Annotated in this window: 49 protein-coding genes, 2 tRNA genes, 1 other RNA gene, 1 pseudogene and 1 other annotated feature; of the genes and pseudogenes, 22 read left to right on the forward strand and 31 right to left on the reverse strand. The window is 34.6% G+C overall.

The features are described from left to right. Nucleotides 1-362 precede the first annotated feature (362 nt). From ACH6CY_RS12155 to tadA, 7 genes are all read right to left on the reverse strand, one after another. The gene (locus ACH6CY_RS12155; RefSeq protein WP_374067611.1) at nucleotides 363-629 is read right to left on the reverse strand and encodes a pro-sigmaK processing inhibitor BofA family protein; all 267 of its coding nucleotides are present in this window, start codon (nucleotides 627-629) and stop codon (nucleotides 363-365) included. Between the two features lie 64 nt (nucleotides 630-693). Further along, nucleotides 694-906: a YaaL family protein gene (locus ACH6CY_RS12160; protein ID WP_374067612.1), complete on the reverse strand. Its 213-nt coding sequence runs from the start codon at nucleotides 904-906 to the stop codon at nucleotides 694-696. A gap of 15 nt (nucleotides 907-921) precedes the next feature. Beyond that, nucleotides 922-1518, reverse strand: a complete 597-nt coding sequence (gene recR, locus ACH6CY_RS12165; protein WP_374067613.1) for a recombination mediator RecR — start codon at nucleotides 1516-1518, stop codon at nucleotides 922-924. A gap of 12 nt (nucleotides 1519-1530) precedes the next feature. Further along, nucleotides 1531-1854 carry a YbaB/EbfC family nucleoid-associated protein gene (locus ACH6CY_RS12170; RefSeq protein WP_374067614.1) on the reverse strand — a complete coding sequence of 108 codons (324 nt, stop codon included), beginning with the start codon at nucleotides 1852-1854 and terminating at the stop codon, nucleotides 1531-1533. 21 nt (nucleotides 1855-1875) lie between these two features. Then, nucleotides 1876-3570, reverse strand: coding sequence for a DNA polymerase III subunit gamma/tau (dnaX, locus tag ACH6CY_RS12175; protein WP_374067615.1), 1695 nt, complete (start codon nucleotides 3568-3570; stop codon nucleotides 1876-1878). 300 nt (nucleotides 3571-3870) lie between these two features. After that, an RNA gene (gene ffs, locus ACH6CY_RS12180) (signal recognition particle sRNA large type) lies at nucleotides 3871-4135 on the reverse strand. Nucleotides 4136-4219: 84 nt separating this feature from the next. Continuing rightward, a complete protein-coding gene (gene tadA, locus ACH6CY_RS12185; protein WP_374067616.1) occupies nucleotides 4220-4708 on the reverse strand; it encodes a tRNA adenosine(34) deaminase TadA in 489 nt (162 codons plus the stop codon). A gap of 160 nt (nucleotides 4709-4868) precedes the next feature. On the opposite strand from tadA, the gene ACH6CY_RS12190 reads away from it, so the two are divergent. Both ACH6CY_RS12190 and ACH6CY_RS12195 read left to right on the forward strand, forming a co-directional pair. Next, on the forward strand, nucleotides 4869-6158 hold the full coding sequence (locus ACH6CY_RS12190; protein WP_374067617.1) for a LysM peptidoglycan-binding domain-containing protein: 1290 nt from the start codon (nucleotides 4869-4871) through the stop codon (nucleotides 6156-6158). After that, the gene (locus ACH6CY_RS12195) at nucleotides 6159-6383 is read left to right on the forward strand and encodes a hypothetical protein (RefSeq protein WP_374067618.1); all 225 of its coding nucleotides are present in this window, start codon (nucleotides 6159-6161) and stop codon (nucleotides 6381-6383) included. A 145-nt stretch (nucleotides 6384-6528) separates the two neighbouring features. Here ACH6CY_RS12195 and ACH6CY_RS12200 read toward each other — a convergent pair whose 3' ends face one another. The 3 genes from ACH6CY_RS12200 to ACH6CY_RS12210 are packed head-to-tail and all read right to left on the reverse strand — an operon-like array spanning nucleotide 6529 to nucleotide 8553. Continuing rightward, nucleotides 6529-6981 carry a hypothetical protein gene (locus ACH6CY_RS12200; RefSeq protein WP_374067619.1) on the reverse strand — a complete coding sequence of 151 codons (453 nt, stop codon included), beginning with the start codon at nucleotides 6979-6981 and terminating at the stop codon, nucleotides 6529-6531. Between the two features lies 1 nt (nucleotide 6982). Then, a complete protein-coding gene (locus ACH6CY_RS12205) occupies nucleotides 6983-7771 on the reverse strand; it encodes an SAR2788 family putative toxin (protein ID WP_374067620.1) in 789 nt (262 codons plus the stop codon). Nucleotides 7772-7782: 11 nt separating this feature from the next. Next, nucleotides 7783-8553, reverse strand: coding sequence for a S8 family serine peptidase (locus tag ACH6CY_RS12210; RefSeq protein ID WP_374067621.1), 771 nt, complete (start codon nucleotides 8551-8553; stop codon nucleotides 7783-7785). Nucleotides 8554-8955: 402 nt separating this feature from the next. Between ACH6CY_RS12210 and ACH6CY_RS12215 the strand changes: the two are divergent. Next, a pseudogene (locus ACH6CY_RS12215) lies at nucleotides 8956-9201 on the forward strand (spore gernimation protein); the annotation flags it as partial. A gap of 56 nt (nucleotides 9202-9257) precedes the next feature. On the opposite strand, the gene ACH6CY_RS12220 reads toward ACH6CY_RS12215, so the two are convergent. Both ACH6CY_RS12220 and ACH6CY_RS12225 read right to left on the reverse strand, forming a co-directional pair. Continuing rightward, entirely contained in the window at nucleotides 9258-9767 is a 510-nt protein-coding gene (locus ACH6CY_RS12220; RefSeq protein ID WP_374067622.1) for a type 1 glutamine amidotransferase domain-containing protein, read from the reverse strand. Between the two features lie 189 nt (nucleotides 9768-9956). Continuing rightward, nucleotides 9957-10029: transfer RNA gene (locus ACH6CY_RS12225), tRNA-Arg, on the reverse strand. Between the two features lie 225 nt (nucleotides 10030-10254). On the opposite strand from ACH6CY_RS12225, the gene ACH6CY_RS12230 reads away from it, so the two are divergent. Both ACH6CY_RS12230 and ACH6CY_RS12235 read left to right on the forward strand, forming a co-directional pair. Beyond that, nucleotides 10255-10896 (forward strand): deoxynucleoside kinase, encoded by a 642-nt coding sequence (locus ACH6CY_RS12230; RefSeq protein ID WP_374067623.1) that lies wholly within the window; start codon nucleotides 10255-10257, stop codon nucleotides 10894-10896. Next, nucleotides 10893-11567 (forward strand): deoxynucleoside kinase, encoded by a 675-nt coding sequence (locus ACH6CY_RS12235; RefSeq protein ID WP_374067624.1) that lies wholly within the window; start codon nucleotides 10893-10895, stop codon nucleotides 11565-11567. Before ACH6CY_RS12230 ends, ACH6CY_RS12235 begins: the two co-directional genes overlap by 4 nt. Before the next feature lie 37 nt (nucleotides 11568-11604). Here the strand turns inward: ACH6CY_RS12235 and proC are convergent, their stop codons facing one another. The 9 genes from proC to guaB form a co-directional block, all read right to left on the reverse strand. Continuing rightward, the gene (gene proC, locus ACH6CY_RS12240) at nucleotides 11605-12423 is read right to left on the reverse strand and encodes a pyrroline-5-carboxylate reductase (RefSeq protein ID WP_374067625.1); all 819 of its coding nucleotides are present in this window, start codon (nucleotides 12421-12423) and stop codon (nucleotides 11605-11607) included. 33 nt (nucleotides 12424-12456) lie between these two features. Then, nucleotides 12457-13119: a DUF1129 family protein gene (locus ACH6CY_RS12245; protein WP_374067657.1), complete on the reverse strand. Its 663-nt coding sequence runs from the start codon at nucleotides 13117-13119 to the stop codon at nucleotides 12457-12459. Nucleotides 13120-13128: 9 nt separating this feature from the next. Next, on the reverse strand, nucleotides 13129-13458 hold the full coding sequence (locus ACH6CY_RS12250) for a PadR family transcriptional regulator (RefSeq protein WP_374067626.1): 330 nt from the start codon (nucleotides 13456-13458) through the stop codon (nucleotides 13129-13131). A 267-nt stretch (nucleotides 13459-13725) separates the two neighbouring features. Next, nucleotides 13726-13818 (reverse strand) — tRNA-Ser (locus tag ACH6CY_RS12255). Nucleotides 13819-13877: 59 nt separating this feature from the next. Further along, nucleotides 13878-15152 (reverse strand): serine--tRNA ligase, encoded by a 1275-nt coding sequence (serS, locus tag ACH6CY_RS12260; RefSeq protein ID WP_374067627.1) that lies wholly within the window; start codon nucleotides 15150-15152, stop codon nucleotides 13878-13880. 59 nt (nucleotides 15153-15211) lie between these two features. Further along, nucleotides 15212-15431, reverse strand: a binding site (T-box leader). Nucleotides 15432-15476: 45 nt separating this feature from the next. Then, nucleotides 15477-16067, reverse strand: a complete 591-nt coding sequence (gene pdxT / locus ACH6CY_RS12265; RefSeq protein ID WP_374067628.1) for a pyridoxal 5'-phosphate synthase glutaminase subunit PdxT — start codon at nucleotides 16065-16067, stop codon at nucleotides 15477-15479. 23 nt (nucleotides 16068-16090) lie between these two features. Continuing rightward, entirely contained in the window at nucleotides 16091-16975 is an 885-nt protein-coding gene (gene pdxS, locus ACH6CY_RS12270; RefSeq protein ID WP_374067629.1) for a pyridoxal 5'-phosphate synthase lyase subunit PdxS, read from the reverse strand. Nucleotides 16976-17172: 197 nt separating this feature from the next. Next, nucleotides 17173-18510: a D-alanyl-D-alanine carboxypeptidase family protein gene (locus ACH6CY_RS12275; RefSeq protein WP_374067630.1), complete on the reverse strand. Its 1338-nt coding sequence runs from the start codon at nucleotides 18508-18510 to the stop codon at nucleotides 17173-17175. A 164-nt stretch (nucleotides 18511-18674) separates the two neighbouring features. Beyond that, nucleotides 18675-20144, reverse strand: coding sequence for an IMP dehydrogenase (gene guaB, locus ACH6CY_RS12280; RefSeq protein ID WP_374067631.1), 1470 nt, complete (start codon nucleotides 20142-20144; stop codon nucleotides 18675-18677). A 203-nt stretch (nucleotides 20145-20347) separates the two neighbouring features. On the opposite strand from guaB, the gene ACH6CY_RS12285 reads away from it, so the two are divergent. Then, nucleotides 20348-21301: a YaaC family protein gene (locus ACH6CY_RS12285; protein WP_374067632.1), complete on the forward strand. Its 954-nt coding sequence runs from the start codon at nucleotides 20348-20350 to the stop codon at nucleotides 21299-21301. Nucleotides 21302-21328: 27 nt separating this feature from the next. Here the strand turns inward: ACH6CY_RS12285 and ACH6CY_RS12290 are convergent, their stop codons facing one another. The 9 genes from ACH6CY_RS12290 to dnaA all read right to left on the reverse strand — a co-directional run bounded on the left by ACH6CY_RS12290 (nucleotide 21329) and on the right by dnaA (nucleotide 33269). Beyond that, nucleotides 21329-22399 (reverse strand): HD-GYP domain-containing protein, encoded by a 1071-nt coding sequence (locus ACH6CY_RS12290; RefSeq protein ID WP_374067633.1) that lies wholly within the window; start codon nucleotides 22397-22399, stop codon nucleotides 21329-21331. A gap of 308 nt (nucleotides 22400-22707) precedes the next feature. After that, nucleotides 22708-23853 carry an N-acetylglucosamine-6-phosphate deacetylase gene (gene nagA, locus ACH6CY_RS12295; RefSeq protein ID WP_374067634.1) on the reverse strand — a complete coding sequence of 382 codons (1146 nt, stop codon included), beginning with the start codon at nucleotides 23851-23853 and terminating at the stop codon, nucleotides 22708-22710. A 185-nt stretch (nucleotides 23854-24038) separates the two neighbouring features. Then, nucleotides 24039-26528: a DNA gyrase subunit A gene (gene gyrA, locus ACH6CY_RS12300; RefSeq protein ID WP_374067635.1), complete on the reverse strand. Its 2490-nt coding sequence runs from the start codon at nucleotides 26526-26528 to the stop codon at nucleotides 24039-24041. Nucleotides 26529-26593: 65 nt separating this feature from the next. Then, entirely contained in the window at nucleotides 26594-28513 is a 1920-nt protein-coding gene (gyrB, locus tag ACH6CY_RS12305; protein WP_374067658.1) for a DNA topoisomerase (ATP-hydrolyzing) subunit B, read from the reverse strand. A 108-nt stretch (nucleotides 28514-28621) separates the two neighbouring features. Further along, nucleotides 28622-28915 carry an extracellular matrix regulator RemB gene (gene remB / locus ACH6CY_RS12310; protein ID WP_374067636.1) on the reverse strand — a complete coding sequence of 98 codons (294 nt, stop codon included), beginning with the start codon at nucleotides 28913-28915 and terminating at the stop codon, nucleotides 28622-28624. 54 nt (nucleotides 28916-28969) lie between these two features. Continuing rightward, on the reverse strand, nucleotides 28970-30082 hold the full coding sequence (gene recF, locus ACH6CY_RS12315; protein ID WP_374067637.1) for a DNA replication/repair protein RecF: 1113 nt from the start codon (nucleotides 30080-30082) through the stop codon (nucleotides 28970-28972). Between the two features lie 30 nt (nucleotides 30083-30112). Continuing rightward, on the reverse strand, nucleotides 30113-30343 hold the full coding sequence (gene yaaA, locus ACH6CY_RS12320; RefSeq protein ID WP_374067638.1) for a S4 domain-containing protein YaaA: 231 nt from the start codon (nucleotides 30341-30343) through the stop codon (nucleotides 30113-30115). A gap of 222 nt (nucleotides 30344-30565) precedes the next feature. Next, a complete protein-coding gene (gene dnaN / locus ACH6CY_RS12325; protein ID WP_374067639.1) occupies nucleotides 30566-31708 on the reverse strand; it encodes a DNA polymerase III subunit beta in 1143 nt (380 codons plus the stop codon). A gap of 208 nt (nucleotides 31709-31916) precedes the next feature. Further along, a complete protein-coding gene (dnaA, locus tag ACH6CY_RS12330; RefSeq protein WP_374067640.1) occupies nucleotides 31917-33269 on the reverse strand; it encodes a chromosomal replication initiator protein DnaA in 1353 nt (450 codons plus the stop codon). Between the two features lie 651 nt (nucleotides 33270-33920). On the opposite strand from dnaA, the gene rpmH reads away from it, so the two are divergent. The 10 genes from rpmH (at nucleotide 33921) to ACH6CY_RS12380 (ending at nucleotide 43381) form a co-directional block, all read left to right on the forward strand. Beyond that, nucleotides 33921-34055 (forward strand): 50S ribosomal protein L34, encoded by a 135-nt coding sequence (gene rpmH / locus ACH6CY_RS12335; protein WP_374067641.1) that lies wholly within the window; start codon nucleotides 33921-33923, stop codon nucleotides 34053-34055. Nucleotides 34056-34222: 167 nt separating this feature from the next. Next, on the forward strand, nucleotides 34223-34567 hold the full coding sequence (rnpA, locus tag ACH6CY_RS12340; RefSeq protein ID WP_374067642.1) for a ribonuclease P protein component: 345 nt from the start codon (nucleotides 34223-34225) through the stop codon (nucleotides 34565-34567). A 158-nt stretch (nucleotides 34568-34725) separates the two neighbouring features. Continuing rightward, a complete protein-coding gene (spoIIIJ, locus tag ACH6CY_RS12345) occupies nucleotides 34726-35508 on the forward strand; it encodes a YidC family membrane integrase SpoIIIJ (protein ID WP_374067643.1) in 783 nt (260 codons plus the stop codon). Then, nucleotides 35505-36131 (forward strand): RNA-binding cell elongation regulator Jag/EloR, encoded by a 627-nt coding sequence (gene jag, locus ACH6CY_RS12350; RefSeq protein ID WP_374067644.1) that lies wholly within the window; start codon nucleotides 35505-35507, stop codon nucleotides 36129-36131. The genes spoIIIJ and jag overlap by 4 nt, the downstream gene beginning before the upstream one ends. 277 nt (nucleotides 36132-36408) lie before the next feature. Beyond that, a complete protein-coding gene (gene mnmE / locus ACH6CY_RS12355; protein WP_374067645.1) occupies nucleotides 36409-37785 on the forward strand; it encodes a tRNA uridine-5-carboxymethylaminomethyl(34) synthesis GTPase MnmE in 1377 nt (458 codons plus the stop codon). A 45-nt stretch (nucleotides 37786-37830) separates the two neighbouring features. Further along, nucleotides 37831-39726, forward strand: a complete 1896-nt coding sequence (gene mnmG, locus ACH6CY_RS12360; protein WP_374067646.1) for a tRNA uridine-5-carboxymethylaminomethyl(34) synthesis enzyme MnmG — start codon at nucleotides 37831-37833, stop codon at nucleotides 39724-39726. 26 nt (nucleotides 39727-39752) lie between these two features. Then, on the forward strand, nucleotides 39753-40469 hold the full coding sequence (rsmG, locus tag ACH6CY_RS12365; RefSeq protein ID WP_374067647.1) for a 16S rRNA (guanine(527)-N(7))-methyltransferase RsmG: 717 nt from the start codon (nucleotides 39753-39755) through the stop codon (nucleotides 40467-40469). Between the two features lie 296 nt (nucleotides 40470-40765). Continuing rightward, the gene (gene noc, locus ACH6CY_RS12370; RefSeq protein ID WP_374067648.1) at nucleotides 40766-41626 is read left to right on the forward strand and encodes a nucleoid occlusion protein; all 861 of its coding nucleotides are present in this window, start codon (nucleotides 40766-40768) and stop codon (nucleotides 41624-41626) included. Between the two features lie 161 nt (nucleotides 41627-41787). After that, nucleotides 41788-42570, forward strand: coding sequence for a ParA family protein (locus ACH6CY_RS12375; protein WP_374067649.1), 783 nt, complete (start codon nucleotides 41788-41790; stop codon nucleotides 42568-42570). After that, the gene (locus tag ACH6CY_RS12380) at nucleotides 42542-43381 is read left to right on the forward strand and encodes a ParB/RepB/Spo0J family partition protein (protein ID WP_374067650.1); all 840 of its coding nucleotides are present in this window, start codon (nucleotides 42542-42544) and stop codon (nucleotides 43379-43381) included. Before ACH6CY_RS12375 ends, ACH6CY_RS12380 begins: the two co-directional genes overlap by 29 nt. Before the next feature lie 181 nt (nucleotides 43382-43562). On the opposite strand, the gene yyaC is transcribed toward ACH6CY_RS12380, so the two are convergent. Beyond that, entirely contained in the window at nucleotides 43563-44162 is a 600-nt protein-coding gene (yyaC, locus tag ACH6CY_RS12385; protein WP_374067651.1) for a spore protease YyaC, read from the reverse strand. 85 nt (nucleotides 44163-44247) lie between these two features. Here yyaC and ACH6CY_RS12390 point away from each other — a divergent pair, with 85 nt between their 5' ends. The 6 genes from ACH6CY_RS12390 to rpsR all read left to right on the forward strand — a co-directional run bounded on the left by ACH6CY_RS12390 (nucleotide 44248) and on the right by rpsR (nucleotide 48066). Next, complete coding sequence (locus ACH6CY_RS12390) at nucleotides 44248-45261, forward strand: YkvI family membrane protein (protein ID WP_374067652.1); 1014 nt, start codon at nucleotides 44248-44250, stop codon at nucleotides 45259-45261. 66 nt (nucleotides 45262-45327) lie between these two features. Then, on the forward strand, nucleotides 45328-45534 hold the full coding sequence (locus ACH6CY_RS12395; RefSeq protein WP_374067653.1) for a DUF951 domain-containing protein: 207 nt from the start codon (nucleotides 45328-45330) through the stop codon (nucleotides 45532-45534). A 213-nt stretch (nucleotides 45535-45747) separates the two neighbouring features. Further along, complete coding sequence (ychF, locus tag ACH6CY_RS12400; protein ID WP_374067654.1) at nucleotides 45748-46848, forward strand: redox-regulated ATPase YchF; 1101 nt, start codon at nucleotides 45748-45750, stop codon at nucleotides 46846-46848. Nucleotides 46849-47018: 170 nt separating this feature from the next. Further along, nucleotides 47019-47309, forward strand: a complete 291-nt coding sequence (gene rpsF / locus ACH6CY_RS12405) for a 30S ribosomal protein S6 (RefSeq protein WP_374067655.1) — start codon at nucleotides 47019-47021, stop codon at nucleotides 47307-47309. A gap of 12 nt (nucleotides 47310-47321) precedes the next feature. Continuing rightward, nucleotides 47322-47810 (forward strand): single-stranded DNA-binding protein, encoded by a 489-nt coding sequence (ssb, locus tag ACH6CY_RS12410; RefSeq protein WP_374067656.1) that lies wholly within the window; start codon nucleotides 47322-47324, stop codon nucleotides 47808-47810. A gap of 25 nt (nucleotides 47811-47835) precedes the next feature. Then, nucleotides 47836-48066, forward strand: a complete 231-nt coding sequence (gene rpsR, locus ACH6CY_RS12415; RefSeq protein WP_090851159.1) for a 30S ribosomal protein S18 — start codon at nucleotides 47836-47838, stop codon at nucleotides 48064-48066. Nucleotides 48067-48285: the final 219 nt, after the last annotated feature.

A 48285-nucleotide genomic window follows, 5' to 3' on the forward strand; every position in this document is an offset into this window, starting at 1 on the left:
GTTCGCTCACTCATTACTTGACTAGCATGTTACTTCTTAACATATTGGTTGTTTTGTTCAGTTTTCAAAGATCAAAAGTTTAAGGGTTGTTTTTGACAACTTATTCATCATAACACTAGACCTAACTAAAAGTCAACTTTTTTTAAGAATAAATAAATTGCAAACAGCTTCTGTCCAATTCGACAGCTAATACATTGTATAATGTATTGAAACAAAAAGCAATAGTTTTTTTAAAAAAACTATTAAACTCTTTATCTGCATTGAGAGCAACGTTTTCAACTATAGCACATGTTAATAGACTTTGTAAACCATTTATTATAACCAAAAACATCCTTCCTAATTTAATGTAGGAAGGATGTTTTTTAGTTGAACACCAATAAATGGAGAGCTGTAAGCGAGATAAAGCCAGGAATACCTAAAAGGCCAATGATACCAGCATTATAAATATTTATTGGGACATGCAAGCCAAAAGAGGCACCAAAGATATTAAAGAAAAACAAACAAAGCACACCAATGATGATCTTTACCGAACCTCGCATTAGCCATCTTATTGGTTTTAAAGGAGCTCCAACGACTAATAACAGCACAATTAACACCATTATTCCTAAAATGACAAAAGAAGCATTCATTTTTTTATCTCCTTTCTAGCATTTTGTACATACTATGAAAGGTAATAAGAAAATAGAACAAGCCTTATCGCGCGCTAACTCCACGATGCCTCGCTTCACGCAATAAATAGAAATATTTCGCTTCCGCTATTTTTAATTCATATAATCCTATCTCACTAGGCTCTATACTTATTTCAATGATATCTTGTATTTTAGCCAACTCATTTTTAATACGAAAGATATCTTGAAGTAAACGTTTATTCACTTCTTGCCTCTTTACCTTTTTTCGCATAGACATGAAGTTCCAACTCCTTTATAGTTCTCGTCTTCCTTCTAAAGCCTTTGACAATGTTACCTCATCAGCGTATTCAAGGTCTCCACCCATTGGCAGACCATGAGCGATACGTGTAATCTTTATCCCGGATGGTTTTACTAAACGAGAAATATACATTGCTGTTGCTTCCCCTTCAATATTAGGATTCGTAGCAAGAATTAGCTCACCGACTTCTTCATCTTTCAATCTATTTAATAAAGTAGGAACATTAATATCCTCTGGCCCTATACCATCCATGGGCGAAATTGCTCCATGAAGAACATGATAACGTCCGTTGAATTCTTTCATTTTTTCCATTGCAATAACATCTTTAGGGTCTTGAACGACACAGATAACCGAACTATCTCTCATCTCATCTTGACAAATCGCACACGGATCTTGATCAGTAATATGACCACATACACTACAATGCGTTAGCTCACGTTTTGCACTAACTAGCGCCTTGCTAAAATCAAGTACGTCATCTTCTTTCATATTTAGTACAAAAAAAGCCAGTCGAACCGCTGTTTTCGGTCCAATGCCTGGCAATTTAGTAAAGCTATCAATTAGCTTTGAAATTGGTTCTGGATAATACACAACAACTACCTCCTAGAACATGCCTCCAGGTAAATTCATTCCTTTTGTGAATTTACCCATTGTTTCATTTGATTGATCGTCTACTTGCTTAAGTACATCATTTGTTGCAGCCAGTATTAAATCTTGTAACATTTCTACATCATCTGGATCTACTACTTCTTCTTGAATTTCAACATCAGTAATTTGTTTACTTCCGTTTGCTACAACTTTCACCATTCCTCCACCTGCTGTTGCTTCAAAACTCATCGCTTGCAAGTCTTCTTGTGCTTTCATCATATCTTTCTGCATTTTTTGCATTTGTTTCATCATTTTATTCATATTTCCTCCACCACGCATGGCAATTCCTCCTTGTATTGTCTACTCTTCATGTATTTCTAATAACTCATCGCCAACAAGCTTACGTGCTTCCTCTACAACAGGATCCGTTTCTTCCTCTTCATTAGAATCAGCATTTTGTTGTTGTCGTTGCCTTTGTACATACTCTTGTCTAATCTCCAACCAGTTCTTTTCTGGTATAGGAATAATCGTTACTTTCTTTCCAATAACCTCTGACAATAATAATTCTATCGTTTGTTGGTGTTCCAAAGCAAGTGAACAATGGATTTCATATTTAAATGCCAAGATTAAAGCTTCTTCTGATGCCGCACTCGGCTTACTATCTTGCACCGTTGCATGGGCTGGTGCATTTTGTTTTTTCAAAAGTTGCATGAAATTCGCCCATTGAGATTGAATGTTTTTTAAATCAGATTTTGATGCATGCTCTAGCACATACCTAATTCGTTCATATGGTACTTTAAATTGCTTTTTCGTTGCTGGTTGCCTCCGCTTTTGTGCTTGCTGTTGCGTTTGCTGTGATTCATACGCTACGTTGTTTTGTTTTAAAGCTTTTAGCTCTTGTTCTAGTTGCTCCACTTTTTGCAGTAATTGTTTCACTGACTCAGGTTCCACTGCATTACCTTCAGCATGTTGCAATGGTTCTTCTATTATTTTTAACACGGTAATTTCTAAAAATACTTTCGGGCTATTTGTCCACTTCATTTCCTGTTGACAATTATTTAAGATGCTTATTACTTTTTGAATCCACTCTACTTGTAATGTATTACATAGTTGTTGAAAACCTTCGTCCACCATTGCACGGTCTAATATATCTAATTGTGGTGCGCTTTGATACATTAATATATCTCTTAGAAAATAGATGGCATCATATACAAACCGACCAGGGTCTTTACCCGATTGAATAAATTCATCTACTATTTGTAATGCTTGTTGTGCATCGTTTTCAAATAACGCTAAAATCATCTCCATCAATTTCTTTTGTGACACAGAACCTGTTACAGCAAGTACATCTTCTGATTCTACTTGCTCATCACTATAAGAAATAGCTTGATCTAGTATACTTAATGCATCGCGCATACCACCTTCTGCCGCTAAAGCAACAGTGTGAAGCGCTTCTTTCGTTATTGAAATAGACTCTTCTTCTGTAATGGTTTCCATTCGTCCAACTATATCTCGTTGTGTAATACGTTTAAAATCAAAGCGTTGACACCGAGAAATAATTGTTAATGGTATTTTATGTGGTTCTGTCGTCGCTAAAATAAACACAACATGCTTTGGTGGTTCTTCTAAGGTTTTTAACAAAGCATTAAAAGCACCGATCGACAACATATGTACCTCATCAATAATGTAAACTTTATACGCTACACTACTTGGTGCATATTTTACCTTATCTCGAATATCACGTATTTGTTCTACTCCATTATTTGATGCAGCATCAATTTCCATTACATCAGAAATGGAACCATCTAGAATTCCTTGGCATGCATCACATGTATTACATGGTTCTGCTATTGGTGCCTGCCTGCAATTAATGGTTTGCGCAAAAATTTTTGCTGCACTTGTCTTCCCAGTCCCTCTAGGACCAGAAAACAAATAGGCATGTGAAAATTTTTCTTGTACTATTGCATTTTGAAGTGTTCGTGTGATGTGTGATTGACCAACAACATCCACAAAGTTTCGCGGACGCCAAACACGATACAATGCTTGATAGCTCATTTATACATGATCCTCTCTTAAGGAATTCCTTTTTATTATAACTGAAATAAAAGCATAATGTGAACATTCAGTTAAAAATATATTTATCGTACATTTTCAAAAGGTCAGCAAATGATAGGCAAATAAGGTAAAGGGCAGTTTCTGGGGCCAGGATATAAACTGCCTCTACATAAGAGCCGAAAAAATGAGCCAATAAAGAAGTCTGTTGCTTAGAGCATTTGGTAACCATTTGAACAAGCGCATATATAGAAAAGACCTCTCACATAATGGTAAGAGGTCTATGTATGTATAAAGATAACACCGTGCACCCGTCGTCGATGGCATAGCCCCAAGCGTTACATAAGTTCATGGCTCAGTTCAGGTTGCTCTGCGGCACACGAGAAAAACCGCTTACTGCTGCTTCCTTCCGGACCTGACAGAATTCACGGGCTCCCGTTGCGCAGGACCCGAACATCAACACCAATCCCTTATGGCAGACCTTAAAGCTATACACCTCAGACGGGGATTCCGTCTCGCTATAGCGGATTGCGAGTATAGGGCACCGCTACCTCCCCACCTAGCACGGCAAATGAGATAAAACTATCTGCGCATCTAAAGCGCATTTACAATTATAGCGATTGTCTTATCAAAATGCAAGCAATTGATCGTGTTAATTAGTACCTTTTTTAGTATCTTTTTCTACTTTGTTTTTATGTCGCAATTGTTTAAAAAAATTAGTTAACTGCGTACTACACGCTTCTTCTAATACGCCACCAGTTACACTCACCTGATGATTGAATCGCTTATCCTCTAATAAGTTCATAATTGAACCGGCACAACCAGCCTTTGGATCATACGCACCAAATACAACTCTCGGTATTCGTGATTGAACAATCGCTCCAGCACACATTTGACACGGCTCTAGTGTAACGTATAACGTACATTCCTCCAAACGCCAGCTTCCAATCTGTTCATTCGCTTTATCAATTGCCAGCATTTCAGCGTGAGAGGCGGTAGTTTGCAAGCTTTCTCTTAAGTTAAATGCTTGTGCAATTACTTCTTCTTTATGCACAATGACCGCACCTATAGGTACCTCGCCCAATTGGTTCGCTTTTATTGCTTCAGCTAAAGCTAATTCCATAAAATCTTCATCAGTCATTTTATTAATCTCCTACTATTTTTTTCTAATAATACTTGTAGACCATCTATTCATTTATTTTATTATTGTATCAAATCACAAGAACAAAAAGAACCGAACATTTTCATCTTTTCTAACGCATAGGCTAATAACGGTATGAAGAAAAGAGGAGGAATCAGTAATGCAAATTCATGTTGTAAAAAGTGGTGATTCACTTTATTCCATTGCCAATACTTACGGAACTACCTACCAAGCGATAAATGAAGCAAATGAACTTGACAATCCGAACCAATTGGTTGTTGGCCAATCACTTGTCATTCCGATTATTGGACAATTTTATTACGTTCAGCCAGGCGATAGTTTGTATAGCATTGCGCAACAGTTTAATTTAAATTATCAAGAATTAGCTACTATAAATAACATAGCTCCAAACAGTCCGCTTACTGTCGGTATGCGTTTATACATCTCCGAACAAGCAGAACCAACTATTGAATCAAATGCCTACATTGAACCAATTGGAGATACCGTGTCTAGCACTTTGGAAAATGCAGCAGAAAAAAACGCACCTTTTTTAACTTACTTAGCACCTTTTAGCTATCGTGTAGACAGAAAAGGAAACTTAATCCCACCACCATTAAATAATTTTGCTGCTATTGCTAATAAAAATAATACAGCTTTAATGCTCGTTGTTACAAATTTAGAAGAAGGTGCATTTAGCGCAGAATTAGGAAACCTTATTGTTACCGATCAAGCAGTGCAAGATACATTATTAACCAATATTATTGAAACAGCAAAAAAAGTAGGTTTTCGAGACATTCATTTTGATTTTGAATTTTTACCGGTTACCGCTAAAGAAGCCTATAATACTTTTTTACGAAAAGCGAAAGATCGTTTAGCAAAAGAGGGGTTATTAATGTCCACGGCACTAGCTCCAAAAACGAGTAGAGATCAAAAAGGGGAATGGTATGAAGCACACGATTATCAAGCACATGGTGAAATAGCTGACTTTGTTGTACTAATGACATACGAATGGGGATATAGCGGTGGACCACCTCTTGCTGTTTCACCGATAGATAAGGTAAGAGAAGTAGTGGAATACGCTTTGACAGAAATGCCCGGTAACAAAATTATGCTTGGTCAAAATTTATATGGATATGATTGGACACTGCCTTATGAGCCAGGTGGTGCGTATGCAAAAGCGATTAGTCCTCAACAAGCGATTCTTTTAGCTAGGGATAATAATGTAGCAATTGAATTCGATCCAAAAGCGCAAGCACCGTTTTTCTTCTATACCGATAAAGATGGGAAAAGACATGAAGTTTGGTTTGAAGACGCTAGATCTATTCAAGCTAAATTTGATTTAATTAAAGAATTAAATTTACGCGGAATCAGCTATTGGAAGCTAGGCTTAGCATTTCCACAAAACTGGCTGTTGTTGGAGGATAACTTTACGATTAAAAAACAAAAATAAATGGTTTCTATTAGGTTTACATTATGTATACAATCGATTTTATACACAATAAAAAGACCACCTAAACAAGGAAAGAGTAACCTTGAAATCGCCTATTTTCTTAAAACAGGAGATGTACCTACTAAACAGGTTGTTGGAAATAAATTTAATTTAAGTGTAGTGTTTACAAAAGAAGAATTACTAAAATTAAACTTTGTTAAACCAAAACTTTGGTTAAAATCTTAAATTTAATTTCATATAAATCCCTTGACAATCAATGCTTGACAAATCAAGGGCTCATAAGTCTACTTATCGATATCTAATCAGGTATTAGATTTAAATAAAATGGCTGTATGCGCTGATCGGAGGTTGGCCACCTCCTTCCACTTAATTATAGTTTGCTGCCTCTATGTTCATCCATAAATTCTTTTGCTATTTCATTGTTAGGATCTAATAAAAGAATTTTTTCAGCAATTTTATATGCTTCTTTTTCCGACACCACAGTATCAGGAACATCATGTAAAAATAGGAAGTTAGTTAGATAACCTACATCTTGTTGATCCGTTAATTCCACACAACGCTTTGCGTGATATAATGCAGCGTAGTAAGCTCCTTCAATGTGGCATAGTGGGTTAACAAGCATATCAAAAGCAATTCTGTGCAGTTCTGCTTTTTCATTCTCAACTATTAAACTCATAAGAAAGGTGTAATTGGTAATACTAGAATTTTCAAAAGCAATATCTGTTAATTTTGCATCAAGTTCTTCATAAGAAAGGTCGCTAGATACTTTCTTAGCCTTCTCTAAATTACCACTTGAAATAAATTCATTTAACTTGTTAGTCAACTTAGTTCACCCATCCATTACTAATATATATTTTTCCGTTAGACCTTTTAAAAGTTACTGTAACAGTTCTTCCACTCATCTTCAATGTTTTTTTACGAACATTTTTATATGCGCTCTCTTTACCATAACGCATTACATGCGACATTATTTTAGAGACATCCGCCCAATTGTTTCCAGTAACATTACCCCAATTATGTTTACTTGCAAGAATATGTTTTCTATTATTCACACTTAATCTACTTACAGAGCTTAGTACTTTACCATAACTTTTTGATGAAACTGCATATTGTGCTGCTTTTTTACCATACTTTTTTATTGCATATTTAATTCCATATCTCGCTACTGCTGCGATAATAACTAATGGAAGAGCAGAAGCAGACATTTCAGTTGAGTCTATATCAATAATATCTCCGGTTTTAGTATCAATAAAAGTAGCAATAAAATTATCTCCTTCTACATCATGTACAACTACATCATAATTTTCACTAATAACCTGACCGCCTTCATTAACAACCTCACCAGACACATTAATATCCTCTGTCTCTCTATCCATATCAATTTCCACAAACACTTCTGTTTCCCCTGCTATATGTTCAGTTTCAACCACAACTGCATCTTTTGTCTTCTCTACTATTTCTAACTCTAATCCGTTCTCTAGAGTTGCAGTTTCTATTGAATCTGCATCTAAAAATTCTGAGCTTTTTTCAGCACTAGCAATTTGTATACCTGAAAACATTTGTAAGATTAAAACTGCTACTAATATTTTAATTAATCCTCTTCTATTTAGCATAGGTCACCTCTTTATTTGATTTTTAATATATTTATTTGTTTTTTGTACTCGATTCCATATCTATCTTTTATAAAGTTTAGCAATTGTATTTTTTCAACCTTTTTTTTGCTGTTGATTGTAGTTTTGTATTTTACCAACCAGCTAGACAATGCTCCTGTAACATACGCCGTAGAAAAAGAGGTACCAGAATATAATGAATATCTTCCTTGTGAATTTGTCGACAAAATGTCCTTCCCGGGTGCAACGAAATCTGTATCACCTAAGGCAGAAGCATCTATCAGGTTTAAATCAGAGTCTATTGCATTAACTGATATTACATTTTCATACTGAGCTGGATAGTCCATTCCAAGCCCATAGGTATTTCCTGCAGCAGCTACAACAATAATGCCTGAATCAGTTGCTTCATTAATTATTTTTTTTAGTTCCTTGCTGTCTGATTGAAAACCAAAACTTAAATTTATAATATCGACCCCTTGTGAAATTGACCATTGAATTCCTTTAGTAAGTTGCTCTATACTTCCTTTACCATTTTCATCAAGAACTTTCACATCATAAATATCAACACTTTGATTTAAACCGATAATTCCCTTATCGTTGTCATTTGCTGTAATAATACCAGCAATTGCTGTCCCATGATTAAATACGTCGTTATTATTACGCCCATCAACTGTGCTAAACTCTTTTACTATCTTACCCTCTAAATCTTCATGGTTTTTATTAATGCCGCTATCTAATATTGCTACTTTAATATTTTTATTTTCTGTTTTTGAATTTACTCCCATCAGATCTTGGCCCCATGGTGAGACTTGTTCATTTGACCACTGAAGTTTTTCTAAGTCATTTAACCTAATGTAACAGTAAAGTATTGTCAAAACAGCAAAAATAACTAACATTACAAGACCTAAAACAAGATATTTATACTTAATCGATTAGTCCTCCTTCCTTAAGCTTATGATAATAATAAATATTATATAGATAAATTGTGAAAAAACAACATTTTTTTACAAAAATTATCCTATTTATTTAATTGTACTTATCTTCAAATATATGGAGTAATCGTATTGTTGAGAGTAAACCCTTAAAAATAATACAGTTGTTAAATCACAGAAACTATTTCGAATTTATAATAAAGTTGATTTTGAGTTAGTTAAAAATCCCTATTTGTTAAATTTGTGAATAGCCTTTTAGCTAGGGATAATAATGTAGCAATTGAATTCGATCCAAAAGCGCAAGCACCGTTTTTCTTCTATACCGATAAAGATGGGAAAAGACATGAAGTTTGGTTTGAAGACGCTAGATCTATTCAAGCTAAATTTGATTTAATTAAAGATTTAAACTTACGCGGAATCAGCTATTGGAAGCTAGGCTTAGCATTTCCACAAAACTGGCTGTTGTTGGAGGATAACTTTACAATTAAAAAACAAAAATAAATAGTGGCCAATATGAAACTCGCTCCAATCAGATTTGGAGCGAGTTTCTTTTGCTTCTATAATAATTTTAATGCCTCTCGATTAAATGCAGGGATATCGTCAGGCTTACGACTTGTTACCAATTGATTTTGGCAAACAACAACATCCTGATCTTTTACCTTTGCATCTGCATATTCCATATCCACCATAATCGATTTATAGCCTGTAGCAGTTCTTCCTTCTAAAGACTTAGCAGTAATTAATAGTTGTGGTCCATGACAAATTGCAAAGACTGGTTTTTTATCGTTCATAAACTCCTTAACAAAAGAAACAAAACGACCATCATCACGTAAAGAATCTGGTGAGAACCCTCCAGGAATAAGTAGAGCATCAAAATCTTTTGAACTTACATCATCAATCCCTTTATCTATTGTGACAACTGATTCACCTTGTTTTCCTTTCACTTGTTTACCTTTTTCCTTTTCAATTGTTATAACTGTATGTCCCTCATCTTCAAAAGCTTTAACAGGATCGGTATATTCTACATCTTCAAAATAATTTGTAATGACACATGCAATCTTACTCATTTGAATAGTCACCCCTTATTAGTATCATATAAATGAATTACCCGCCTTATTTAATACTAAAACATGAAGAGTGCTGTTACTGCTTCCCCATTTAAGGGAGGAAGCATTGCGTTTTCTTTCGACATTGAAATTGAGTCAAAAACAAGCACTATGCTGATTGGCATAATGCTTGTTTTTTTGCTAAATTAGTGGCCCCAGCAGGATTCGAACCTGCGACACATGGTTTAGGAAACCATTGCTCTATCCCCTGAGCTATGGAGCCAAGTTTCAATTTATGAAATACGCTACAATAATGATGCCTATCTATTATACAAAATCATTAAGCATTTTAAAAGTAGTTATATAAAACGAAACTTTAAAGTGAAAAGCCCTATTTGTTAAATTTATGAATAATCTTTTTGCTAGAGCAAAATGTGATAGAATATTGATTGTCTTATTATTTTTTTACACACAATTTATTGAAAAGTGTGTAATTGGAGGAGGAACAATGCAACATTTACCATTTATTTCTGTAGAGGGACCAATTGGTGTTGGCAAAACCTCTTTGTCAAAAAAAATAGCAACACATTTTGAACTACATTTATTAAAAGAAATTGTTGAAGAGAATCCTTTCTTAGGAAAGTTTTATGAAGATATTGAAGAATGGAGCTTTCAAACGGAAATGTTTTTTCTCTGTAATCGATATAAACAGCTAGAAGATATTCAAAAACACTATTTATCACATGGAAAACCTGTTGTTGCTGACTACCATATATCGAAAAATATGCTCTTTGCAAAGAGAACACTGAAAACCCCACAATTTAAAAAATACGAGCAAATTTATCATATAATCACTAATGATATGCCAAAACCAAACATGATGATTTATTTAGATGCTAGTTTAGAGACATTGGTACAGCGAATTTCAATACGTGGAAGAGATGTGGAGAAGAATATCAAACCATCCTATTTACATCAAGTACAACTAGATTATCAGGATTTCATGAAAAACTTTGAAGCCAAACATCCAGAAATACCTGTTATTCGAATTGATGGTGACAAATTAGACTTTATTAAACATCAAGATGATTTAATTCAAATTCTTCACATTATAGAACAGCAAATAAAAAGAGGAGAACCAACACAATGAACCTAAGAGAAAAATATCAAATTCCACATGATAGCGTGATAACTATTGCCGGGACCGTGGGGGTTGGAAAATCAACGATGACACACGCATTAGCTAATGCGCTTAAATTCCGTACCTCATTAGAAAAAGTAGATACGAACCCTTATTTAGATAAATTTTATGCTGATTTTGAACGTTGGAGTTTTCATTTACAGATTTACTTTTTAGCTGAACGATTTAAAGAACAAAAGCGGATCTTTGAATACGGTGGTGGTTTTATCCAAGATCGTTCCATTTATGAAGACACCGGTATATTCGCAAAAATGCATTATGAAAAAGGAACAATGACACCAACGGACTACGAAACATACCATAGTTTATTTGAATCGATGGTAATGACACCATATTTTCCGCATCCAGATTTGTTAATTTATTTAGAAGGATCATTTGAAGATGTTATTGATCGTATTAAAGAGCGCGGACGTCCAATGGAACAACAAACTCCTATTAGCTATTGGAAAGAAATGCATGAACGTTATGAAAATTGGATTAACAGCTTTAATTCATGTCCAATTTTACGGATTAATATTGCCGATTATGATGTTGTTAACGATCAACAGTCAATTGATTCTGTCCTTGAAAAAGTCGGACATTTTATCCAACAATCACGCAAATGGCAAGTAAGACAATAATATTCAAACAAATAAAGCAGGAAATTAATATCCTGTTTTATTTGTTTGATTCTCCTAATTCCTTTGATCGTTTCATAGCTTCGCATATTGCTGCTTCTATGGATTCTTCTACTTTATGATCGATTAATGCTTCTATGCCACTTTGTGTCGTACCATTAGGACTTGTAATATTTTTTCGTAATTCGGATGGCTCCTCACCTGTTTTCTGTAGCATTTCTGCTGCACCAAGAATCGTTTGATAAATTAATTCTTTTGCAATATGTTTCTCTAAGCCATTTTTTATAGCGGCTTTTTCCATTGCTTCCACTATATAATAAAAGTAGGCTGGACCACTACCAGATACAGCAGTCACCACGTGCATTTGATCTTCACTTACAATCGATACTTTTCCAACTGTTTCAAATAATTGTTTCGTTTGTTCAAGTTGATCTGTAGTAACAAATTCCCCGCTCGTCATTGCTGTTGCACCATATCCAATTGTTGCTGATGTATTTGGCATCGTACGAATTACAGGGTTGTCTTGTTGTAATTGTTTTGTAAATAAGGAAATTGGTATACCCGCCAAAATAGATATGACTAACTGTGATGGCTGTAAGAAAGGCTTAATTTCTGCCAATGCGGACTTAATATCCTTTGGTTTCATAGCAAAAATAATAGCATCCGCGTTTGCAATCGCCTGTTCAGTGGATGGTGTCGTTTTTACATGATACCTTTTTGCTAATGCTTGTAATCTTGTTTGATTTGATTTATTAGTCACCATAATTTGCGCAGGAGCTATCATTTCTGCTTTAATTATTCCTGCAATTAGTGCTTCTGCCATTGATCCCGAACCAATAAATGTAATTTCATTTAACATATCATTTCCTCCGCCTTTTTTAACATATAATACCTATGCCTGTTTTCTAAGTTTTTGTCCCAAGAAAAATAACATAATCCCTATAGGAATGAACCAATAGACATCAAAAGTAATAGTAGGTCCAAAAGATTGAATAAAATAAAAAATTAACATGAACATACCAAATGGAAGCACCCCAAACAAAACACCTGTAAACATAGATTCAAAGACTTTAGAGACTTGTTTAAAACAAGACCATCTTAAATAACGAATTATTCCATATAGTACAAGTGCAGCAACCCCTAATGACAAACAGGTATTTACTAACGCGGTACCAATATAATAAGTTTGACTTATTTCTGATTGATTAAAAACATAAAATAAAATCATTGATAACATACCTTTCAACATTCCACTTACCGCAAAAAAGTATGATACGCTCATACCGAATAACAGCAATCTTTTTTTAGAGACTGTTTTAGGGAGTTCACCTATAATTTCATCAGCATAGCTCCGTGGATCCTGCCCAAACAATTCTTCAACATTTTTACCTTTTTCTTGTAAAATCAACAAATGATCTAAAAATTCCATTAGTACTTCTTCGGTTTCTTCTTCAGATTTATCATAAGATAATCTAATATACATTAGCATATCTTCATAAATCTTTTTATTTTTCTCATTAAGCAGTTTTCGTTTTTGATTATTTTCTTTAATCATCTGATCCACTTAGTATTCCTCCTTTTGTTCTAATAGTTGGTCTACTGGACGTTTGAGATTTTCCCAATTAGAACGAAATGCTTGCAATGCAGTCTTACCTTTTTCAGTCAATTGATAGTATTTACGGTTAGGGCCACTAGGTGACTTTCTCATTTCCCCAACGATAAGTTGTTCTTTCTGTAGTCGCAATAAAATCGGATAAATTGAACCTTCACTAACATCGATTCCTTGTGTTTGTAATTTGACAGCAAGCTCATAGCCATATACCGTTTCTCTTGCGATAATAGCTAATAGACATCCCTCTAAAATCCCTTTTAATAATTGACTTCTAATTGTCATATCATCACCTACCTTGTAATACAAGTTAGTGGATAGTAAAAAATTGTTAGATCATTTAGCAGCTGATAATTTACATAATATATTACAACCACTATCTTGCAATACCATATAGTTATTATAATATATTATTTTTATTTATTATACAAGTGTTTTATAAAGCATTCACTTTACTATATGTTGTTTTATCTTATGTTACAACAAAAAACAGTAGCCATTGACTAGCTACTGTTTTCGTTTATTTATAATGTCATTTTATATATATGAAAATGGCGGAGGAGGAGGGATTCGAACCCCCGCGGGCCGTGAAGCCCCTGTCGGTTTTCAAGACCGATCCCTTCAGCCGGGCTTGGGTACTCCTCCAACTGACGACAAAATTAATATTATCAGTTCTTTTCATACATGTCAATAATTTTTAAAAATTATTTAATAACTGTTTTTCCACCCATGTAAGCTTGTAATGCTTCAGGTACAAGTATTGAGCCATCTTCTTGCTGGTAGTTCTCCATAATAGCTGCTACCGTACGTCCAATAGCTAATCCTGATCCATTCAATGTATGAACATATTCTGGTTTTGCTTTTTCCTCACGACGAAAACGAATTCCTGCACGACGCGCTTGGAAATCTTCGAAATTAGAACAAGAAGAAATTTCACGATACGTATTATTACTTGGCATCCAAACTTCTATATCGTATTTTTTAGCAGCAGTGAATCCCAAATCAGCTGTACACATACTCATGACACGATACGGAAGTTTTAATAACTGTAGCACTTTTTCTGCATGTCCTGTTAATTTTTCTAACGCATCATAAGAATCTTCTGGTTTAACAAATTGAACAAGCTCAACTTTATTAAATTGATGTTGACGAATTAAACCACGTGTATCACGTCCAGCTGAACCTGCTTCTGAGCGGAAAGAAGCACTAAAAGCAACAAACTTTTGTGGTAATACATCAGCAGATAAAATATCGTCACGGTAATAGTTTGTTACTGGAACCTCAGCAGTTGGAACTAAGAAATACTCCCAATCTTCAATTTTAAATGCGTCTTCTTCAAATTTAGGTAATTGACCAGTTCCTATCATACTGGTTCTATTCACCATATATGGCGGTAACATTTCTTGATAGCCATGCTCATCTGCATGAAGATCCATCATAAAGTTCATCAACGCACGCTCTAATCGGGCACCTAGTCCTTTATAAAATACAAATCTGCTTCCTGTCACTTTACTTGCACGTTCAAAATCTAAAATGTCTAATTCTGTAGCCAATTCCCAGTGAGGTTTTTGCTGAAATAAAGGTTGGTTTACTTCTCCCCATGCCCGAACCTCTTTATTATCATCTTCTGTTGCTCCAATTGGCGTTGATTCATGTGGAATATTTGGAATAGATAACAACAGTATTTCAAGTTTTTGTTCTACTTCTTTTAATGTAGTATCTATTTCTTTGATGCGATCACCAACTTCACGCATCTGACGAATCATTTCATCTGTATCTTTTTTTTCTTTTTTTAACACAGAGATTTGCTTAGATACATCATTTCGCTTGGCTTTCAATTGCTCTGTTTCAGCTATTAATTGACGTCTTTCATTATCAAGCTCACCAAATGCATCCAAATCAGATAAATCTTCTCCTCGGTGTGTCAACTTTTCTTTAATTTCATCAAAGTAATTGCGTAATCGTTTCATATCTAACATACACTTATTCCTCCATTATCATTTTCTCATGAAACAAACAAAAACCCTCATCCCTAAAAGTAAGGGACGAGAGTTTTTCCCGCGATACCACCCAGATTGAAGGAAAGACTTCCTTCCAGCTTCATTATAAGATAACGGCTTATGAGTATAGCCGGGCATGATTTTCGACCACATACCTGCTCCAGGATGGATTCGCAGTAATCTTTCACTGATTCCCACCAACCATCAGCTCTCTAAGAGAAAGAAAAGACTGTTACTATTTCCTATCAATGCGTTGTTTGTTTATTTCACGACTTATTTTGTACTATCATAACCAAATCTATATCAAGATGCAAGGTGTTTTTTTGATTCTTCCACCATATTAATGAAATATTGCATTAATCGGTGATCTCTCGTTAACTCTGGATGGAAAGCACTACACAAATAGTTCCCTTCCCTTGCTGCAACACATTTTCCTTGATTAAATGCTAATGTCTCTACATGTTTTCCAACTTCTTCAATGTATGGTGCTCGAATAAACACAGCCTCAAAGTCATCTGCAACACCTGTAATAGTCAACTTCGCTTCAAATGATTCGCGTTGTCTGCCAAATCCATTTCGCTCGATTTTGATATCCATTAATCCTAGATGTGATTGCTTTTGTCCGACAATTTCTTTTGCTAGCAAAATCAACCCAGCACAAGTACCAAATATCGGTTTACCTTGTTTACCAAACTGTTGTAATGGAGTAAAAAAATCATATTGATCAATTAAACGACGCATGGTCGTACTTTCACCACCAGGTAAAACGAGACCATCTATTTCATCAAGTTGTTCTTTCTTTTTTATTACAATTGCCTCTGCACCTGACACTTTTATAGATTGAACATGCTCACGAACTGCACCTTGTAAGCCTAAGACTCCTATTTTTGTCATGTCATCTCTTCCTTTTTAACAATTTACCATCCACGATCTTGCATACGCTGTTCAGGTGCAATTGTACTTATTTCAATACCCTTCATTGCTGTACCAATCCCTTTAGAAACTTTTGCAATTAATTCATAATCATCATAATGCGTTGTTGCTTCTACAATTGCTTTGGCAAATTTAGCTGGATCTTCTGATTTAAATATCCCTGATCCAACGAATACACCATCTGCACCTAATTGCATCATTAATGCAGCATCGGCAGGTGTAGCAACACCACCAGCTGCAAAATTAACTACTGGAAGGCGACCATTTTCTTTCATATCAACTAACACTTCATATGGAGCACCTAATTCTTTAGCAAAAGTCATGATTTCATCAGAAGACATTGTAACTAATTGACGTACTTGCGCTTGTACTTCTCGCATATGTCTTACCGCTTCTACGATATTCCCTGTACCTGGCTCACCTTTTGTCCGTAACATAGAAGCACCTTCACCAATTCGACGTGCTGCCTCACCTAAATCACGACAACCACAAACAAATGGAACAGTATAATCTTTTTTATTTAGATGATATACTTCATCAGCAGGTGTTAGTACTTCACTTTCATCAATGTAATCAACGCCCATTGATTCTAACACGCGTGCTTCAACAATATGACCAATACGTGCTTTAGCCATTACTGGAATGGATACAGCGTTCATCACGTCTTCGACAATCGTCAAATCCGCCATTCTTGCTACACCACCAGCTGCACGAATATCAGATGGAACACGTTCTAATGCCATTACTGCTACAGCACCTGCTTCTTCTGCAATTTTCGCTTGTTCGGCATTAACAACGTCCATAATAACGCCGCCTTTTTGCATTTCTGCCATACCTCTTTTTACACGATCTGTTCCTACATTTGCCATGATCTTATCCCCCTATATTATTAAAATTGCAAACTTTTTTCAGTGAAAACTAATATGCAACATTGTATACCATTCATGCAGTTTAAATCAAGCTAATTTACACCTGTTTAATAGGAATTAACAAGTGAAAATTTCATTTTAAATAAATATTAAAAAAGGAATTGTCGAACGACAACTCCTTTTTAATCTAAATTATATTAAGAGAACCAACCGGTAACAGTATCTTTTACGGTAGTAAAAATTCCACTAAAGAAATCTCCAATTGCACCAAGTGTTAACATGAACCAATTTGATTTTTCAACGGCACTTTTGGTCACAATTTCTACTGATTGTACTTGTTTATCTTCAGTAATAAATCCATAGGCATTGTCGCCATTATAGATTAATTCCATTGTTCCTACTACTTGACCTTTTTTGATTGGAGCAACTAAATTGCCATCCTCATCTAATAATTTCTCATCAATGCTATATTGCACATCGTAAGCATCCTCTTCACCATTCTTAATCGTTGCAAGGAGTGCTTCACTTGTTTCAATCTCAACGGTATCTTGCTTTCCTTTAGATACATCTAATGTAGACTTGTCTTTAATTTGATGACCTGCAGAATAAAGTTCATTTTGCGAAAATTGATTGTAGCCATAATCCATTAATTTTTTCGTTTGTTCAAAACGAGCACCAATACTATCTGTCCGCATAACAACCGAAATTAATCGACGACCATCTCTTTCTGCTGTCCCAGTAAAGGTATAACCAGCTTCATCCGTATGTCCTGTTTTTAATCCATCGACACCTTCATAATAGTATTGTGCAAAGTTAGGTTTATCCCAAGGTAGCATCCAATTCCAATTATTCGTATGTTTACCATCTAATTCATCAGTTAGTTGGCTAGAAATATCCAATGCTTCTGGATAATCATTTACTAAATGATATGCTAATAAAGCAGCTGCACGCGCAGAAAGTAAATTATTTGCGTCTGGGTTAGTCCCATCAGGATAGTCTTCACCAAGGCTACTATTAGATAGTCCTGTAGAGTTAACAAATTCAAACTCACCTAGGCCCATCTCCTCCCCTTTTTGATTCATCAGCTTGACAAATTCGCCTTCAGTTCCAGCAACTAATTCAGCTAAAGCAATACTTGTCCCATTATCTGAATTAATCGCCATAGCCTCATATAAATCACGGACTGTATACTGCTTATCTTGACGTAATCCAATACCTGAAGAACTAACATCAGCAGAAATACGATAAGCATAATCACTGATACTGGTTTTCGTATCCCAGCTTATCTGACCTTTTTCAATTGCCTCTAAAACAAGGTACTCTGTCATCATTTTTGTCATACTTGCTGGTGGCAATTTCACATCAGCATTTTTAGCAAATAATACTTTTCCTGATTCTCCATCAACTAATATAGCTGATTCAGCACTTACATCTAAGCTGTTTGCTTCAACTGTAAGGGGATGTAACCCGATAGAAGCAAAGAATAGCACACAAGTAAGTATAGTATACACGGATGTTTTTATTTTTCTTTTCAACCTTTTATACCTCCACGACAATTGTTATTACATACCGGATATTTTATCACACCCTATCAAAAAGTGGAACGTACTTTTGTAGGTGTTTTTAAATAAATTACTCATCATCGTGTATAAGTAAAAAGTATAACCAAGCAAAAGAACAAGGTTATACTTTTAATGATTTATAATGAGTAATTTGGTGACTCTTTTGTAATTTGGACATCATGCGGATGCGATTCTCGCAAACCTGCACCAGTCATTCGAATAAACTTTGCATTCGTACGGAAATCGTTTAAATCTTTCGCACCACAATAACCCATTCCTGCACGTAAACCTCCAAGTAGTTGGTGTACAGTGTCAGCTAGTGGTCCTTTATATGCTACTCTACCTTCAATTCCCTCAGGCACAAGTTTTTTCGTATCTGCTGTATCTTGGAAATATCGATCTTTTGAACCAGATTTCATTGATGCAACAGAACCCATTCCACGATAGACTTTATAACGACGTCCTTGGAAAATTTCTGTTTCTCCTGGACTTTCTGTCACACCAGCAAAAAGACTTCCTAACATAACTGTATGAGCACCTGCAGCTAATGCCTTTGCTATATCTCCCGAATATTTTATTCCACCGTCAGCAATAATTGGTACATTATGCTTGTTTGCCTCAGAAGCACAATCATTGATTGCTGTAATTTGCGGAACACCGACTCCTGCAACAACACGTGTTGTACAAATCGAACCTGGCCCGATTCCTACTTTGATAATATTTGCCCCTGCTTCAATTAATTCACGTGTTGCTTCAGCTGTAGCAACATTACCAGCAATAATATCTAGATCAGGATACATTTTTCGTACTTTTTTCACTTGATCCAATACACCTTGAGAATGTCCATGGGCTGTATCAACAACAAGCACATCTACGCCAGATTCTACTAATTTTTCAATTCTAGTCATTGCGTCTCCAGTTACTCCTACTGCCGCTCCTACTAATAAACGACCATGTTTATCTTTAGCTGAGTAAGGAAATTCAATTACTTTTTCAATATCTTTAATCGTGATTAAACCTTTCAATACCCCATTATCATCAATTAATGGAAGCTTCTCTATGCGATGTTTTTGCAAAATTTCGCTAGCTTCATCCAAAGTAGTTCCAACAGGTGCTGTTACTAAATTGTTTGCTGTCATTACCTCAGAAATTTTAATGGAATAGTCTTCAATGAAACGTAAATCACGGTTCGTTAAAATTCCTACTAATACTTGATCCTCTTTATTATTTACAATAGGAACACCAGAAATTCTGAACTTACCCATTAAATGTTCTGCATCAAAAACCTGATTCTCTGGTTGTAAGAAAAACGGATTTGTAATAACCCCACTCTCCGAACGTTTTACTCGATCAACATGCTCTGCTTGTTCTTCAATTGACATATTTTTGTGAATAATACCAATACCACCTTGACGCGCCATAGCAATGGCCATCTCCGCTTCCGTAACGGTATCCATACCGGCACTAAGTAATGGTATATTTAATGTCATTCGATCTGATAATTTTGTTTGAATAGAAACCTCTCGTGGTAAAACTTCTGACTTTGCTGGAACTAATAACACATCATCAAAGGTTAACCCTTCTTTCGCAAACTTATCCTGTCTCATCTTTAAATGTTACCTCCTTGAATATTATTTTTTTAAAAAATCGATTATTATGGGCATTGCTGGTTAAGCTACAAAAGATCAATCCAAAGCAAGCTCTTTTTTCTTATTGTTATTTACAATACGACATCGAAACATGTTTTTCAACCTTTTTTATAACCAAACTTAAATTCCGAATAATAATACCTTCATAAAGGAGACACCCTATGAAGCAAAAGATTGTCACTTTATATAATTATCTACAATCACAAGATAATGCACGTCACTTTCTTAATCACTGTTATAAGAAACAAGAGATAAGCGATTGTAAAAATTGGAGCTATCTAAATGGTGAGCGGTTTTATTATATGATTAAACATGGTTTAATGTATTATAAAACGGCTGATCAATCACCTCTCACCATTCGTCCTCTGCTTTATTATTACGGTATGATGCATCTTATTAAAGCTTGTCTATTAACTGTTATCCCAACGTATCCTGAAAGCACAGCTTTATTAGCACATGGTTTGTCTACACGTAAACAAAAAAAACAAAACTATCAATTATTAAAAGATGAAGTAAAAATACAACAAAAAGGGTTGTTCCCTTACTTTTCAACACACCTGTTTCGAGTTAAATCGTTTACAAAAGAAAAGTTATGTATTGAATATTTATTACAAGCAATCCCTGAATTAGATGAATTATTTTATTTACAACAAAAAAAGCACAATTTTATCAAAGTGGGAAATGCAAATGAACGGATACTTACATTCCCCTTCACAATCTTAGATAGATATCACTTAACTCAAAATCGATTTATTAAAAAATTGCAATCTTATATAACAATTGCTACTATTCATCAAACAAGCTCAAGCTTTCAATGCGTACTAGATCAGCCAATTTCTCTTATAGCAAACCAACCATTGTATATTCATTCTCAAAACAATAATATCTACTTCCCATTAAGTACCAATGTACCCTTGCAAAACCATGAAATTATGCACCACTTTATGCTACTTTATCATCTTAGTATGCTTGCTCGTTATGAATCAGAATGGTGGGGAGACTTTGTACAAACACAACATTCAAGTGACTTTTCTCTCATTACACTGTTTTTAAATATAACAGCAAAAAAAGTTCCACACTACTTTGGGAGCTATCTACAACGTTATATGCCATAACCATTCACTTAGAACTTGATCATTTTACTAAAAGACATGCTTAATATATAATACAGGATGTTCTTTTAATGCAATCATTTCTCCAGATTCTAACTGGATAATCGGACGTGTCGGAAACGCTGGTTCCCTATGCACAATCTCTCCTATTAATTGGTTGGAAAGTTCTACCTTTGTTCCTACTGGGAAGTCTGTGCATAATTTCATAAACTTTTTCAAAATGTGATAATCAAATTTTTGGTAGCTATCCCTCTCCATTTCCTCTAGTACCAAAAATGGTGATTGTTTCTCTCGATAGCGACGTTCTGAGGTCATTGCATGATACGTATCACAGATAGCGATTATTTGCGCAAAAGAATGAATTTTATCTGCTTTTAATCCTAAAGGATATCCAGAACCATCTGGTCTTTCATGATGCTGTAAAATAGCTAATTTAGCTCCTTTACTTAAAGCAGATGATTTTTCAATGTAGCGATAAGAATATATTGGGTGCTTTTTAATTTCTTTAAATTCTGCTTCAGTTAATAAACCTGTTTTTGAAAAAATAGAATGATTAATTTTAGCCATACCACTTTCTGCTAAAAATGCTGCAATTCCAACTTGTTTCCATTCTTTCTTCATCCCTAATCTTTTTGCTAATAAACCTGCTAGTAAGCTAGTAGCAATACTATGATGATAAAAGTAATCTTCTATGTTGGAATAACGATATAATTCAAAAATCGTTATTTCAAATTCCTCAATTCGTTCTAATAAGGGGACAATCAATTCTCTTACTTTATTTATTCGTAAATAGGAACCACTTTGCCAATGGGAAAACATCTTTTTATAAAGAAAAACAATGTCTTGATACTGTTCAATTAACGGCTTTGATTCAACTTTTTTTTCTTTCTTTTTATTTACTATTTTTTCTTTTGGATGAAAAGGAGTACCATTTGCTAATTGAGGTGATACTCTGACCTCATTGATTAAGAAGTAGTGAAGTACTTCAATATGTAATTCACTTATAACTGTATTCTTTGATATAATTGGTCGATTTGTCTTTCCAAACACATCATCGATAAGTACACACTGAGGAGTTAATTGTGATGGATGAACTTCCATAATCAACACCACCTTTTTATGTTTATCATCATATAAAAATTAAATCATTTTCTATTGCGATTTAGCATTTATATAAACTGTTATCTAAGCAAAATATTAATTGATATTTCTTTTATTTTGTAAGTGGCTAAAACATTTAAAGTACTAGAAACTGAGTCTCTTAGTTTTCACTAATGTTACATGGCAACTAGATGCTTATAAGTATCTGTACAAATCGATTCAAATTCAGGATAGCAGTAGCGCTAGCTAATTGTTTTTAAAAAATGCTTCATTCATTTTTGTTGATTACATTTAATATAAACTTTCAATTAAACGATTTCACCATGAATCATCGTCCACTTAATTTGAAAATCAGTATCGATTAAAACCAAATCTGCCTCTTTTTCTGGTTTAATTTCCCCTTTATTTTGTAATCCAATTATAGCTGCTGGTGTTGTTGCTGCCATATGTACAGCATCGATCATAGGGATTTCATTTTCTACTGTTTTACGTAAAGCTTCATTCATAGTAACCGTACTAGAGGCTAACGTACCATCTGCTAGTCTGGCGACATTATCAGTTACTGTCACCTTTTGTCCACCAAACATATAGGTACCATCACCTAAATTCATTGCCTGTAACGCATCAGTAATAAGAGCAACCCCTTTTGGCCCTTTTACTTGATGCATAAGTCGTACAATGGCTGGATGTAAATGAACATTGTCTACAATTGCTTGTAAGCTGACATGCGACTCTTCAAAAGCAGCAATAACTAGTCCAGGATCTCGATGATGAATAGGTCGCATTCCATTAAAACAATGAGTAACGTGGCTAGCTCCGATGGCAAACGCCTGCTTCGCTTCTTCATATGTAGCATCTGAATGAGCAATAGCAACAATAATGGATTGATCGTTTAAAAAACGAACCATTTCTAGAGCACCAGGTAGTTCAGGAGCGATAGTAACCATTTTAATCAAATCCCCTGCTTCATGCAAAATTTCTTTCATCTCTTCTATATTTGGATGTCTTAAATACGCTTCATTTTGCATCCCCTTTCGTTTCACGTTGAGGTAAGGACCTTCCAAATGAATCCCTGCAATCCTAGCTCCTGATTCTTTACCTATTACTTTCTTTACATTTCTGATCATTGTCATTAAGTCATCCATTGAAGAAGTGACAGTAGTCGCAAGAAAAGATGTACAGCCAGTTAATGCACAGACACGTGACACTTCTAAAATACTTTGCTCTGTTCCATCCATCATATCGTACCCATTTGCACCATGAATGTGTAGATCTACCATCCCAGGTATTAATAGATTGTTCTCTGCATCAATAATTTCATAGTCTTTATTTTCAATTGATTTATTTTTTAAGTCTATTTGTTGAATCTGTCCATTTTTAATCCAAACAGTTGATGGTTGGGTGATTTCCTTTGATGTTATGACTCTTGCATTAACAATTAACTTTCGATTCATTCCTTTGTCACTCCCCATTTACTTTTATTTTGTAAATGCTTAGACTTTTTATAACATATAAAACTGGTTAAATACCTTTTGTTTTTGACTCTTATGTTCTTTTAAAAGGAATGGAGCTGCCAGAAGACAACTCCAAATGAAATACGTAATCTACTTTCTTATATTTAAATAATCGTAATAACTAATTAGTCTTCCGTCGATTCTTGGATTATCTCTTCAGTATCTTCAATCTGATCCATCTCGTCCTCTGTTTCAATTCGTGCAACAGTTGCAACTTTTTGATCTTCTTGAAGACGAATGAGTCGAACGCCCTGTGTATTTCTTCCAGTCTGTGATATTCCTTCTACTGGCATACGGATTAATACACCTGCTGCTGTTATAATCATAATATCCTCTGCACCATTTACTGCTTTAATAGCAACTACCTCACCAGTCTTTTCTGTTATATTACATGTGGCAATACCTTTACCACCTCGATTAGTAATACGATAATCTACTGCTGGTGTTTGTTTACCATAACCATTTTCGGTAACGTTCAGCACTTGCAATCCATCCTCAATAATTTCCATCGAAACAACTTCATCATTTCCTCGTAAAGATATTCCTTTAACACCTGCTGCTGTTCGGCCCATAGAACGTATTTGATCTTCTTCAAAACGAATTAATGAGCCTTTTCTCGTTCCAATCATAATATGCTTCGATCCATCTGTTAAACGAACAGAAATCAACTCATCTTCTTCACGCAAGTTTAAAGCAATTAAACCACCTCTGCGAATATTGGCAAATTGGGATAACGATGTCCGTTTTGAAATACCTTGTTTCGTAGTAAAGAAAAGATACCAGTCAGAATCAAATTCATGAACAGTAATTACTGCATTAATCCATTCATCTTTATCAATCTCTAGTAAATTAATAATTGGTATTCCTTTTGCTGTTCGACTAAATTCTGGAATCTCATATCCTTTTGCTCGATATACTTTCCCTTTGTTACTAAAGAAAAGCACCGTATCATGTGTAGAAGTGGAAACCAAATGTTCAACAAAATCATCTTCATTTGTATCCATTCCTTGTACACCGCGCCCACCTCTACGTTGCACACGATAAGTAGAAGAAGGTAGTCGCTTGATATACCCTTGATGTGTTAATGTGATAACAATATTTTCTTCTGGGATAAGATCTTCATCCTCAAAAAAGTCTGTACCACCTATAATAATTTCTGTACGACGTGTATCGTTAAATTTTTCTTTAATCTCAAGCAATTCCTCACGAATGATTTCAAGCACTTTCTCTTCATCGGCTAAGACGGCTTTTAATTCATTGATTAGCTTTAACAATTCTTGATATTCTTCTTCAATTTTCTCACGCTCAAGGCCAGTTAAACGTTGCAAGCGCATATCTAAAATGGCTTGTGCTTGTTTCTCTGATAATTCATAGTTCTCCATTAAGCCGGTTCTTGCAATATCTGCTGTTTTTGATTGACGAATAAGTGCAATGATTGCATCAATATGATCTAATGCAATACGAAGACCTTCCAAAATATGAGCACGTGCCTCTGCTTTACGGAGTTCATATGCCGTACGTCGCTTAATAATCTCTTTCTGATGCTCTAAATAATGTGATAGTGCTTGCTTTAAATTTAATACCTTTGGTTGTCCATCTACTAAAGCAAGCATATTAATACCGAAAGAGGTTTGTAAGGCCGTTTGCTTATATAAATTATTTAATAAAACATTCGCATTTGCGTCTCGTCGCAATTCAATAACTATACGCATTCCATTTCGATCTGATTCATCTCGCAAATCAGTGATACCGTCAATTTTTTTATCACGCGCAAGCTCAGCAATTTTTTCAACAAGTTTCGCTTTATTCACTTGATATGGTAACTCAGAAACAATAATCGTAGCTTTACCATTCGGTTTCTCTTCAATTTCTGCTTTTGCACGAATCGTAATCGATCCTTTACCTGTTTCAAATGCTTTTCGAATACCACTTCGGCCTAAAATTAATCCGCCAGTAGGAAAATCCGGACCATAAATATAGGATTCCATTAATTCATCAATTGTTATATCAGGATTTTTACTTACCGCTAATACCGCATCAATTGTTTCTCCTAACTGATGTGGAGGAATATTAGTTGCCATTCCAACAGCAATACCTGATGCACCATTAACTAATAAATTCGGAAAACGAGATGGTAACACTTTTGGTTCTCGTTCTGATCCATCATAATTATCCATATAATCAATCGTATCTTTGTTGATGTCACGTAGAATTTCCATCGATATTTTTGACATACGTGCTTCTGTATAACGCATAGCAGCTGCTGGGTCCCCATCTACTGACCCGAAGTTTCCGTGACCATCAACAAGCATGTAACGAAAGCTGAAGTCCTGCGCCATCCTTACCATTGCTTCATAAACCGCTGAATCACCGTGTGGATGATACTTACCAATTACATCACCGACGATACGTGCAGATTTCTTATACGCTTTATCGGCGTGCATCCCAAGATCATTCATCGCATAAAGAATTCTGCGATGGACAGGCTTCAATCCATCCCTTACATCTGGTAAAGCTCTTGAAACAATAACACTCATTGCGTAATCTAAAAAAGATGTACGCATCTCTTTCCCAATATTTATTTCTTGCACCTGTGGACGTCTATTATCCACCATATGACTACCTCCTATCCTACTGAGGACAAACTTACTTTCACTTCATACACATTTTACTGTTTTACTTATACATCCAAATTCTTTACATAAACCGCATTATCTTGAATAAAGTTACGACGTGGCTCTACTTTATCACCCATTAACATATCAAAAACTTGATCCGCTTCAATCGCATCTTCTAGATTTACTTGAAGCAATGTTCGGTTATCTGGATCCATCGTCGTTTCCCATAATTGTGTAGCATTCATTTCCCCGAGACCTTTGTAACGTTGTAAGCCTGGCTTTGGTTGTTTTGGTAATTCTCCAACAATACGCTCCATTTCTTTTTCATTATAAGCGTAATAAGCAGCCTTTCCTTGTTGTACCTTATAAAGTGGCGGCTGAGCAATATAAATATATCCATAATCAATTAACGGGCGCATATAGCGATAGAAAAAGGTTAATAACAGTGTTCGAATATGTGCACCGTCAACATCTGCATCGGTCATAATAATTACTTTGTGATAACGAGCTTTTTCAATATCGAAATCTTCCCCAATACCAGTTCCTAATGCAGTAATAATCATACGAATTTCATTATTAGATAAGATTTTATCTAATCTTGCCTTTTCTACGTTAAGAATTTTTCCTCGTAATGGTAAAATAGCTTGAAAATGACGATCACGCCCTTGCTTTGCTGAACCGCCAGCAGAATCACCCTCAACGATATACAGTTCACTTTTCGAAGCATCACGGGTGGAGCAGTCTGCAAGTTTACCAGGCAAATTAGATATTTCTAAAGCACCCTTGCGTCTCGTTAATTCTCGTGCTTTCTTTGCTGCCATCCTTGCACGAGAAGCCATTAAACCTTTTTCTACAACAATTCTAGCTGTATCTGGGTTTTCAAATAAAAATTTAGAAAATAATTCACTAAAAGTTGAATCAGTAATCGTTCGTGCTTCACTATTCCCTAGTTTCGTCTTTGTTTGTCCCTCAAATTGCGGATCAGGATGTTTAATCGAGATAATCGCTGTTAACCCTTCACGAACATCATCACCTGTTAAATTAGGGTCATTTTCTTTAAATAAATTGTTTTTACGAGCATAATCATTAATGACACGAGTTAGCCCAGTTTTAAAACCAGATTCGTGTGTACCACCTTCATAAGTATGAATATTGTTCGCAAAAGAGTATATATTACTAGCAAAGCCATCGTTATACTGCAAAGCAACTTCAACATTAATACCAGAATCTTCTTTTTCAGCAAAAAATGGTTCATGGAGTACTTCACGAGATCGATTCAAATGCTCAACATATGAGCGAATACCACCTTCATAGTAAAATGCTTCTTTCTTATCCTCTTCACGTTTATCCTCAATTGATATCGTTAAGCCCTTATTTAAAAAAGCTAGTTCACGTAATCGTTGGGATAAAACATCATAACTATACGTAATCAATTCATCAAAGATAGTAGGATCAGGGGTGAAATGAACCCGTGTTCCTGTTATTTCTGTCTCACCAATTACTTGTAACTCTTCAGCAAGAGCCCCACGTTTAAAACTCAAAAAGTGAATTTTCCCATCACGATGAACATATACCTCTAACGATGTAGAAAGTGCGTTAACAACTGATGCCCCAACACCATGAAGCCCACCAGAAACTTTATAACCGCCACCACCAAATTTACCCCCAGCGTGAAGTACAGTCATAATTACTTCAACAGCTGGTCGACCCGTTTTTTCGTGTGTCCCTACCGGAATTCCTCGACCATTATCCATTACGGTTATACTATCATCTTTTTCAATGATCACTTGAATATGATCACAATAGCCGGCAAGAGCCTCATCGATACTGTTATCTACAATCTCCCAAACTAAATGATGTAATCCTTTTTCATTCGTAGAGCCAATATACATACCTGGTCTTTTTCGAACTGCTTCTAAGCCTTCTAATACTTGTATTTGATTTTCATCATATGCTTGCTGTGTTGATACTTTTTCTTCCATTGTCAATTCTTTCACCCACACTTTTATTTGGAAAGTAATCGTTACTGCTTTCCTTATTTTTTTCACATGAAAACGTCATGTATTGTGTAACAAAATCATATGATTCCGTTAGGTCTCTTCAAACATGTCATCATTACTATAATCATCTAATTTACTAATTGTAGCAATCATGCTAGCTCGCTTTTTTAGCGTTAAAACAGATAAGGGGCTATAGTAAATATGATCATTTGTAATAACGATTGATTTCGTTTCTTCTCCATCAAGTGTTGAGACATTGTTGGCTTTTTGCTGGTTTTTTACCATTTTCTCATTAATTGTTGAAGAAGAAATATACTGGTAATCAATCATAGCAATCACATCTTTCGATTCAATAATGTCATCTCCTCCAATATGAATAAACATGTTGATCCCCCTATTCTTTATGTGAAATTAGTTGAACAATTGGTAGTACATGTATTACGTATGAATCACACCATTTTCCACATGAAAAAGTTCAGCCTGATTAATCGTATCATGCTGAATATCACTAACACTTGTTGTAGATACAAAAGTTTGTACTTTGCCTTGAATCGTATGTAATAAATGTGACTGTCGGTATTGATCCAATTCACTTAGAACATCATCTAATAAAAGAATAGGATATTCACCTATTTCACTTTTTATCAAGTCAATTTCTGCTAGTTTTAATGATAATGCAGTTGTACGTTGTTGACCTTGCGAACCAAATGTCTGTACATCTTTATCGTTTACATAAAAAGACAAATCATCTCGATGGGGACCGATTAATGTACTCCCTCTATCTATTTCCTTCTCTATCATGTTATGAAAACTAGTAGTATACTTTGTTTTTATTTTCTCCCTATCTTCTACTTCTGATACATCTATTGTAGCTAAGTAGTTAATTTCGAGATTTTCTTTTTCCTGACTTATCCCCTTATGAATAGGTTTTGCCCATTTGCGCAAAAGATCCAAGAACAAAAATCGCTTTTCAATAATAAAACTAGCATGCTCAATTAATTGCTCTGTCAAAACTTCTAGCATCGTACGATCTTTCGTTTTTCTACGTTGAATATCCTTTAATAAGTGATTACGTTGCCTAAGAATTTTTTGAAATTGACCTAAATGATAAATATAAACTGGCTGGATTTGACCAATTTCCATATCAATAAAACGTCTTCTAATTTGCGGGCTACCCTTAACCAAATTCAAGTCTTCAGGTGCAAACATGACTACATTCAAAGCACCTATGTAATCACTAAGTCGGCGTTGCTCTAGGTGATTTACTTTTGCTTTTTTTCCCTTACTCGATAATTGTATTTCAAGAGGAAAGCTTTGTTTTCGTTTATATACTTTCCCTTCTATTTTAGCATAGTTTTGATTCCATTGAATAAGTTCTTTATCACGCGGCGTTCGATATGATTTGGAAAAAGCTAGTACATAAATAGCTTCCATTAAATTGGTTTTCCCTTGAGCATTTTCACCAATAATCACATTTACTTTATCATCAAACGATACAGCTAAATCTTGATAATTCCGATAATTGGTAAGCGATAACCCTTGAATATACATAATAATTCCCTTTCTAAGTGAGCCCAGTACTTACATTGATTCTTCCATGTAAACTTCAAACGATCCTACATTAGGAATATCAACTCGATCACCCGGATATAATTTCCTTCCTCTGCGTTGATCTTGTTCATTATTAACAAAAACATTATAATCCGCTAAAAATAGTTTTGCCATTCCACCTGATTCAATGATATTAGCAAGCTTAAGAAATTGTCCAAGCGGTATATAGTCCGTTGTTATACCTATTTTTTCTGCATCCATATTTAAGTATCCTCCTAGTCGGAAAGAGACAGATAACAACTAATCTCTATATTTTGTTTAATCACACCGGTCTATTTAAGGTCTTCCTTCTATTTTACTAGATATTTTAAGATAAGCAAAGTTTTGCAGGAATGATGTAGCAAACGGAAAAGGGATTGTTTATAAACAATCCCTTTTTTATACTTATACGTCATGATGTATAAGTATTTTTTTATTATAAAATCAATACGTACGGACTGGCAAAATTAATTGAAGAATGTGTTGGTTCTCCATTGGTCGTATAATAAATGGGCGCATAGCTCCTGTGAATTCAATTTTGACTTTCTCTTCTTCAATAATTCTTAATGCGTCAATCACATATTTTGCACTAAAAGAAATCTTAAGTTCATCACCTTCAATGCCATCTGTAGACAGTTCTTCTACTACTTCTCCAACTTCAGGTGTATTACTTGTAATTTCTAATTGATGGTTTTCTTTCGTTTGAAGCTTAACAACATTATTACGATTTTCTTTAGCTAATAATGATGCACGATCGATTGCCTGTAATAATTCCTTTGTTTTTGCATAGATAACTGTTTTACTTTGATCAGGAATAAGCCTTGATGTTTCAGGGTAGTTCCCATCTAATAAACGGGATAGAAAATACAAATGCTTTGTTTGGAATAAAATTTGGTTTTCTGTCACGCTAATTGTAATCGTATCTTCATTGTCTTCAATAATTTTATTTAGTTCAGATAAACTTTTCCCTGGTATAACGACATTATTAAAATCAAACTGTTTCTTTTCTAATTCTATCGGTAGTTTTCTAGAAGCAAGTCGATGGCTATCTGTTGCGACAAAATTTAAAGAGCCTTCTTCTAATTTCATATTAACACCAGTAAGGATTGGTCTTGTCTCAACTGTAGATACAGCAAATACAGTTTGTTTAATTAAATCCTTTAATACTGCATTTTTTAAAGTAATACAATTATCTGTATGTAGAACAGGCAATTGAGGATATTCAGTGGCATCTTGGCCATTGAGATGAAATTCAGCTCCTCCTGATTTTATTGTAACTTGAAAATTCGTATCAGCTACAATTTCTACTGCTTTAAGTGGAAGTTTCCGAATAATATCAGGAAAGTATTTTGCTTGAACGACGACACTTCCTTCTGTTATTTCTTCTGCATGAATCATCCCATTTTCTTCTTTAGGGATAAAAGATTCGATAGATATATCCGAATCACTTCCTGTTAATTTAATTCCTTCTGACGATGCTTCTATCTTAATTCCAGTTAAGATAGGAATCGTAACACGAGATGAGATTGCTTTCATTACGTGTTGAATACTGTCAATCAATTGATCACGCTGAATAATAAAACGCATAAATGAAATCCTCCTATGTGGAAGTTATATATATTAATTATTATTAATAAAATTCGTAGTAATAGTAATAGGGCATGTGAGTATGTGGATAACTGAAATAAAAACAAGAAAAGCTTATTTAAACATTTGTGGATAAGGTGTTAATAAGCATGAAACGATTATCCACGTTATTCACATGTGTACAAATGCCTTTTTTGTAGAAAATGATTTACATTGATTTCAATCGTTCTTTAATTTCTTCTATATCTCGATTTAGTAGATCATCTTCACTTAACATTTTCGAAATTTTTTCATGAGCATGTAAAACTGTTGTATGATCTCTTCCACCAAACTCTTCACCTATTTTAGGTAAAGAGAAATCCGTTAACTCTCTTGATAAATACATTGCAATTTGCCTTGGAAAAGCAATTGATTTGGTTCTTTTTTTGGCAGCAAATTCTTCTAATTTTATTTGATATTTTTCAGAAATGACCTCTTGTATGGTAGCAATCGTAATCACTCTAGGTCTAGAACTTGGAATAATATCTTTAAGTGCTTCAGCTGCTAGTGAGGCATCAATATCTTTGTTTATTAAAGAGGAATATGCAACGACACGAATTAATGCTCCCTCTAATTCCCTTATATTTGTATCAATTTGATTGGCAATGTAGAGCATTACTTCATTAGGGATATCTAATCCTTCTGCTTTTGCTTTTTTACGCAAGATAGCAATACGGGTTTCTAAATCTGGTGGTGTTATATCTGTAATTAACCCCCACTCAAATCTTGATCGTAAGCGATCTTCAAGGGTTGGAATCTCTTTAGGAGGTCGATCACTAGATATAATAATTTGTTTACTCTCTTCATGTAATGTATTAAATGTATGGAAAAATTCCTCTTGTGTTTGTTCTTTACCTGCTAAAAATTGAATATCATCAATTAATAAAACATCAATGCTTCGATATTTATTTCTAAAATTCTCAGCTTTGTTATCACGAATGGAATTGATAAACTCATTAGTGAATTTTTCAGAAGTTAAATAGACTACTTTTGCATCTGGATTATGGTCAAGCACATAGTGTCCAATAGCATGCATTAAGTGTGTTTTACCTAGTCCTACACCACCATAGATAAATAATGGATTGTATGCTTTTGCTGGAGCTTCAGCTACTGCTAATGAAGCAGCATGTGCAAAACGATTACCAGATCCAATAACAAAAGTATTAAAAGTGTATTTATCATTTAACATTGTTTTCGGTAATTGATTGTTGTCACTTGTTCTAATAGTTGGTATTTTTTTTGCTTCATGTGATTTGTCTTCCTGTAAATGCTCCGTTTCAGGAATAACAAATTTTGTTTTTAATTTTGCTCCAGTTACTTCAAATAATGCATCAGATATTAAAGAGGTATATCTACTTTCAAGCCAATCACGGGCAAACTCATTAGGAGCAGATATAATGATGGTATCTTCTGTGATATTATTAGCACTTGTGTTTTTTAACCAAGTGTCATAGCTAGGTTTACTAACTTTTTCTTTTATTTTAGCAAGGGTACTAGTCCATAAATCTTCAATGTTTTCCATTTAACATTCACTCCTTTCTAAGCATATTTTATTTACTAAGTGAATATAGTGAATGAAGAAGTAAAAAGCCTCTCGTAATCCTATTAATAGGGGAATCGAAAGGCATATAAGTTTTCCATCGTTGTGGATAGTTAAGGATAGAGAAGATCAGAGTTTAAGTAAGTTTCTCGAATTATCCACTAGCTTGTGAATAGAAGAATAAACAAGTGTGTGTACAAATGTCCACACGTTATCCACAGTCTGTGGATAGTGATTGTTTCTTTCTTCTTTTCCACATGTTAAAACATTAATATAATACCAAATAAATGCTAATATAGCAAGGGGATTTCGACACTTATCCACATTAACTACACCTTGTAGACAAAAGCTATCCACAACACTATATTTTGTGCGTAATTTGTAGATAAATGTTGTGGATAGGATAAAGTATGTGCAAAAGGATTCACAGTAGTTGTGGATAATGAAAAAAAGCAACTATTATTGTAGGACAAGTACTTTTTCAAGAGAATGTATAAGAAGTGTTTTCTTTCATATGTATTAGAGCTAAAAATTAGGGTTTTTGTTGACAGAAGGTATCTATATTCCGTATAATGTGTTAGGCTATCTTTTTAATGATATAGAAAGTCAATTCCTCAGGGAGGTGTTCTATAAATGAAACGCACATTTCAACCAAATACACGTAAACGTAAAAAAGTGCACGGTTTCCGTTCTCGTATGAGCACAGCAAATGGAAGAAACGTAATTGCTCGCCGTCGTAAAAAAGGAAGAAAAGTATTGTCTGCATAGGCCACTGACATGATCTCAGTGGTCTTTTTTCCAATTAGAACAACCTTTATGGAGATTTTGACAAAAAATAACGTATTAGTTAGTAATGAAATAGTGCTATTTTTTGTGAAGCTTCTATAAGTGATTCGTTCTGATTGGATTTTAGTGTATAATGGAGGTAACATTCCATGAAGAAAACATATCGAATAAAAAAAAATGAAGAATTCCAACATGTTTTTCAGAAAGGACAATCGTTTGCTAATAGACAGTTAGTTATATATTTTTTACATAAACACGAACAAACACATTTTCGAATTGGGTTGTCTGTCAGTAAAAAAATTGGTAATGCTGTGGTGCGTAATCGAGTTAAACGATATTTACGTCAAGCTTTTTTAGAATTAAAACAACAGATTGATCCTTCTTTGGACATTGTTATCATCGCACGTATTCCTACAAAAGATATGGATTATCATCATATGAAAAAAAGCTTGATACATGTACTTTCTAAAACAAAATCTCTAAAACGCTTCTAAAATGAAATAAATAATAGATGAGTCTCTAACTTTTAACAATATAGTGTCAACTATTTACGTTATTTAAAATTTTTTGTATGATAAACATGTTTTACTGTGAAAAATAGTTATAAATAAAATTAATATATCTGTAAGAAGTGGTATGAAGGAGGAAGAGTATGCGTAAAAAGGTCTTATTGTTAGTGACCTTGATCGGATTATTAGTGTTTTTGTCTGGTTGCGGAGACATTAATTCTGATATTACAAGTGAAAGTGAAGGAATTTGGGATTCTTATTTTGTATATCCCTTATCAGTAGTTATAAAAGAAGCAGCGAAGCTTTTTAGTGGTAGTTTTGGATTAGCAATTGTAGTAGTTACTATAATTATTCGTTTAATTTTATTACCGCTAAATATTAAGCAATTGAGAAGTTCGAAAGCAATGCAAGATATTCAGCCAGAATTACAAAAAATTAAAGAAAAATACAGCTCAAAAGACGCACAAACACAGCAAAAGTTACAAAAAGAGACAATGGAACTATTTCAAAAAAATGGTGTCAATCCAATGGCGGGCTGTTTACCAGTATTAGTACAGATGCCAATATTAATTGCTTTTTACCATGCGATTATGAGAACACCACATCTTGATGAAGGTAGTTTTTTATGGTTCCAATTAAGCGAGCCTGATCCATACTATATCTTACCGATCGTAGCTGCTGGAGCAACTTTCTTGCAACAGAAGCTAATGATGGCTGGAACAAATACCACTCAAAATGCTGCAATGCCACAGATGACAATGATGCTGTATATGATGCCAATTATGATCGGTGTCATGGCACTCTTTTTCCCATCTGCACTTGCGCTATATTGGGTAGTTGGTAACATATTTATGGTATTACAAACGCTATTTATTCGTAGACCAATGATGAATAAGGGATCTACAGCGGGAGGAGCGAAAAAGTGAGACAAGTAACTGCTTCTGGTCAAACAGTTAAAGATGCGGTCCAATCAGCATTAAAGCAGTTAAACACCACAGAGGACCAGGTCAATGTAGAAATTATTGATGAAGGTAAAAAAGGTTTTTTAGGATTATTTGGATCTAAACGAGCAATTGTAAAAGTTTCTATTTCAGAAAATCCGATTCAATTAGCAGAAGATTATTTGGTTGATATACTTACTAATTTTACAGAAGAAAAAGTAAGTGTTGAGCGTACCGTTCAAGGAAACACCATTTATTTTGAATTAACAGGTAAGAATATGGCGATGGTTATCGGTAAGCGAGGTCAAACCTTGAATGCAATACAATACTTAGTTCAAATTATGCTTAATCGAAAAGCGAAGGAACGACATCAGGTTATTGTTGATGCAGAAGGTTATCGAGAGCGTAGAAAACAAACGTTAGTGCAGCTTGCTTATCGTTTAGCAGATAAAGCAACAAAGATTAACAAACATGTATCTCTAGAACCAATGCCGTCATTTGAGCGTAAGATTATTCATGGTGCTTTACAAGACAATCAAATGATTGAAACGTATTCAGACGGTGCTGATCCACACAGACATGTTGTAATTAAACCATTGAAAAAATAAATGTATGATAAAAGAGTTGTCTCATCCGAGATGGCTCTTTTTTTTATGTAATGAAAGATGTTTAATAAGTTATTAACATGTGGATAACAAAAGTAAATAAAAAGGAGTCAGTTATAGATTGTCGAGAACGATATGCACATGTGGATAAACAATTGATAAAATTGCTTTTCAAGTATGATAATTATATGATATTCTTGTAAGTTAGTGACAAGTGTCTAATACAAAGAAATTAGTTAATGATAAATGAAGAAGATAAAGAAAAAAAGTGGGTGAAGATATGGAGAAAGATACAATTGCAGCAATATCTACACCATTAGGTGAAGGAGCCATTGCTATTGTAAGATTAAGTGGTCGTGAAGCTGTTGAAATTGCTAATCAAATTTTTCATGGAAAAGATTTAATGGAAGCTGATTCACATACCATTCACTATGGAAAAATTATTGATCCTACGTCAGATCAATTTATTGAAGAAGTTATGATAAGTATTATGAAGGCACCAAAAACATTTACGAGGGAAGATGTCGTAGAAATAAATTGTCACGGTGGATTAGCATCAGTTAACCGTCTGTTAGAATTAACGTTGCAAATGGGAGCACGTTTAGCTGAGCCTGGAGAGTTTACGAAACGTGCATTTTTAAATGGCCGTATCGATTTATCGCAGGCTGAGGCAGTAATGGATTTGATTCGGGCTAAAACAGATAAAGCAATGGATGTAGCTATCAAACAGTTAGATGGAAAATTATCGAAATTAATTCATCAACTACGACAAGAGTTAATAGAAACAGTTGCTCATGTAGAAGTAAATATTGATTATCCTGAGTATGATGATGTGGAAGAGATGTCACATGAGATGATGCTCACAAAAACAAGTCAAGTCTATCAAGAAATTGAACGATTATTACAGATGGCTAAACAAGGTAAAATTCTGCGAGAGGGTATTTCAACTGCTATTATAGGCCGACCGAATGTGGGAAAATCATCACTAATGAATGCATTAGTACATGAAAATAAAGCTATCGTTACCGATATCCCAGGAACAACTCGTGATGTAATAGAAGAGTATGTAAATATAAGAGGTGTACCACTTCGTTTAGTAGACACTGCTGGTATTCGAGATACAGAAGATATCGTCGAAAAAATAGGTGTAGAAAGATCTAGACAAGTACTAAAAGAATCAGATTTAATCTTATTCGTTGTCAATCATAATGAACCATTAACAGAAGAAGATAAACAGTTGTTTGAACTAGTGCGTGAATTGGAAGTGATCGTTTTAGTGAACAAAACAGATTTACCACAAAAAATAGATCTAGACAAAGTAGTACAATTGGCAAATCATCATCCGATTATAACAACTGCATTGATCGAGGAAAAAGGAATAGATCTATTAGAGCAAGCTATTGCGGATACTTTTTTTGCTGGAGAGATAGAATCCAATGATCTAACCTATGTGTCAAATGTAAGACACATTCAGCTTTTAAAACAAGCAATGGCTACATTAGATGAAGCAATGGCAGCCATGCGAGATGGTATGCCTATTGATTTGGTTCAGATTGATGTGACACGTGCATGGCAATTGCTTGGTGAAATTATCGGTGATACCGTTCAAGATAGCTTGATTGACCAATTGTTTTCACAATTCTGTTTAGGGAAATAAGTAATTTTGTCTGCGAGAAGTAGGCTACAAAGGAGTGTCAACACAATGACATATGAAGCAGGTAATTTTGATGTAATCGTGATTGGAGCAGGCCATGCAGGTGTAGAAGCAGCTAATGCTAGTGCAAAACGTGGTGCAAAAACATTAATGCTTACATTAAATTTAGATATGATCGCCTTTATGCCGTGTAATCCATCTATTGGTGGCCCAGCAAAAGGAGTAGTTGTTAGAGAAGTAGATGCATTAGGTGGATTAATGGGCAAAGTAATTGATAAAACCTATATTCAAATGCGTATGCTAAATACAGGAAAAGGACCAGCTGTGCGAGCATTACGTGCACAAGCAGACAAGCCTCTATATATTCAAGAAATGAAAGAGCAATTAGAAAACATCGAGAATTTAACGATTCGCCAAGGAATGGTGGATAAATTAATTGTAGAAGACGGTGTTTGTAAAGGTGTAATTACAGAGACAAAAGCAGCTTATTATGCAAAATCAGTTATTATTACTACTGGTACATTTATGCGTGGACGAGTCATTATTGGTGACTTATCATACGAGAGTGGACCAAACAATCAACGTGTCTCTGTTAAGCTACCAGAGAACCTAGAGGAATTAGGATTTGAGCTTGTTCGTTTTAAAACAGGTACACCACCACGTGTAAATAGTCACACGGTCGATTATTCAAAAACAGAAATACAACCAGGAGACGATAATCCTAGTCATTTTTCGTACGAAACTGTCGATACGATTGTTGATCAGATTCCTTGTTGGTTAACGTATACAAACGAAAAAACACACCAAATTATAGATGATAATTTAGGATTATCAGCAATGTACTCTGGAATGATCAAAGGAACTGGTCCAAGATATTGTCCATCTATTGAAGATAAAGTCGTTCGTTTTCATGACAAACCACGCCATCAAATTTTCTTGGAGCCAGAAGGAAGAAATACAGAAGAAATCTACGTTCAAGGTTTATCTACTTCTTTACCAGAATTTGTACAAAGAGAAATGCTACGTTCCATCCCTGGATTAGAAGAAGCGGAGATTATGCGTAGCGGATATGCCATTGAATATGATGCTGTCGTACCAACACAATTATGGCCAACATTAGAAGTTAAAAATATTGCAGGATTATTTACTGCTGGTCAAATCAATGGTACTTCAGGATACGAGGAAGCGGCTGGACAAGGACTAATCGCTGGAATAAATGCAGCAGCGAAAGCATTAGATACTGAAACCTTAATACTTGATCGATCACAAGCTTATATTGGCGTACTGATTGATGATTTAGTAACAAAAGGAACAAATGAACCATACCGTTTGTTAACATCTAGAGCAGAATATCGTTTATTGTTAAGGCATGATAATGCAGATATGCGCTTAACTGAAATTGGTCATCGTTTAGGTTTAATTTCTAAAGAACGCTATAATACTTTTATTAAAAAACAAGAACAAGTAGAAACAGAGAAAAAGCGATTAGCTAAACAAACAATAAAGCCATCAGACCAACTAAATCAATCAATGGAAGATGTTGGTGCTACCCCTTTGAAAGAACCAACGAAAGCAGTTGAGTTACTTAAACGACCAGAGATAAACTATGCATTTATTGAAAGATTAACAAAAGCATCTGTCGCATTATCCGAAGATGTAAAAGAGCAAGTAGAAATTCAAATCAAATATCAAGGTTATATTGATAAATCTAACCAGCAAGTTGGTAAAATGCAAAAAATGGAAAATAAACTCATTCCTGATAACATGGATTATGATGCTATTGGTGGGATTGCTACAGAGGCAAAACAAAAATTGAAAAAAGTGCGTCCTTTATCGGTAGGACAAGCTTCTCGTATTTCAGGTGTAAACCCAGCTGACGTTTCCATTCTACTTGTGTATATTGAGCAAGGTAATATAGCTAGAGTAAATAAAGATAAAAAGTAGTATTGCAATAGAAAGGGTTGTTAGTGATGAATGCAAATACCTTTGTAGATCAGTTGAAAAAACAAGGAATCGATCTATCTGATAAACAAAAGAAACAATTTGATATTTATTTTAAAACATTGATAGAGTGGAATCAAAAAATAAATTTAACTGCAATTACTCAAGAAGATGAGGTTTATTTGAAGCATTTTTACGATTCAATTACCGCTGCTTTTTATTTTGATTTTACAAAAGAACTGCACCTATGTGATGTAGGTGCTGGTGCTGGTTTTCCCAGTATTCCGTTAAAGATTTGTTTCCCACAGTTAAAGGTAACGATTGTTGATTCTTTACAAAAACGAATTACCTTTTTAAACAAATTAGCAGAAGAATTAGAACTAGATGGTATGGCATTTTATCATAACCGTGCAGAGATTTTTGGTAAACAAGAACAATTTAGACATTCTTTTGATGTAGTTATGGCTCGAGCGGTTGCAAGGACATCTGTGTTAAGTGAATTGTGTTTTCCATTATGTAAAACAGGCGGATATTTTATTGCTATGAAAGGACCGAGTGCGACCTCCGAGATATCAGATGCAAAAGCAGCTATTGAAATATTGGGTGGAGAAGTAAACAAAGTGAACACATTTGAATTACCGGAAAATAGTGGGGAGCGAAATATTATCATTTTTGATAAAAAAAGAAAAACGCCAAAGAAATTCCCAAGAAAACCTGGTGTTCCAAATAAAACACCTATTCAATAATTATAAAAAAACACCTATTTGAAATTATTGTAAAGGATTAATTTTTTGTAAAAATATCTGTGAGTTTAGCATGTATTTTTTATTTCTATCAGAACAACTTACTATTCTAAAAGATTATATGGTAGAATAAGAACAGAATAACGTCGATAAGATTACAAATACTTATCTTAGAATAAATGATTAAATGTTTCACGTGAAACATTTAATCAAAAGCTACTTCATTATAAAATCCTGTGAAACCAATTGTTGGATGTAATAAGGTAGCATAGGAAAGAGATTAAGGTGGTGTCTAGTGAATGTTACACCCATTTAGCCGGATATTCGGCATAGGTGACAAGGAAGAAGAAGTAACAGAACAGGAATACGTGCCAGACGAGGTCATTCAAATTCCAGTCAAAGAAATTGCCGCAAACCGTTATCAACCGCGTTCGATTTTTAATCAAGAAAAAATTGAAGAATTGGCACAAACGATTCACACGCATGGTATGATTCAACCTATTGTGGTACGTAAGATGACTCCCGATGAAGAGGGAAGAGGGTTTGAATTAATTGCTGGTGAAAGAAGATGGCGGGCTGTAAGCTTTCTAGCCTGGGAAACCGTTCCTGCAATCATTCGAGAAATGAGTGATACGGAAACAGCTTCTGTTGCATTAATAGAAAACTTACAACGAGAAGAACTTACCGTTATTGAAGAAGCTAAAGCATATGAAAGATTATTACAATTACACGGCTTAACACAAGAAGCCTTGGCACAACGGTTAGGAAAAAGTCAATCAACCATTGCGAATAAAATGCGTCTCTTAAAGCTACCAAAATCCGTACAAATTGCCATTTTGGAGAAAAAGATAACTGAAAGGCATGCACGCGCACTTATAAGCATCAAAGACCCTGAAAAACAGGAAAAGATATTACAAGAAATTATCGATAAAAATCTTAATGTGAAACAAACAGAAGATCGGATTCAAAAATTATTCGAACAATTACCAAAAAAGAAGAAACCAACATTAAAAGGTGTTAATAAAGATATGCGTATTGCAATGAATACTATCAAGCAATCACTTCATATGGTGACTGAAACTGGAATTAATTTAGAAACTGATGAACAAGATTATGATGATTATTATCAAATCACAATAAAGATACCTAAGAAAAAATAATATACTAGATAAGTCCCTTCTTCCATGTACGTAAGATTGGGATTTTCTTTTGTCTTATGAATGTTTAAAAGATAAAGAGTTATAAAAGTTGTGTTTATTTTAGAAAAAAATGATAGAATATATTTTATAGTCAATAGAGTTTGAACTAGGTAGGTGACACCATGGGAAAAATAATCGCCGTAGCAAATCAAAAAGGCGGCGTAGGAAAAACAACATCTTCAGTCAATTTAAGCGCATGTTTAGCATACATGAATCATAAAGTATTGCTTGTAGATATAGATCCACAAGGAAATGCAACAAGTGGTTCGGGAATTAACAAAGCTGACATGGATGAATGTATTTATAATGTATTAGTGGAAGACTTAAATGCAGACAAGGTGTGTGTTCCTACAACGGTAGAAAATTTAAATGTAATACCGGCAACCATTCAGCTTGCTGGAGCAGAAATTGAACTTGTTCCTACAATATCAAGAGAAGTTAGATTAAAGAAAGCACTTGAACCATTAGTGGACAAATATGATTATATTATTATTGATTGTCCACCATCACTTGGATTACTAACTATTAATGCTTTAACTGCAGCTGATAGCGTGTTAATACCAGTGCAATGCGAGTACTACGCTTTGGAAGGTTTAAGTCAATTATTAAATACAATACGCTTAGTACAAAAACATCTGAACAAGCAACTTACAATTGAAGGTGTTTTATTAACGATGCTTGACGCGAGGACTAATTTAGGTATACAAGTTATTGATGAAGTGAAAAAATATTTTCAAGATAAAGTTTATCGATCTATTATACCACGGAATGTTAGGCTGGGAGAGGCCCCAAGCCATGGACAACCAATTATCGTTTATGATCCGAAATCTAGAGGTGCAGAAGTATATCTTGATTTAGCAAAGGAAGTGATCGCTAATGGCGAAAGGGTTAGGGAAAGGAATTAATGTCTTTTTTCCAGAATTAGAATCGGATGATGATGAGACTATTCAACAGGTTTCGGTTCAATCATGTCGTCCAAATCCATATCAACCTCGAAAAACATTTCAAGCAGAAGCCATTGAAGAATTAAAAGACTCCATTATCGAGTATGGCATTCTTCAACCGTTGATTGTTCGCCAAAGTATAAAAGGGTATGAAATTGTTGCAGGTGAACGACGTTACCGAGCAGCGAAAGAAGCTGGGTTAGAAAAGGTTCCAGTTATTATTAAAGAAATGACTGATCAGAAGATGATGGAACTGGCACTTTTAGAAAACCTACAGCGCGAGGATTTAACGCCAATTGAAGAAGCGCAAGCCTATGCTAACTTAATGCAAGAATTTAACATGACTCAAGGTGAACTTGCGCAACGATTAGGAAAAAGCCGACCACATATTGCAAATTTAATTCGTTTATTAAGTTTACCAACTTCAATCACTGCTTTGATTAACAATGGCGAATTATCCATGGGCCACGGACGAACTTTATTAGGTTTAAAAGACAAAAATAAATTACAACCTATCGTTAACAAAATTAAAAAGGAAAACTTAAATGTTCGTCAACTTGAGCAGTTAATTACGCAGTTGAATGACAAAGTACCTCAACAAAAGAAAAAAACAAAAGAAAAGAAAGATGTATTCCTAACTGAACGAGAAAATTTACTACGTAGCCATTTAGGTACAGGAGTCAAAATTCATAAAGGAAAGAAAAAGGGGAAAATAGAAATTGAGTTTTTCTCAGATGATGATTTAGATCGTATCCTTGAGCTATTTCAATAACAACTAAGCTTGGCAATAACCATTTGCCAAGCTTTTTATATTAATGAAGCAAATAATGTTTCACGTGAAACATTATTACATTGTGTCTCACTGTAATATTTGATGAAAACAATAGATTTAAAAAATTATACCACTCAATAAAAAAATACATTTAAGAGTCATATCGACTTTAAGCGCATCCTCACAATCCCGCGTCTTTTTTTGTACGGTTAGCAGTAGGATATGTCAGATAGATGTCTAAATAATGTAAAGCCCCTGCTAATACTTCCGCCATACTCATGACAATATGGAGTCTAGTGCTTTGCAAGATCATATAATCCATATATCCACCAATATTTACTACGCCATGTACATACAAATCCCCAACAGACGGTAAATCTTTGTTTAAAGCAGCGCCAGGTAGTAGTGCACCAGATCCTACAATAATTGAACCAACAGATGATTGTTTTCCTAAACATGCATCAATTGCTATTACAAACGGATCGCTATATGTTTGATTAATATACGAAAGTGTTTTAGTTAAATTTGTAGCATGTACTGGTTTTTCGAGTGTTCCAAACAAAGAAAAATGATCATGCTTCCGTTTTTTTAATAAGCTTCCTGTTAATGGACCTAATGCATCACCAGTAGAACGATCGGTACCAATACATACAATAACGTATTCTTTCGGTTCATTTGGAATTAAATTTTTTAATGTTTCTGCAATTTTAATTTTCACAAAAGATGCATCGTAAAGAAATCGTTTCTCATTTTTTTGAAAGACAGGAGTTTTAAGATTCATAGCTTCTCCTCCAAAGGCATATTTTTAATAGTATACGAGTATTTACTTTTTTCTATACATTGTGATTAAAAATAGGGGTGAAGTGATGTTTAAATCAGGAATGAAATGGATTTTCTTAATTATTGGTACGATGATAGGTGCTGGATATGCTTCTGGTAGGGAACTATGGCAATTTTTTGGACCGGAAAGTGGACTAGCTATTATAATATTTTCCGTACTATTCACTGTTTGTTGTTATACGATACTAATGATTAGTTATGAAAATAAAACATCTGATTACTTACCTGTTTTAAAAAAATTGGTAGGGAAACGATTTACTCCTTTATATGACGGAATGATCATTGTTTATTTATTTACAACTACTGTGATTATGCTAGCTGGCAGTGGTGTAACAATAGAGGCCTTTCGCTTGCCATATTGGTGGGGGATCGTATTTATTGCGATTCCAGTTGTAATCGTATTTATTTGGGATATAGAAGGCGTTTTATCATTAAACAGCATCATTTTACCATTATTAATAGTTGGGTTGGTTAGTGTCTTAATATCTTTTATTATGAAACAAGACTTATTGATTTTTGCTGATATAGAAAAACAGAGCAATTGGGTTGCAGCCTTTCCGTTTACGGCATTAAACATCCTTCCACTTGTTGCTGTGTTAGGAGCAGTTGGTACACAAATCGATTCAAAGAAAGAAGCTCTTTTTTCAAGTATAGGAAGTGGAGTAATATTAGGGTCGATTTCTTTTTTATATAATAGTAGTTTGGTGCAAATTGCCAATGACCTTTTAGTGTATGAAATTCCTCTGTTTGCAATCTTAAAGCATTATCCATACACCATGTTTATTTTCATATCAATTTTATTATGGTTCGCTATATTTACTACAGCTGTTTCAGGCACACTTGGATTAGTTTCAAGAGCAAGAGAATTTATACAAATGCCAATGTGGCTAATCGCACTCATCTTAATTGTTTGTATGATTCCTTTAACTACATTTGGTTTTGCCACACTAATTGAATATTTATATCCTCTATATGGATTATTAAATTTATATATTTTGTCTAGTTTATTATTATATCCATTTTTAAACCGATACAAATGAAAGTGAACATGATAGAATAAGACTATATTTAATGTATACTTTGTACTTCGCTAAGGGGGGAGTGTCATGAATAAAGACTATGGACTGAATGACTTAGTTCAAATGAAAAAAACCCATCCATGTGGTGAGAACCGATGGAAAATTATTCGTATGGGTATGGATATTAGAATTAAATGTGATGGCTGTGGTCACAGTGTATTAATACCACGAAGAAAATTTGAAACAAAACTGAAAAAAGTATTAGTGAAAGCAGATCAAGAAGAGGAAAAATAAGTTTGTTTCACGTGAAACATTGTGCTAATTTTAATAAATAATACTTAAATGATTAATAAGATCGTAATTTTGTTTAGGGAAAGATTAAAATATAATGTTGTAACATACGTATTTTAACTATTTATTAACTTGTCAAACGAATCGACTATACCTATAATTAGAAAGACTGAAACGTTCATATGAGCGGTATATCCTTAAGGAGTGAAAGTTTTAATGGCATTAACAGCAGGAATCGTTGGTTTGCCCAACGTCGGAAAATCAACATTATTTAACGCAATTACGCAAGCGGGGGCAGAATCAGCTAACTATCCGTTTTGTACAATAGATCCAAACGTAGGTATTGTAGAAGTGCCTGATGCACGTTTAGGTAAATTAACTGAATTAGTCAAACCGAAAAAGACAGTCCCTACAACTTTTGAGTTTACTGATATTGCAGGAATTGTAAAAGGTGCTAGTAAAGGAGAAGGTTTGGGAAATCAATTTTTATCGCATATTCGTCAAGTAGATGCAATTTGTCATGTCGTTAGATGTTTTCAAGATGAGAATATTACGCATGTATCAGGGACAGTTGATCCAATTGATGACATTGAAACCATTAATTTAGAGCTGATATTAGCAGATTTAGAAACTGTGACTAAGCGTATGCAACGTGTAGAGAAGATGGCTAGACAAAAAGATAAAGAAGCCGTTGTTGAATTTGATGTATTAGCTAAATTGAAAGATGCATTTGAAGATGAAAAACCAGCGCGTTCAGTTTCATTTACAGAAGAGCAACAAAAGCTGGTAAAAGGATTACATTTACTAACAAGCAAACCGATTTTATACGTGGCGAATGTTGGGGAGGATGAGCTGCTTGAAGCAAATAATAACCCTAATGTTAAAAAAGTTCGTGGCTTTGCAGCACAGGAAGATGCAGAAGTTATAGTTATTAGTGCAAAAGTAGAATCAGAAATTGCAGAGCTTGAAGGGGAAGAAAAAGTAGAGTTCCTTGAAGAGCTAGGAATAGCTGAATCTGGTTTAGATCAACTAATAAAAGCTACGTATCAATTACTTGGACTAGCTACTTACTTTACTGCTGGTGAGCAAGAGGTTCGAGCATGGACATTTACAAAAGGAATTAAAGCACCACAAGCTGCAGGTATCATTCATACTGATTTTGAACGAGGATTTATTCGAGCTGAGACGGTATCATACGATGATCTATTAGAAGCTGGTTCAATGAGTCGCGCGAAAGAAAAAGGAAACGTTCGATTAGAAGGAAAAGATTATTTGGTGAAGGACGGCGATGTTATGCATTTCCGTTTTAACGTGTAAGCCTGGATCATTATTAAAGTAAACCGGTTATTTGTAACAAGTAAGGAGATTGATCTTGCGTCATTCAACAATGTTTGGTATAATATTTGATTGTGAGTAATGAACAATTATTACTCCTTGCTTATTTCAAAAAGAAATAGGCCGCTAAGACCAAAAGGAGGTGCAAACGGATGAATAACTATGAAATTATGTACATCATCCGCCCAAACATTGAGGAAGAAGCGCAAACAGCATTGATTGAGCGTTTTAACAGTATCCTTACTGACAATGGTGCGGAAATTGAAAAAGTTGAAGAAAAAGGCAAGAAACGTCTTGCTTATGAAATCAACGACTTTCGTGATGGTTACTATGTAGTGATTAATTTTAAAGGCGACGAAAAAGCAATTAATGAATTTGATCGTTTAGCGAAGTTCTCTGACGATATTATTCGTCATATGGCAATTCGTGAAGACGACAAATAAGGAGGGATTCCCATGTTAAATCGTGTCGTACTCGTCGGCAGGTTAACGAAGGATCCAGACTTACGCTATACTGCAAATGGTGTTGCAGTAGCTAATTTCACCTTAGCCGTTAATCGACCATTTTCCAATCAACAAGGCGAACGAGAAGCAGATTTTATTAACTGTGTCGTATGGAGACGACCTGCTGAAAACTTAGCAAACTTTATGAATAAAGGGAGCTTAGTCGGAGTAGACGGTCGCATTCAAACGAGAAATTTCGAAGGTCAAGATGGAAAGCGCGTCTATATAACAGAAGTTGTTGCAGATTCTGTACAATTTCTTGAGACAAAAGGTGGTGGAGGATCCGGTTCACCTAAAGGTGGACAAGGATCAGCAGGATACAATCCTGATTACAGCCAAAACCAATCATTTAATCAAAATAATAATCAATCGAATGAAAAGAATCCATTTGAGAATAATGGAGAACCAATTGATATATCAGATGATGATTTACCATTTTAATGTTTAACTAAAGGAGGGCTTTCTGATGGCAGCTCGTCGTGGACGTTCAAAACGTCGTAAGGTGTGTTATTTTACAGCGAACGGTATTACACACATCGATTATAAAGATGTTGATTTGCTAAGAAAATTTGTTTCAGAGCGTGGAAAAATTCTTCCTCGTCGTGTAACAGGTACTTCTGCAAAATATCAACGTAAATTAACAAGAGCAATCAAACGCGCACGTCAAATGGCTTTATTGCCATACGTGAACGATTAATATTTAAAAGAAAAAGCACTATAGGGGGCTAACCTTATAGTGCTTTTTTAATCTAGAAGAAAAGGGGCTAACATAGATAGTGTATGGGAGATAATGGTGCTGCTTACTCAGCAAATATATAATTAAAGGAAGAAGCTGGGACAAAACTCACGAACGTCATTTTTAAATTCATGTTCTAAGTGATGATATAGTTTTTATTTGAATATCTATCAAAGACGA

The sequence above is a fragment of the Paraliobacillus sp. JSM ZJ581 genome (assembly GCF_044383835.1).
Taxonomy (GTDB): domain Bacteria; phylum Bacillota; class Bacilli; order Bacillales; family Amphibacillaceae; genus Paraliobacillus.

Excerpts from the sequence above, each read along its gene's own strand:
- ACH6CY_RS12155 (WP_374067611.1), bottom strand. The coding sequence starts at position 629 with ATGAATGCTTCTTTTGTCATTTTAGGAATAATGGTGTTAATTGTGCTG.
- ACH6CY_RS12160 (WP_374067612.1), bottom strand. The coding sequence starts at position 906 with ATGTCTATGCGAAAAAAGGTAAAGAGGCAAGAAGTGAATAAACGTTTA.
- ACH6CY_RS12170 (WP_374067614.1), bottom strand. The coding sequence starts at position 1,854 with ATGCGTGGTGGAGGAAATATGAATAAAATGATGAAACAAATGCAAAAA.
- dnaX (WP_374067615.1), bottom strand. The coding sequence starts at position 3,570 with ATGAGCTATCAAGCATTGTATCGTGTTTGGCGTCCGCGAAACTTTGTG.
- tadA (WP_374067616.1), bottom strand. The coding sequence starts at position 4,708 with ATGACTGATGAAGATTTTATGGAATTAGCTTTAGCTGAAGCAATAAAA.
- ACH6CY_RS12190 (WP_374067617.1), top strand. The coding sequence starts at position 4,869 with ATGCAAATTCATGTTGTAAAAAGTGGTGATTCACTTTATTCCATTGCC.
- ACH6CY_RS12195 (WP_374067618.1), top strand. The coding sequence starts at position 6,159 with ATGGTTTCTATTAGGTTTACATTATGTATACAATCGATTTTATACACA.
- ACH6CY_RS12205 (WP_374067620.1), bottom strand. The coding sequence starts at position 7,771 with ATGCTAAATAGAAGAGGATTAATTAAAATATTAGTAGCAGTTTTAATC.
- ACH6CY_RS12210 (WP_374067621.1), bottom strand. The coding sequence starts at position 8,553 with ATGGGAGTAAATTCAAAAACAGAAAATAAAAATATTAAAGTAGCAATA.
- ACH6CY_RS12220 (WP_374067622.1), bottom strand. The coding sequence starts at position 9,767 with ATGAGTAAGATTGCATGTGTCATTACAAATTATTTTGAAGATGTAGAA.
- ACH6CY_RS12230 (WP_374067623.1), top strand. The coding sequence starts at position 10,255 with ATGCAACATTTACCATTTATTTCTGTAGAGGGACCAATTGGTGTTGGC.
- ACH6CY_RS12235 (WP_374067624.1), top strand. The coding sequence starts at position 10,893 with ATGAACCTAAGAGAAAAATATCAAATTCCACATGATAGCGTGATAACT.
- proC (WP_374067625.1), bottom strand. The coding sequence starts at position 12,423 with ATGTTAAATGAAATTACATTTATTGGTTCGGGATCAATGGCAGAAGCA.
- ACH6CY_RS12245 (WP_374067657.1), bottom strand. The coding sequence starts at position 13,119 with ATGATTAAAGAAAATAATCAAAAACGAAAACTGCTTAATGAGAAAAAT.
- ACH6CY_RS12250 (WP_374067626.1), bottom strand. The coding sequence starts at position 13,458 with ATGACAATTAGAAGTCAATTATTAAAAGGGATTTTAGAGGGATGTCTA.
- serS (WP_374067627.1), bottom strand. The coding sequence starts at position 15,152 with ATGTTAGATATGAAACGATTACGCAATTACTTTGATGAAATTAAAGAA.
- pdxT (WP_374067628.1), bottom strand. The coding sequence starts at position 16,067 with ATGACAAAAATAGGAGTCTTAGGCTTACAAGGTGCAGTTCGTGAGCAT.
- pdxS (WP_374067629.1), bottom strand. The coding sequence starts at position 16,975 with ATGGCAAATGTAGGAACAGATCGTGTAAAAAGAGGTATGGCAGAAATG.
- guaB (WP_374067631.1), bottom strand. The coding sequence starts at position 20,144 with ATGAGACAGGATAAGTTTGCGAAAGAAGGGTTAACCTTTGATGATGTG.
- ACH6CY_RS12285 (WP_374067632.1), top strand. The coding sequence starts at position 20,348 with ATGAAGCAAAAGATTGTCACTTTATATAATTATCTACAATCACAAGAT.
- ACH6CY_RS12290 (WP_374067633.1), bottom strand. The coding sequence starts at position 22,399 with ATGGAAGTTCATCCATCACAATTAACTCCTCAGTGTGTACTTATCGAT.
- nagA (WP_374067634.1), bottom strand. The coding sequence starts at position 23,853 with ATGAATCGAAAGTTAATTGTTAATGCAAGAGTCATAACATCAAAGGAA.
- gyrA (WP_374067635.1), bottom strand. The coding sequence starts at position 26,528 with ATGGTGGATAATAGACGTCCACAGGTGCAAGAAATAAATATTGGGAAA.
- gyrB (WP_374067658.1), bottom strand. The coding sequence starts at position 28,513 with ATGGAAGAAAAAGTATCAACACAGCAAGCATATGATGAAAATCAAATA.
- remB (WP_374067636.1), bottom strand. The coding sequence starts at position 28,915 with ATGTTTATTCATATTGGAGGAGATGACATTATTGAATCGAAAGATGTG.
- recF (WP_374067637.1), bottom strand. The coding sequence starts at position 30,082 with ATGTATATTCAAGGGTTATCGCTTACCAATTATCGGAATTATCAAGAT.
- yaaA (WP_374067638.1), bottom strand. The coding sequence starts at position 30,343 with ATGGATGCAGAAAAAATAGGTATAACAACGGACTATATACCGCTTGGA.
- dnaN (WP_374067639.1), bottom strand. The coding sequence starts at position 31,708 with ATGCGTTTTATTATTCAGCGTGATCAATTGATTGACAGTATTCAACAC.
- dnaA (WP_374067640.1), bottom strand. The coding sequence starts at position 33,269 with ATGGAAAACATTGAAGATTTATGGACTAGTACCCTTGCTAAAATAAAA.
- rpmH (WP_374067641.1), top strand. The coding sequence starts at position 33,921 with ATGAAACGCACATTTCAACCAAATACACGTAAACGTAAAAAAGTGCAC.
- rnpA (WP_374067642.1), top strand. The coding sequence starts at position 34,223 with ATGAAGAAAACATATCGAATAAAAAAAAATGAAGAATTCCAACATGTT.
- spoIIIJ (WP_374067643.1), top strand. The coding sequence starts at position 34,726 with ATGCGTAAAAAGGTCTTATTGTTAGTGACCTTGATCGGATTATTAGTG.
- mnmE (WP_374067645.1), top strand. The coding sequence starts at position 36,409 with ATGGAGAAAGATACAATTGCAGCAATATCTACACCATTAGGTGAAGGA.
- mnmG (WP_374067646.1), top strand. The coding sequence starts at position 37,831 with ATGACATATGAAGCAGGTAATTTTGATGTAATCGTGATTGGAGCAGGC.
- rsmG (WP_374067647.1), top strand. The coding sequence starts at position 39,753 with ATGAATGCAAATACCTTTGTAGATCAGTTGAAAAAACAAGGAATCGAT.
- noc (WP_374067648.1), top strand. The coding sequence starts at position 40,766 with ATGTTACACCCATTTAGCCGGATATTCGGCATAGGTGACAAGGAAGAA.
- ACH6CY_RS12375 (WP_374067649.1), top strand. The coding sequence starts at position 41,788 with ATGGGAAAAATAATCGCCGTAGCAAATCAAAAAGGCGGCGTAGGAAAA.
- ACH6CY_RS12380 (WP_374067650.1), top strand. The coding sequence starts at position 42,542 with ATGGCGAAAGGGTTAGGGAAAGGAATTAATGTCTTTTTTCCAGAATTA.
- yyaC (WP_374067651.1), bottom strand. The coding sequence starts at position 44,162 with ATGAATCTTAAAACTCCTGTCTTTCAAAAAAATGAGAAACGATTTCTT.
- ACH6CY_RS12390 (WP_374067652.1), top strand. The coding sequence starts at position 44,248 with ATGTTTAAATCAGGAATGAAATGGATTTTCTTAATTATTGGTACGATG.
- ACH6CY_RS12395 (WP_374067653.1), top strand. The coding sequence starts at position 45,328 with ATGAATAAAGACTATGGACTGAATGACTTAGTTCAAATGAAAAAAACC.
- ychF (WP_374067654.1), top strand. The coding sequence starts at position 45,748 with ATGGCATTAACAGCAGGAATCGTTGGTTTGCCCAACGTCGGAAAATCA.
- rpsF (WP_374067655.1), top strand. The coding sequence starts at position 47,019 with ATGAATAACTATGAAATTATGTACATCATCCGCCCAAACATTGAGGAA.
- ssb (WP_374067656.1), top strand. The coding sequence starts at position 47,322 with ATGTTAAATCGTGTCGTACTCGTCGGCAGGTTAACGAAGGATCCAGAC.
- rpsR (WP_090851159.1), top strand. The coding sequence starts at position 47,836 with ATGGCAGCTCGTCGTGGACGTTCAAAACGTCGTAAGGTGTGTTATTTT.